We start from the raw sequence: 41,083 nt of genomic DNA on the forward strand, positions 1-41,083 counted from the left end.
GGGCGGCACTTCGGGGCGCAGCCGCGACAACCAGATGGCCGGCCTGATCAACGCCTACATGCCGCGCGCATCGACCCGCGGCGGCGGCGCCCTGGTCGCCAAGGCCGGCGGCGACAATCCGGTCAAGGCGCTGGCCAAGGTCTTCCTGCCCAAGCATGACGCGCCGACGCCGGATGGCAAGCCGATCGTTGAAGACGATGCCGTAGCGTCCAATGACGATCCGACATCCGCTGACGAGCAGTCTGCTGAAGGCCAGTCTGCCGACGAACAGACGGTGGCCGCGGTCGAAGAGCCCGCCCCCGTCGTCAAGACCAGGAAGGTCAAGACCGTCATCGTGACGGCGCCGAAGGTCGAAACTGCGCAGATTGTGGCTGCCTATGCCGAACCCACGCCTGTATCCCCACAGGCGGTCGACCCGGTCAACACGGCCTCGGTGCCGGCTGGTTGGGCGGTGCAGGTGGCGTCGTCGCCCAAGCAGTCCGAAGCCCAGGCTTTCCTAGACAAGACCGCCAAGCAGGCGCCCAAAGTTCTTGGGGCTGCTTCCGGTTTCACCGTCGCCTTCGAAAAGGATGGCGAGACCTATTACCGCGCCCGGTTCGGCGGCTTCCGCTCGAAGGACGCGGCCTGGAATGCCTGCAATGCCCTGAAGAAAAAGAAAATCGCCTGCTACGCCGTCCAACAGTAGGGCGGCGTCGGAACCATCTCCCGAAAATTTACTGCGTCGAAGGAGACTAGTTGTGATTGGAGAGCAAGACGTCCTTGGCTTCGTTGATCCGCGCCGCCAGGAAAGACGTGCCGCCGATGTCGGGGTGCAGGCGCTGCATCAGGCGGCGGTGCGCCTTGCGGACATCCGCCGCGGCGGCCCCCGCTTCAAGACCAAGGATCTTGTAGGCCTCCTCCTTAGTCATGGCGCCCGCACCTGGCGCAACACCCAGCCCTTCGCCACCGTTCGCCTCAGCGTCTTTGCGCCAGACGGGAAAACGGCCGTCAAGATACGTCTCTAGGAGCTGGCGGCTCTCCGGGTCGCCGGGGAGTTCGCGGTAAAGCTGCTGCAGCTCGGCCAGGCCCATCGCGCCCAGCATCTTGCCTTCATGGCGGCCGGCCAGAACCAGGCCTTCAAGCCCGCCCGTATCGTGATCAAGCTCCATTTCCAGTGCGGCGGTCCGCACCGTCGAGCGCTTGCCGGGCGCCGGCCCGACCGACGGCCGCTTCATTCGCATCGAACCGTACCAGGCAAGGGCCGCGGCCAGGATGAGGCCGGCAATGCCTTCGCGCCCGACCACCAGCACGGCAAGGCCAACCAGCGCCAGAAGCACCGGCCCGAGCGTGCGCATGCCGCTTGCCAGTTTTTGCGCATCGGCACGGACAAAGATCGTCGCCGCGCCGAGCAGCACCAGAAACAGTGCAACAAGTGCAATGATAGCGCCCATCAATTCCCGCCGCCCCTGAGATGCTCGATCAGCAGCCGATCTCCCGGCCTGTCCCTTGCCTCGAGCGCCTTCAATCCACCCGTCGCATAGAGGGCAACCGCCGAAAGCAGCCCGGCCAAGGTCGCGGCAGCCCGCCGATCAAATCGGAACCAAGCCCCTTTGGACAGCCGCGCAATCTCCTTGAACGCCTTTTCTGCGCCGGGATCATGGCCTTCCTGGAAGACGAAGACGGGAACGCCGTGCAGACCGAGGCTGCCGGCCTTCTGCGCCAGGTCGTCGATATCCTCTTCCATGGCGTCGCCGATATAGACCAGCGCATTGACCTTGGCCGCCGCCGTTTCCTTCAGCGCATGCGCCAGCACCTTGCCGATCTGGGTGTGGCCGGCACGGCAGTCGATCCGCGTCATCAGCTGCTTCAGGGCATTGGTGTCGGCGACAAAAGCCGACGAGCGGCACTCGCCCAACCCGCGAAAATAGGCAAGTTGGACGCTGAGAGTTCCGGCCTTGCCGACGGCGTCGAACATTTCGCCCTGCAGCTTGGTGGCGAGATCCCAGGTCGGCTGGCGGCTCATCGTTGCGTCGAGGGCAAGGATCAGCCGGCCCGTGCCGGTCGCGGACGCGACAAGCGTCCGGGCCTGACGGATGAAGGCGTCGATCTCGCCGGCATTGGATTGAGGCTTGACCGGCGCAGGACTGGCCCTTGCGGGCACGCGCTGCTTCTTGTCGCTCATAAGAAGCAAGATGTGGCGTTGTCGGCCCCCTTGCAAGTCCAGCCTTGGACAAGATGAAGGGCCAGCGCTCGACGCTCTGGGAGAAGCGGCCGCGCCCTTGGCTCTACAGCAAGCCCAGATCGGCGAGCTCGCGCTTCAGTTTCGGCGGCATCTCGACCATTCCGGCCTTGCCCTTGCCGATATCGGCGGGCGCATCCGAAGGTTTGAGATAACGCCAGCCCTGGAAGGCGCGGCGCGGCTGCCAGTCGGTGCGCACGACGTCGAGGTCGAGCATCAGGCGGCAACGGCCGATGCCTTCGTCGTCGGTGAAGGGCCTGATATCAGTGATCAGCTGGCGGCATTGCACGCTGCCCTTGATCACCCAATAAAGCGAACCGCCATCGGTCACCTCGGCGCCGCGCGCCGGCACCATGCGGGTGGTGTGCCAGTGCTCGGCGGGTTCGCCGGCGCGGCGGCGCTCATCGACGCGAAAGGCGATCCATTCTTCGAGGTCCTCGACGCTGTCGCAACCGACGCACAGTTTTAGGAGATTGAGTGCCATCGCTTAAGGTTTAGTCCGGCGCGCGATTGCGTCAACGGCCCTGCCCGACTTCTCCACAGTGCCAGTGGCGTTGCGCGGTCAGCATTCCACGACATTGACGGCGAGCCCGCCAAGGCTGGTTTCCTTGTACTTCTCGTTCATGTCGAGGCCCGTCTGGCGCATTGTTTCGATCGCGGCGTCGAGCGGCACGAAATGGACGCCGTCGCCTTTGATCGCCAGAGAGGCGGCGGTGACCGCCTTGACGGCGCCGAGCGCGTTGCGCTCGATGCAAGGCACCTGGACGAGACCGCCGACTGGATCGCAAGTCATGCCGAGATGATGTTCGAGCGCGATTTCGGCGGCGTTCTCGACCTGCTCGGGCGTGCCGCCCATGACGGCGCAGAGACCCGCGGCAGCCATCGCCGAGGCCGAGCCGACCTCGCCCTGGCAGCCGACTTCGGCGCCGGAGATCGAGGCATTGGTCTTGATGATGCCGCCGACGGCGGCGGCCGTGAGCAGGAAGTCGCGGATGCTCGGCTGGTCGGCCTCGGGGTGGAAATGCAGCCAGTAACGCAGCACCGCCGGCAATGTGCCGGCCGCGCCATTGGTCGGCGCGGTGACGACGCGTCCACCGGCGGCGTTCTCTTCGTTCACCGCCATGGCGTAGATCGACAGCCAGTCATTGGCCAGCAAAGGGTTGGGCTTGTTCTGCTGCCATTGCTCCTGCAGCTTGTCGTGCAGCATGCGGGCACGACGGCGCACTTTCAGCCCGCCCGGCATGATGCCGTCCTGCGACAGGCCGCGGTCGATGCAGCCCTTCATGGCGCCCCAGATCGCATCAAGGCCGCTGTCGAGCTCCTCGCGCGACATATGCGTCTCTTCATTGATGCGCTTCATGTCGGCGATAGACAGGCCGCTTTTGCCTGCCATCTTCAGCATCTCGACGGCATTCTTGAAGGGATAGGGCACCTTCTTGCCTTCTGTGGTCACCGAGCCCTTCACCTTCATCCGCTGCAGCTCTTCCTCGGACACCACGAAGCCGCCGCCGATGGAATAGTAGATGCGCTTGAGCAGCAGCCGGTCGCCGGCATCGTAAGCGTAGAAGGCCATGCCGTTGGCGTGGCCGGTGAGCGGCGTCTTGCGGTCGAGCACCAGATCCGTCGCCGGGTCGAAGCGATAGGAGGGATGGCCGTGTGGCGATATCCGCTTCTCGGCGGCGATGCGCGTGGCGATGCCTTCGGCCTGATCGGGATCGACCGTCTGCGGTGTCAGGCCAGCAAGGCCGAGGACAACGGCGCGATCCGAGCCATGGCCGATACCGGTATAGGCGAGCGAACCGTGCAGGCTGGCGCCCAGACGATCAACTTTCGCGCCGGCCGGGCGCGGCCAGTCGTCTCCGGCGATCTCGTCGAGAAACCGCCGCGCCGCTGTCATCGGTCCCATCGTGTGCGAACTCGACGGTCCGATGCCGATCTTGAACAGGTCGAAAACCGAAAGAAACACGCTGCGCCGTCTCCGGGAATGGGATCAAGACCTACATATAGGACTTTCCATGATGTTTGTGCTGTTTTGCGGATTGCGGCGCTGCACCTGCCGACCTTGTTTGCTCCGGCAGCGACATCACCGGCTGAAAGCGCGTCGCGCTGAAACGGATTCATGCGACGCGCTTTAAGTTCTTGTTTCAATGCATGTCGTTGTCCCAGAACCGCAGCTCACCTCTGGGCGGCATGCATTGGAGCATCGAACTGACCGCTTTGCCTGTGGTAAAAGGGGGCATGGGCGATTCCTTCCATCTGTCGACGGCTGATCTGGCGGCGCTGGCTTTCTTCCTGCTCGCATGGTTGCTGCATACGCTGGCGTCCGACGGCAGACTGGTCAGCCGGGTGTCGTTGACGATGGCCATGAACGTGCAGCGCGAGGCCTGGATGCGCACCATGGCCGAGCGCGAAATCCGCATCGTCGACACCGCCATCATGAGCGGCCTGCAGCAAGGCACCGCCTTTTTCGCCTCCAGTTCGCTGATTGCGCTCGGTGGCTGTTTCGCGCTGCTTGGCGCCTCGGATCAGGTCCTTGCCGTGCTGAACGACCTGCCGTTGAACGCGACCTCATCGCGCTCCGCCTTTCAGATCAAGGTCTTTGGCCTGGTGCTGATCCTGGCCTTCGCCTTCTTCAAGTTCGGCTGGGCCTACCGTCTGTTCAACTACTGCACGATCCTGATCGGCGCGGTGCCGATCCCCTATGGCGAGGCGTCACGCAACCCGGTCAGCGAAACGGCGGTGTGGCGCGCGGCGCGCATGAACATGCTGGCCGGCAAGCATTTCAATTCAGGCCTGCGCGCGGTGTTCTTCTCGATCGGCTATCTCGGCTGGTTCGTCGACCCGATCGTGTTCGTGCTGTCGACGCTGCTGCTTCTGGCGGTGCTGGTGCGGCGCCAGTTCTTTTCGGCGGCGCGACAAGCGGTGATCGGTCAGCCGCCCGGGCCGGGGAAAAGCTGGTCGATCCGGCCCGACAGCCAATAGGCGGCGAGCCCGATCCACTCGCGGATCGCCATGGTCGTGGTCTGCAGCGAATCGGGTGCGTTGTCGCGAAACAGGCCAAAGCCTTCCTTGCCCGAGGTGCGATAGTCGACCGGCCACGGGACCGTCTGAAAGCCGGCCTTGTCGAACAGCGCCTTGGCGCGCGGCATGTGGAAGGCGGAGGTCACCAGCAGCCAGGTCTCGCCCGGTTTCGGCGTTACCAGTTCCTTGGTGAAGACCGCATTCTCATAGGTGTTGCGGGATTTGTTCTCGAGCATCAGGCGATCGGCGTCGACGCCAAGCGCACCGAGCAGGCGCGGCGCGGTGGCCGCATCGCCCTCGCCATCGATGAACAGTTCACCGGTGCCGCCGGAGATAACCACTTTCGCCTCGGGAAAGCGCCGGGCAAGGATCGCCGTCTCGACCATGCGGTCGCCGCCGGAATTCAGCTCATAGCCACCGCGCGCCAGATTGATGGCGCCCTCGAAACCGCCGCCGAGCACGACGATGCCGTCGACCTTCTGCGGCAGCGGCGGCTTTGGGAAGCGCTCTTCGAGCGGATTGAGCATCATGGCGCCAAGCGACGTCCAGGCCGACAGCGCCAGAATCAGGAAGGCGAACACACTGCCCGTCGCCGCCAATCGCCGGCGGCCGATCAGCGCCGCGAGCAAGCCGGCAAGCAGCAGGAAGATCGCCAGGTTGAGTGGTTGGACGAAGAACCAGAATATCTTGGAGAGATAGAAGAACATTGCCTGCCTATCTCCAGCTCAAATTGTGACGGCCGATGAAGTGCTCGACCGCACTCGCTACCGCTTCCGCTTCGAGGCGGCTTAACTCCCTGCCGAAAACAAGGACGCCGTTCGCGTTGGTCAAGCTGATGACTTCCGACAGTCCCACTTCGTCCGTGGGATAGGTGTGGTCGAGGATTTCGACCCTAAGATGCCCTTTCAAAGGCAGTGACCACCGATTTCGCAAAGAACCCCTCACCGAGCGCACGGCTGCGGTGTCGGTCAGCCGCAGGGTTTCCCTGCCGAACACCCGCCAGATGAAATCCTTGCCCAGGAAATAGGTGAAGAGGGCAATGACCGCCACGAAGGACAGCAGGCCGAGCGTGCCGCTGGTGAGCGTTGCGGACGACATATCCGTCAATCCCATGTAGCCGGTGTAGGCGACGATCGCGGCCCCGATCAGGACAAAGACTGTCCTGAAATCCGAGGTGCGTGGCGGGTTCGTGATCAGCAGTTCGTTTCCCGTCTCGACGATGGAAATGCGAGACGGAGGCGGCATGCTACCACCACTTCTCCGGCTGGAAGGTTCCCGCCGCCTGCTCGATGACGGCGGCTGTCTGGAACAGGGTTTCCTCGTCGAAGGGACGGCCAATCAGCTGCAGGCCGAGCGGCAGGCCCTTGGCATCGAGGCCGGCAGGCACGGCAATGCCCGGCAGTCCGGCCATGTTCACGGTCACCGTGAAAATGTCGTTGAGGTACATTTTCACCGGATCGGCGGCCATGTCCTCGTCGGCGATGCCGAAGGCGGCCGACGGCGTCGCCGGCGTCAGGATGACGTCGACGCCGTCGGCAAAAACCGTCTCGAAGTCGCGCTTGATCAAATTGCGCACCTTCTGCGCCTGCAGATAGTAGGCATCGTAATAGCCTGCCGACAGCACATAGGTGCCGATCATGATGCGACGCTTGACCTCCCGACCGAACCCGGCGGCTCGGGTCTTTTCGTACATGTCGACAATGTCCTGGCCCGGCACGCGCAGGCCGTAGCGGACGCCGTCATAGCGCGCCAGATTGGATGACGCTTCGGCGGGCGCAACGATATAATAAGCCGGCAAAGCGTATTTGGTGTGCGGCAGCGAGATGTCGACGATCTCGGCGCCGGCATCCCTGAGCCAGGCAATGCCCTTCTGCCACAGCGCCTCGATCTCTTCCGGCATGCCGTCGACGCGGTATTCCCGGGGAATGCCGACCTTCATGCCCCTGATCGGTTTGCCGATCGCCGCCTCGTAATCCGGCACCGGCCGGTCGACGGAAGTGGTGTCCTTGGCGTCGACCGAGGCCATGGACTTCAGCATGATCGCGGCATCGCGCACGTCCCGGGCGATCGGGCCGGCCTGATCGAGCGACGAAGCGAAGGCGACGATGCCCCAGCGCGAGCAGCGGCCATAGGTCGGCTTGATGCCGACGGTGCCGGTGAAGGCGGCTGGCTGGCGGATCGAGCCGCCGGTGTCGGTGGCGGTAGCGCCGGCGCACAGGAAAGCCGAGACGGCGGAAGCCGAGCCACCCGACGAGCCCCCCGGCACCAGTTGGGCATTGTCCAGCGTGCGCGCGGTCTTGGTGCCGCCGGCCGAAACGAAACCGCCATCGCCCTGATGCGTGGTCGGCATCACCACCGTGTCGAGGCGCGAACGCCGCCACGGATTGACGACAGGGCCGTAATAGGAGGTCTCGTTGGACGAGCCCATGGCGAACTCGTCCATGTTAAGCTTGCCCAGCATGACGGCGCCGTCTGCCCACAGATTGGCGGTGACGGTCGATTCGTAGCGCGGCTTGAAGCCGTCCAGCACATGGCTGCAGGCCTGGGTGTGGATACCTTCGGTGCCGAACAGGTCCTTGATGCCGAGCGGGATGCCTTCCAGCGCACCGCCCTGGCCCTTGGCGAGCCTGGCGTCGGAAGCTTTGGCCATATCGCGCGCCTTGTCGCCGGTGACGACGATGTAGGCATTGAGCACCGGATTGGCGCGCTCGATGGCACCGAGATAGGCCTCGGTGATTTCGACGGCCGAAATCTCCTTGGCGCGCAGCTTGGCGCGCGCCTGCGAAATTGTCAGATGGGTCAGTTCGCTCATCAAAGGCTCTTTTCGTAAAACACCGACCACTCGGAATCGGGATAATCCAGCACCGGCCCGCAGCGCGAGAAGCCGGCGCGTTCGTAGACGGTCCAGGCGGCGGGATGGCGGTCGCCGGTTTCAAGCACCAGGCGCTTCAGCCCTTCGCTGCGCGCCAGCGTTTCGACATGTTCGACGATCTTGGCGCCGATCTTCCTGCCCCGATGCGAAGGCCGCGTGTACATACGCTTGACCTCACCGACGCGGGCATCATGGCGCTTCAGCGCGCCGCAGCCGATGGCTTGCCTGTCGTCGCGGGCGATAAAGACGGTGGTGTCGTCGCCAGCCATCTGCTCGACCGTCAGATGGTAGCAATGCTCCGGCGGCGTCAGTTCGAGCAGAGCCGCGTTGAGCTCCTCGACCAAAGCGCGGACATCGTCCTGCAGCGGCGTTTCGATCGCGATCTCGATTGCCATCGGCCGCCTACTCCACGACCTTCGGCACGAGGAAGAAATTCTCGTCAGTGGCCGGCGCATTGGCGACGATATCGGCGGCCTTGTTGCCGTCCGTGACGATGTCTTGGCGCTTCTTCATCTCCATCGGCGTCACCGATGTCATCGGTTCGACGCCGGAGACATCGACCTCGTTCAGCTGCTCGACAAAGCCCAGAATGGCGTTCAGCTCGCCGGTCATGCGCTCGGCATCCTCCTCGCTCACCGCAATGCGGGCGAGACGCGCGACGCGCTTCACAGTTTGCAGATCAACGGACATGTCTTTAGCCTTTGGGAAAACCAGATGGCGCTATAGCGGCGTGGCGCGTGCCGCGCAACATCGATCGTGCTTGGGGATAGAGCCCGTTCATGCCAGGGCGGCATTTCAGCCTAGGGCAGCGATACACCCTCGCACAGATAATAGCTGCCGCCATTGCCGGCCTGCTCGCCTTCGTCGGCGGTCGGGCGCACCGAGACGATGTCGATTTGGGTCGCGTTCATCTGCGTGATCGACAGTATATCGGGAAAGAGAAAGCCCGGCTCCTGGCAGATGGCAGTGACCGCCCAGCTCGGCGAGCGCGTCGCCTTGGTGACCTGGACGAACTCGCAATTATACTCGACGCTTTGCAGGCCGTCCGCCGACAAGATGACATTGCCGGTGTCGATCAGCGTCTGCAGCGTGTCCTTTTTGGCTTGCGCGCAAAGCTCCTGGGTCTGGAGGTAAACGCCCTTGATGAAGTCCTCGGCGGCGGATGCGGGCGACGCAGCGACCAGCATCGAAACGCAAAGAGTCTCTCTCAAACCCATGGTTTAATTCCCCTTTGCGACAAGGGATCGTTTCAACGATCGCTCTATAGTGTGATCGTTTGGCCGATGGCTGGCAAGGCTACGTCGACACCTGATCCTTCGAGGCCGGCCACGAACTTCTCCGCCGTCGCGTCGATGATCGGGAAGGTGCCGAAGTGGCATGGCACGACGGTGTCGAAGTGGAAGAAGCGCCGGCAGGCCAGGGCCGCCACCGCGCCGCCCATGGTGAAGCGGTCGCCGACCGGCACGAGGCCGATCTTCGGCTCATGCAATTCCTCGATCAGCGCCATATCGGAGAAGATGTCGGTGTCGCCCATATGGTAGAGCGTCTTGTCCTCCGGGAAATGCAGGACCAGCCCGTTGGGATTGCCGAGGTAGACGTTCTGGCCGCCATCGAGCCCAAACGACGAGGAATGCAGTGCCTGCACGAATGTGGTGGTGAAGGCACCGCAATCGACGGTGCCGCCATGATTGCCGGGATTGATCTTCTTGCCGTCGACGCCCTTGCCGACCAGGTACATGCAGATCTCGTAATTGGCGACCAGCTGGGCGCCGCTCTTCTTCAGCACCTCCACCGCGCCGCTGACATGATCACTGTGGCCGTGGGTCAGAAGCACATGGGTGACGCCTTCCGCCGGCCCCTCCCAGCCGCTCGTCCATGATGGGTTGCCGACGAGATAGGGGTCGATCAGGATGTTCGCGCCTGATGTCTCGACGCGGAAGGCGGAATGTCCGTACCAGGTCAATTTCATCGATCGTGTTCCTCGATTTTGGTTGCGCCGGAAGATAGAACGCCGGCAGCAAAATTAAAGTGACATAGTGTGCTCGCGGTTCAAAAGAACGTGTCGCGCTCTTTGTGACGGCAAGTCTGGGTCACGGTTAGACTGGGTCACGGTAAAACTGGTTGGGGAAAGCCGTTGGGCATCATAGCAATCGAGGATCTGCCGGCACGGCTGGAGGGCGGCAGGACGCTGGCCGGGCTCGACCTCGGCGACAAGACGATCGGTGTCGCCGTTTCCGACCGCGGCCTGTCCTTCGCCCATCCGCGCGCGGTCATCCTGCGCAAAAAGTTTTCGCTGGATGCGGCAGCGCTGCTCGCCCAGCTGCAGAAGGACAATGTCGGCGCGTTTGTACTCGGTCTCCCCATCAACATGGACGGTTCGGAAGGTCCCCGCGCCCAGAAGTCGCGCGCCTTCGTGCGCAACATGGCAGGTATAACCGACCTGCCCTTTGTGCTGTGGGACGAGCGGCTGTCGACGGTGGCGGCGGAGCGGACGCTGATCGAGATGGATTTCTCGCGCCGAAAGCGCGCCGGCAAGATCGATTCGGCGGCTGCGGCCTTTATTCTGCAGGGAGTTCTGGACCGGCTCCAGTCGCTTGACCCACGCGATCGGACGGAACCGGATTCCCCGCCTGCCGCCTGACCCAGGCCATGATGTTGCGGCGGCGGCGAAACGCCCACAATGCCATCAGCAGGAAGCCGTCGAAGATGCAGGCCCTTGCCACCATGCCCGGAATGATCGCCGGATCGATGCCCAGCATCTGCCCGTAGAGCTGAAACACGAAATCATGCAGCTGCCGGCTGAGCATGACGTAGCCGAAATTGATGTCGTTGAGCGACAGGAAGAACCAGCCCCAGAACAGAGCGAGTGGCGCGGCCCACAATGCGAACAGCGTGCGCATCAGTGACCGTCCCTGCGGCTGGAGCCGCCTCTGCGACCGCTGGGACCAATGTCCGGACGGCCGGAAATGCGCGACAGCAAGGAGCCGTGCGCGGCACCCTTGGCCATGGCATGGGCGGTGGCGCGGCTCTCTGCCTCCCGAGAAACCATGACAGCGAAGACCGACCTCCGCTCGGCCAGCATGGCGACATAGGAGGCCAGAAGTGCCGCCAATTGCACGGCGACAACCAAAAACAGGCCGTTGATGCCTCGCGCTGCGCCGCCGATCAGGATGAGCGACAACACCGCGGATGCCGAAATGAAGGCGGTCCGCGCCACACTGTCGGCTTCGTCCGGGCTCGCTGCGGCGTTAACCAGGCTCTCGACGAAGACCCAGCAAAACAGCACCGCCACGACCAGCAAGGCGATGGCCAGCGGCGCCACGACGGCAGCATTGTCGAGATCGGCCAGACGAGTGTTTTCCACGACGACGCCGAGCACGCCCAGAGCGCCCGCAACGCCGCGGTTTCCATCGACACAGATGAACGCCAGCAGGGCGAAAACCAGCGCCCAGTGCAAGGCCAGAAAGGACGTCAAAATGTGCCGCATGGCATTCCTGCTTTGGTGACAAAGACAGTGGGGTCTGCGGCCTGCGGCTGCAACGGAAACCATTCGTTAAGGTTAACGGCTGTCCACAGGCAGGCAAATTCGTTCACGGCCTGGCGGAAGGCCCTCAATTCACCGGCGGATAGAGCGTGTCGATGATCATGCGCGCATCGTGGCGCGAATCGAGCATGCCATAGGTGTTGCGCCACTGGCCGGCGAGCCGCGTCTCGACGAAGGCGTCCGCAATCCGCCCTGCCCCCAGCCGGCGCAATTCCGCAGCTGCCGCCGACAGCGCCAGCTGTTCGGTCAGCAGGCGGGCCGACCCCTCATCGGTGCCGGCGACCTGCATGGCCGCCTTGAGCACGCCAATGGTTCCGCGTCCGCCGGCGCCGAGATCGCGGTCGATGCCGGCCAGCACCTCCTCGAACAGGCCGGGCGCGCGGCCGAGCACGCGCAGCACGTCGAGCGCCATGACATTGCCTGAGCCCTCCCAGATCGCATTGACCGGGGCTTCGCGGTAGTAGCGGGCGAGCGGCGCTTCCTCGACATAGCCATTGCCGCCGAGGCACTCCATCGCCTCATAGAGCAGTGGCGGCGCGATCTTGCAGACCCAGTATTTGACCACCGGGGTCATGGCGCGGGCAAAGGCAGCCTCGCCGCGGTCGCCGGCAGCCTCGTCGAAGGAGCGCGCCAGTCGGAACGAGAGTGCCGTGGCGGCGGCGACATCGAGCGCCATGTCCGCCAGCACGCGCTGCATAAGCGGCTGTTCGATCAGCGTCGAGCCGGCCACCTGGCGGTGACGGGCGTGATGCACGGCCTCAGCCAACCCCGCTCGCATGATTGCCGACGAGGCGACGGCGCAGTCGAGCCGGGTCAGCGTGACCATGTCCATGATCGTCTTTATACCGGCGCCGGGCTCGCCGACCATCTCGCCGATGGTGTTGACGAACTCTACCTCCGATGAGGCGTTGGAGCGGTTGCCGAGCTTGTCCTTCAGCCGCTGAAAGCGGAAGCCGTTGCCGGAACCGTCGCCGAGGATGCGCGGGACGAGAAAACAGGAAAGCCCTTCCGACGCCTGTCCAAGCACGAGAAAAGCGTCCGACATCGGCGCCGACATGAACCATTTGTGGCCGGTGAGGCGATAAAAGCCGCTGCCGGCGCGTTCGGCCCGTGTGGTGTTGGCGCGCACGTCGGTGCCGCCCTGCTTTTCGGTCATGCCCATGCCGAGCGTCAGCCCGGCCTTGTCGACCGGCGGCTTCTGGCTCTGGTCGTATTTGCGCGTCGTCACGCGCGGCGCCCATTCGCGAAACAGCTTTGGGCTGGCCATCAGGGCGGCCAGCGAAGCGCTGGTCATGGTGATGGGGCAGAGATGCCCGGTCTCGAGTTCGGCGGTCAGGTAGAAACGCGCGGCGCGCACCTGATGGCGACGGCCGATCTCGCTATCGCCGTTTTCCCAGATCGAGGAATGCAGGCCGCCGGCAACCGAGCGGCGCATCAGCGCATGATAGGCCGGATGGAATTCGACGAGGTCGATGCGCCGGCCCTGACGGTCATGCGTGCGGAGCTTCGGCGTCTCGACATTGGCGAGGCGCGCCAGCTCCTGCGCCTCCTGCGTCAGGACGAACCGGCCAAGCCCGTCGAGGTCCTTGCGCACCGGATCGGAAAAACGCTCGGCAAGCTGGATCAGCAACGGATCGCCCCGCCAGGCGTTGCCGCCCGTCAGCGGCGGCGGCTGGTTGGTCACGTCGTCGGTCACGCCCAATCCTTCTGAAAGTAGAAGGGCCTTCTAACGCTAGAAAGGCACTTATCATCACAAGGCTTCGAATCCGAAGCAATCGGCTAGATATAGCCCAAGGCAGGCGTCGCGCGCGACGAAAATACCGGGGAGAAAGGTCGCAATGCCAAGCTGACGCTTGCGGCAAGGAATTCTCCCCCCTATAGCAGCGCCTTGAGATGACCGACGCTTCGTCCCTGCCGCTTTATCCTCACCGCCATCTTCTGGGCATCCGCGATCTTTCCCCCGGTGACATCGAGCTTCTGCTCGACCGGGCCGATCGTGCCGTCGCCATTTCGCGGCAGTCCGAAAAGAAGACCTCGACGCTGCGCGGCCGCACCCAGATCAACCTCTTCTACGAAGCCTCGACGCGCACGCAGTCGTCGTTCGAACTGGCCGGGAAACGGCTCGGCGCCGACGTCATGAACATGTCGGTGGCGAGCTCTTCGGTGAAGAAGGGCGAGACGCTGATCGACACGGCGATGACGCTGAACGCCATGCGCCCCGACATCCTGATCATCCGCCACCAGTCTGCGGGTGCCGCCGCCCTTTTGGCGCAGAAGGTCGGCTGCTCGGTGGTCAATGCCGGCGACGGCGCGCATGAACACCCAACGCAGGCGCTGCTCGACGCGCTGACTATCCGCCGCGCCAAGGGGCCGCTGTCGAAACTGATCGTAGCGATCTGCGGCGACATCCTGCATTCGCGCGTCGCGCGTTCCAACATCATGCTCTTGAACGCGCTTGGCGCGCAGGTGCGGGTCGTGGCGCCGTCGACGCTGCTGCCCACCGGCATCGAGAAAATGGGCGTCATCGTCTCGCGCTCGATGGCCGAGGGCCTCAAGGGCGCCGACGTGGTGATGATGCTGCGCCTGCAGCGTGAGCGGATGGAAGGCGCCTTCGTGCCTTCGGTACGCGAATATTTCCGCTATTTCGGCCTCGATGCCGAAAAGCTGAAGGCCGCCAAGGACGGCGCGCTGGTGATGCATCCCGGTCCGATGAACCGCGGCGTCGAGATTGCGTCCGAAATCGCCGACGGTCCGCAAAGCGTCATCCAGGAACAGGTCGAGATGGGTGTCGCCGTGCGCATGGCGGTGATGGAAGCGCTGCTCGACCCGCGCCGCAACGAGGGCCGGAGCGCATGAGCACGACGGTCTTTGAGCGCGCCCGCATCGTCGACCCGTCACGCGGCTTCGACGAGGTCGGCACCGTGATCGTCGAGGGGAAAAAGATCGTTGCCGCCGGCAAGGCTGCCCTGAACCAGGGCCTGCCGGCGGGAGCCACCGTGGTCGACTGCGCCGGCAAGGCAATCATTCCCGGCCTGATCGACGCGCGCGTCTTCATCGGCGAACCGGGCGGCGAACATCGCGAGACCATCGCTTCGGCCAGCGTTGCGGCGGCGGCCGGCGGCGTTACCTCCGTCGTTATGATGCCCGACACGGACCCGGTGATCGACAATGTCGCGCTGGTCGAATTCGTGCTGCGCACCGCCCGGGACACGGCAAGCGTCAACATCTTTCCGGCGGCGGCGATCACCAAAGGCCTCGCCGGTCGCGAGATGACCGAATTCGGCCTGTTGCGCGAGGCCGGTGCGGTCGCCTTCACCGATGGGCGGCACACAATATCCAGCGCACTGGTGATGCGCCGGGCTCTCACCTATGCCCGCGATTTCGGTGGCGTCATCGCACATGAGACACAGGATGGCGACCTCGCTTCGGCAGGCGTGATGAATGAAGGCCTGTATGCCAGCTGGCTCGGCCTTGCCGGCATTCCGCGCGAGGCCGAGTCCATCCCGCTGGAGCGCGACCTGGCGCTGGCACGGCTGACGCGCGGCGCCTACCACGCGGCCAAGATCTCGACGGCGATGGCAGCGCAAGCGATGACGCGGGCGAAAGCCGACCAGGCCAATGTCACGGCGGGCGTGGCGATCCAAAATCTGTCGCTGAACGAGAACGATGTGGGGGAATACCGCACCTTCTTCCGGCTGACGCCGCCTTTGCGCGCGGAGGAAGACCGGCTGGCCATGATCGAGGCGGTCAAGGACGGCACGATCGACATCATCGTCTCCTCGCACGACCCGCAGGATGTCGACACCAAGCGCCTTCCCTTCGCCGATGCAGCTGCCGGCGCGATCGGGTTGGAGACGCTGCTTGGAGCAGCGCTTCGGCTCTACCACAATGGTGACGTGCCGCTACTTCGGCTGGTCGAAACACTGTCCACCGCACCAGCAAGGCTGTTCGGCCTGCCGGGCGGCACGCTGAAGCCGGGAGCGCCGGCCGATCTTGCGCTGATCGACCTCGAAGAACCCTGGATCGTGAGTGAAAGCGGCATCCGCTCGCGCTCGAAAAACACCTGCTTCGAAGGTGCGCGGCTGCAAGGCATGGTCTTGCAAACGCTGGTGGCGGGCCGCACAGTGTTTTCGAGCTAGAGCGATCGCGCCACGTCGCAGACCGATATGTTGCTGGGGAAATGCGGGGGCAAACAATGAGTTATAACGTTATCCTGGCATTGCTGTTCGGCTATCTCCTCGGCTCGATTCCCTTCGGCCTCTTGATCACCCGCGCGGCCGGCCTCGGCGATGTGCGCAAAATCGGCTCCGGCAATATCGGCGCCACCAACGTTCTTCGCACCGGCAACAAGGGCCTCGCCGCCGCGACGCTGGTGCTCGACGCGTTGAAGGGTACGGCGGCGGTGATGATCGCGCGCCATTTTGGACACGACTACGGACTGTGGGCCGGCCTTGGGCTCTGGGCAGGCCTTGGCGCCTTCCTTGGCCATCTGTATCCGGTCTGGCTCGGTTTCAAGGGCGGCAAGGGCGTGGCGACCTATCTCGGCGTGCTGATCGCGCTCGGCTGGCATGTGGCGCTGATCTTTATCGTCGTCTGGCTGGCGATGGCTTTTCTGTTTCGCTATTCCTCACTGGCAGCGCTGACGGCGGCGGTCATCGTGCCGATCCCGCTTTATTTCTGGAGCACACCTGAGACCGCCGGGCTGTTCCTGGTGATGAGCCTGATCGTCATCTTCAAACATCGCGCCAACATTTCGCGCCTTCTTGCCGGCACCGAAGGCAAGATCGGAGCCAAGGGTTGAGCAAGCCCGCCGCCGGGCCGCGCCTCAGCGACCGGCAGCGGCTGAGCTGGCTGCGGCTGATCCGCACCCAAAATGTCGGCCCGACCTCGTTTCGCGAATTGATCAACCGCTTTGGTTCGGCGGAGGCGGCGTTGGAGATGCTGCCCGAGCTGATGATTTCGGGCGGAGCCAAAAGGATCATGCGCATTCCTTCCGTGGAGGAAGCCGAAGCGGAACTCGACGCAGCCAGTGAAAACGGCGCCCGCTTCGTCGGCATCGGCGAGGCCGACTACCCGCCGATGCTGAAAAACATGGACAATCCGCCGCCACTGATTGCCGTGAAGGGCGAGGCAGCCGTCTTTCGCCTGCCGGCGGTGGCCATCGTCGGCGCCCGCAACGCGTCGCTCGCCGGCATCAAGATGGCGCGCATGCTGGCGGCGGATCTTGGCCGCGACGGCTACGTCATCGTTTCCGGCCTGGCGCGCGGCATCGACACGGCAGCACACCAGGGCAGTCTCTCGACTGGTACAGTGGGTGTGCTGGCCGGTGGGCTCGATGTCCCCTACCCGCCCGAAAATATCGGCTTGTGCGAAGACATTGCCGAGCGTGGCGGCGCCGTTATTTCGGAAATGCCGTTCGGCTGGCAGCCGCGGGCGCAGGATTTTCCGCGCCGCAACCGGCTTGTCGCGGGCGCCGCCCTCGGACTGGTGGTGATCGAAGCTGCGCAACGCTCCGGCTCGCTGATCAGCGCGCGCCTGGCCGGCGAGATGGGCCGGCTGGTCTTTGCCGTACCGGGTTCGCCGCTCGATCCGCGCTGCGCCGGCTCCAACGGGCTGCTCAAGGATGGCGCCACCCTGGTCACCGAGGCGGCCGACGTTTCCGGTGCGATCGCACCCTTGGCGGGCACGCGAACGCGAAGCATTGCGCCGCCAGAAAAGGCACCCGATTTTTCGGCAACACCCCCGCCCGGTGAGGACGAACGCAGCGGCGTGCTCGAGGCGCTGGGCCCAACGCCGGTGGGCGTGGACGAGATCATCCGCCACACCGGCCTCAACGCCGCGCAAGTCTCCATGGTGCTGCTGGAACTCGACCTTGCCGGCCGCATCGAGCGCCATGCCGGCGGCAATGTCTCACTGGTTTCGTGACGTTCCAGCCGATCCCGCCGCACGTCGGCCGCAACTCACGCGTCGAGGGTCACGCCGGCGGCGCCAACCTCGGTATAGTCGCCAACGCCGGTACAGATGCCACCGCAGGGTATTTTCCAGGCGGCTCCCGGAAAAGCACTCCGCCATTCCAGGGCTCTCCGTTGCACTGACGATCACGCTCGCAATGGCATACTCGACAGCTGACGAAAACCGGGCTCGACAGTCTGCGCATCAGTCAGCGGAACAGATACTTCGATACCTCCGGATTGCCACGGCGCCACATCACATTGTCGAGAAAATAATGGTGCACATTGATGAAGATGAGCACGATGAAGAAGAACAGCGATGACCCCAGCACTTGCCTGTCATAGGGAATCAAAGCCGTCAGCGCGGATGGGATCAGCCAGAAGCCGAGATAGCCAAGGGCCGTGCCGCCGACGATGAAGCCGAGGAGCCGAAACCTGTAGAGGGGGCCAAGAAAGGACAGGATTTTCGGCTGCGGATCGCCTTCGGCATCGGAACTGTCTCGCTCGACGTTCGTCTGGTAGCGCCAGACCACGGCGAGATACTGCAGCGAGTGGAGCGCGGGAACGATCAGCAGCCAAAGCGGGTTTACCCGCGCAATCAGGATCCAGAGATAGAGCGACGCGACATAGGCCACCAAACCGTTATAGGGCAGGCCGCCACCGTTCTTCCGCCAGCGATTGACCAGCATCAAAAGCGTAGCCGCCGTCGACGCAACGGCCGCCAGCATGGCGATGTCGGTAATCCAGGAAGGGGCCGCGAATGTGTAATAGTCCAGGCCATAATATTTGCCCTGGGTGACCGCCGTATTCGTCTGCAGCCATGCCAGGATCCACACGGCATAGGAGTTGACCAGCAGCACCTTCTTGTCGCGGTCGTCGAAGAATTTGCGCTTCAGCACCGCATCCACCATCAGCATGCCGTAGCCCTGCTTGACGTAGTGCCAACCGACAAAAAAGAACATGGCGTTGGTGGCATAGCCGAGCAGGCGCGTGTTCGCCGCCGCGGCGCCATAGGCAAAGAACCCGGCCATGACCAGGGGCACGACAATGCCCGCGAAGATATAGCGGAGCTGCAGGCTCCTGTCGTAGCCGTCGCCCGTCACCTTGCGCCCGAAATTGCGGTAGAAAAGCTGGTAGGAGTGGGCGAAGTGGGGATAGTTCACGAGATAGGCAACGATCACCATCGTTGCGGCCACCGGACCCTCATATTCGAGCGGAACGAGAAACAGCACCGGCAGGATGAGAAACGCGCTGCCGCCCAGCATGAGGAAATCGGCGACCGGGCCGAAGAGGTACTTTTGAGGCGCCGCCGCCTTAGGAGCGACAGCATCCGCCGAAAGCTGAAGTGTCATGTCAAACCCTCCCCTGGGAAAGGCTGAGTTTAGCCATCGACTGGGATGGGGACAAGGTTGGAGCTGCCGCTCCGCGCCCGAACACTGGGCCATCCTGCTGTTTCGCCAATGGTCTCGATCCGCCATGGCTTGAACCCGTGAACCTCTCGATAAAAAAGGTGGGGGGCCTCCGCTGTTAAAAAAGCGCACCACCCCAATTTACGACTAACATGTTAGTGTGCTAGCACAGCATACATACCTGCTTCGGAGACCTTCCGGTGACATCACGCTTTGGCCTTTCGGCCGCTCTCGCCACGCCTTTCGATGCCCGCGGGCAGATCGCCACCGCCCCCATGATCGCTCAGGCCGAAAGTTGCCTGGCGCAGGGTTGCGGCAGCGTGACGCTTTTCGGCACCACAGGGGAAGGCGCATCGGTGGGCACGACGGAGCGGCGGTCGGTGACCGAGGCCATGCTGGCTGCTGGAATCCTGCCGCATCAACTCGTTGCCGGCGTGCTGGTCGACGCCGCCGAAGACGCCGCCGAACAGGCACAGCATGCCTTGCAGCGCGGCGCCCGAAACATTCTGCTGGCCCCGCCAAGCTACTTCAAGAATGTCGGCGACGACGGCCTTTTCGGCTGGTTTTCCGCCGTCTTTGCCGCGCTCGGCCCCCTCGCCCGTGACGTGCTGCTCTACAACATCCCTTCGGTTACCATGGTGCAGCTTTCGCTTGGCCTGATCGGCCGGTTGCGCACTGCTTTTCCCGACGTGGTCGCCGGGGTGAAGGATTCCGGTGGAAATTGGAGCTACAGCGAGGCGCTGCTTGCCGCCCATGGCGATCTGGTGATCCTGATCGGCGATGAAAGGCATCTGGCGCGTGCGGTGCGACTGGGTGCTCAAGGCGCAATCTCGGGCATGGCCAATTTCGTCCCGGGCGAAATCCGCGCCATGGCCGAGGACGGGCGCGACGATCCTCGCGTCGAGAGTTTTGTGCTCGAATTGCTCAAATATCCGGTCACCCCGGCGGTAAAGGTGATGGTGGCGCGCAAGACCGGCGACGAGCGCTGGCTGGCGGTCCGTCCGCCGCTGGAGCCGATCGCTTTGCAAGGGCAGCAGCAGCTTGCCGCAGCCTATGACAGCTTGTTTGCCAGGGAACCGGCCTGACCGGCAAAGAGAAGCGCGCCGAAATGGAAGACGGCAACGAACCGACCACCCTCAGGGAGAAGGCCTATGCCAGCTTCACGCGGCATTTGCTGGCGCGCGACTTCAAGCCAGGCCAGTTCGTGTCGCAGCGTGAGCTGGTTGCCTTCACCGGACTGCCGCTCGGCGCCATTCGCGAGATCGTGCCGCGTCTCGAGGCGGAAGGACTGCTGACGACCATTCCGCAGCGCGGCATGCAGATCGCCCATATAGACATCAGCTTGATCCGCGAGGCCTTTCAGTTCCGCCTGTTCATGGAGCGTGAAGCGGTGGCGCTGTTTACGGTCAGCGCCTCCGACGCCGAGCTTGCCCGCTTGCGGCGCGAGCATGAGGACATGCTTGCCCAGGCGCTGGAGCAGACCCCGACGCCGGAGATGGAGGCCAAGGCGCAGACTATCGACTGGGCCATGCACGACACGTTCATCGATGCGCTGGGCAACGAGATCATCGCCAAGGCCTATCTGGTCAATTCGGTGAAGATCCGCCTGATCCACCAGGAACGGTTCCGTATCGACGGGCGCGTCGTGCCGGTGATGCGCGAGCACCTGGCGGTGATCGAAGCCATGGAGAGCCGCGATCCAGGGAAGGCGGTCGAGGCGATCAGTCTGCATATCGACAAGGCGCGCCGGCTGGCGCTGCAGATCTGAGGAAACCTGAGCCGCACCGCGGTCCGCGATGCAATCGACAACGACAACAACCGGGAGGAAGACATGTCGTCCAATCTGTTCAACCCAACCAGGAGGCAACTCCTCCAGGGAACCGCCGCCCTTGCCGCCGCCGGCTTTGCCGGTGTTCGCCCAAGCTTTGCCGCCGGCGTCGACTGGAAGCGCTTTGCGGGAACGACGCTTGACGTCAATCTGGTGAAAAGCCCGCGCAGCGACACGCTGATAAAATACATCGCCGAGTTCGAGGAACTGACCGGGATCAAGGTCAATGCCGAAGCGACGCCGGAACAGCAGCAGCGCCAGAAGACGGTGATCGAACTGAGCTCCGGCAAACCGAGCTTCGACGTCGTGCATCTGAGCTACCACGTGCAGAAGCGCCAGTTCGAAAAGGGCGACTGGCTGGCCGACATATCAGGCTATCTCGCCGACCCGACCCTGACCGATCCTGCGCTGGTGGAAACCGATTTCGCCGATGCCGGCATGCTGTTTGCCAAGGACGGCCAGGGCGTGCTGCGCTCGCTGCCGTTCTCGGTGGATTACTGGATCGTCTACTGGAACAAGGAATTGTTCGAGGCCAAGGGCCTCAAATACCCCGAGACGTTCGAGCAGCTGGTGGCCGCCGCCGAAACGCTGACCGATCCGTCGACCAACACCTACGGCTTTGTCGCCCGCGGCCTGAAAAACGCCAACACGCCGGTATGGACGTCGCTGATGCTCGGCTACGACATGACGCCGCTCGATGACAAGGGCAAGCTGCGCACGACCTCGCCCGAGGCGGTCGAGGCCGCCAGCCTCTACCAGCGGCTGATGACCAAGTCGGCGCCTCCAGGCGTCACCGGATTCAACTGGGCCGAAGCCCAGTCCGCCTTCCTGCAAGGCAAGATCGGCATGTGGTTCGATGGCGTCGGCTTTGCCCCGCCGATGGAAAACCCGGAAAAGTCACGAGTGGTCGGCAAGGTCGGCTACGGCGTCATGCCCAAGGGGCCCAAGGCGCATGCCGCCGGCACCTTTGGCGACGGCCTCGGCGTGACGGCCGCCAGCGAGAAGAAGGAGGCCGCCTATCTGTTCTGCCAGTGGGCGATTTCGCCCGCCATGGGCGCGCGCCTGCTGCAGGCGGGTGCCGGCGTGCCGTTCCGCAAGTCGGTGCTGGAAGATCCCAAGGTGCGCGAAGGCGTCACCATGCCGGCGAGCTGGCTCGATGCCGTGGTCGGCTCGGGCAATGTCAGCCGGCTGTCGCTGCCGGTCATCATTCCGGTCACCGAGTTCCGCGACATCTATGGCGTGGCGCTGACCAATCTGATCGCCGGCGCCGATCCGGCAGAGGAACTGAAGAAGGCCACCGAGCAGTTCCAGCCGGTGCTCGACCGGAGCGAGCAAGGCTGATGTCCGCCATCACCCCAGAACGCACCGGGGTGACGACGCAAGCCATCGAAGGGGGCCAGACCATCCGTCTGGCTCCCAACTACTGGCCTTTCGTCGTCCCGGCGCTCGTCGTCGTCGGCGCCGTGATCGTCTTTCCCTGGGCCTTCACACTGTGGATGAGCGTCAACCGCTGGACCCTCGGCCAGGCGCGAAGCTTTGCCGGGATGGAAAACTATCTGCGGCTGGCAGTCGACCAACGCTTCTGGGAATCGCTTTTCCATACGCTGACCTACACGGCGCTTTCGGTCGCGGCGCCGATGTTCCTTGGCACTGTCGCGGCGCTGATCTTCGACGCCAAATTTCCGCTGCGCGGCCTGTTGCGCGGCGTCTTCGTCATGCCGATGATGGCAACGCCAGTCGCCGTGGCGCTGGTCTGGACGATGATGTTCCATCCCCAGCTCGGCGTGCTCAACTATCTGTTGTCGCTGGTCGGCATCCCGGCGCAGGAATGGATCTTTAATGCCAGGACGGTCATCCCGTCCCTGGTTGCGGTCGAGACCTGGCAGTGGACGCCGCTGGTGATGCTGATCGTGCTGGGCGGCTTGGCCTCCGTGCCGCGCGAGCCCTTCGAGAGCGCCGAGATCGATGGCGCCAACGCCTGGCAGCAATTCCGCTATCTCACCTTGCCGATGATCGCGCCGTTCCTGATGATCGCGATGATCATCCGCACTATCGATGCGCTGAAAAGTTTTGACATCATCTATGCCATGACCCAGGGCGGACCGGGCACGGCCTCGGAAACCATCAACATCTATCTCTACAACACCGCCTTCTCCTACTACGACATCGGCTATGGCTCGGCCATGGCCGTGGTGTTCTTCATCGTCATCGTCGCGCTGTCCTTCATCCTGCTGATGCTGCGCCAGCGCTCCCAATGGATCGGGGTGGAGGGCAAATAGATGAGTTCACGGCTGCTCAACCGGATCGGGCTGTTTTTCGCGGCTCTGGTCTTCGTCTCGCCGGCGATCCTGTTCTTCCTCTGGATGATCTCGCTGTCGCTGAAGTTCGAGATCGACAACGGTGCCTACCCGCCGATCCTGATCCCGGAACATCTCGCCTGGTCGAACTATGTGAAGGTATTCGAGGAGAACAATTTCCTGCTCTATTTCTGGAATTCGGTTCTGGTGACGGGCACGGCAACGTTGCTGGCGCTGCTGATCGGCGTGCCGGCGGGCTATGGCATCGCGCGGCTCAAGGCCGAACGCTCGGCGGTGGTCATCATGATCGCCCGCATGACGCCGGGGCTTTCCTATCTCATTCCGCTGTTCCTGCTGTTCCAGTGGGTCGGCATTCTCGGCACGCTGTGGCCGCAGATCATCATCCATCTGGTGGTGACGGTGCCGATCGTGGTCTGGGTGATGATCGGCTATTTCGAGACCACGCCGATGGAGCTGGAAGAAGCGGCCAACATCGATGGCGCCAGTTCCTGGCAGGTGTTCCGGCTGGTCGCCTTGCCCATCGCCAAGCCGGGCATTGTCGTCGCCTTCATCCTGTCGATCATCTTCTCATGGAACAATTTCGTCTTCGGCATTGTGCTCGCCAGCCGCGAGACTCGCACGCTGCCGGTCGCCGTCTACAACATGCTTTCCTACGAGCAGGTGAGCTGGGGTCCGCTCGCCGCCGCAGCACTTGTGGTCACGCTGCCGGTGCTGGTGCTGACCCTGTTCGCGCAAAGGCAGATCGTCGCAGGGCTGACCGCAGGCGCCGTCAAGGGCGGCTGAGGCACGGCCCGACATCACTCATTCCGGGAGAAATCCAATGGCATCGGTAACAATCAACAACGTCCAGAAGGCTTTCGGAGCCGCCAAGATCATCCACGATGTCAGCGTCGACATCTCCGATGGCGAATTCGTCATCCTGGTCGGGCCGTCGGGCTGCGGAAAGTCGACGCTGCTGCGCATGATTGCCGGACTGGAAACGATCTCGGGCGGCAGGATCGCCATTGGCGATCGCGTCGTCAACAATCTCAGGGCGCGCGACCGAAACATCGCCATGGTGTTCCAGAACTACGCGCTCTATCCGCATATGACGGTGGCCGACAATATGGGCTTTGCCCTGAAGATCAAGAAAGCCGATCCGGCCGACACCGCCGGCCGCGTCGGCAGGGCCGCCAGCATTCTCGGCCTGGACAAGCTGCTCGACCGCTATCCGCGTCAGCTTTCCGGCGGCCAGCGCCAGCGCGTCGCCATGGGCCGCGCCATCGTGCGCGACCCGCAGGTGTTCCTGTTCGACGAGCCGCTGTCCAATCTCGACGCCAAATTGCGCGTGCAGATGCGCGGCGAGATCAAGGCGCTGCACCAGCGGCTGGGAACCACAACCATCTACGTCACGCACGACCAGATCGAGGCCATGACCATGGCCGACAAGATCGTCGTGCTGCATGACGGCCTTGTCGAGCAGATCGGCGCGCCGCTCGATCTCTACGATCGCCCGGCCAACCTCTTCGTTGCCGGCTTCATCGGCTCGCCGGCGATGAATTTCATTCGCGGCCATGTCGAGGAAGGTGTTTTCCGCAGCGCCGGTGGACTGATCTTGCCGCTGCCGGAAGGCATCGACCTGGCAAACATACCCGGCGGCGACCTCATCTACGGCATCCGCCCCGAACACATCCGAGCGACGACCGCCAAAGGAATCCCCGGCACGATCGTGCTTCTGGAAGCAACGGGTTCGGAAATCTTTGCCAGGGTCGACTGCGCCGGAGAAGAAATCTCCTGCCTTTTCCGCGAGCGGCTGGCACTGAAACAGGGCGAGCAGATGCGCATCGAGATCGACCGCGCCTGCGCTCATCTGTTCGACGTCAAGACCGGGCGGCGATTGTAGGGGGCGATGGGGGCTGCTGACAGGGCAACTTCCGCACGAAATATTTCTGGTGAGCGCGTCGGGGTTCGAACCCGAGACCTACTGATTAAAAGTCAGTTGCTCTACCGGCTGAGCTACGCGCTCCCGCGGGCTCTAAAGGCCGCCCTCGAAATTGCGCGGAACATAGGGAGAGTGCCGCGACCGGTCAACCGGAAAAAGATGGCCCTTCGACCGGGGTTTCAGCCATCGCCAGACGCGCCGCAAATTGCGTCGTCACCAGCCCGGTGAGCCGCTCCCGCAACGTGGTCGCCGCTTCGATCTGTTGGCGCGCGAGACGCGCCTTTTCTCACGCGCCGAATTCGAGAAACATTACAAATCAGCAACTTACTGTTTTGGTGGGAACCATCGCACGAGCGGGCCGTTTTCGTCTCACAAGGGACGTCAACCACCCTTCAAGGAGAAGATCATGAACAAGATCGCAACGGGTCTACTGGCGACCACCCTGTCAATTTCGTTTGCCGCGGCCGCCGCTATGCCGGCCAATGCCGCCCAGATGTTCGTGCCGCAGTCATCAGCAACTTCGTCCGACATCGTGAATGTGGGCGATTCTCGTCATGACAACTGGCGGTGGATGCGCCACGGCAACCGCAATTCCGGCAATCGCGATTTCCGCGTAGGCCGCCAGTTCTCGCGCAACAATGATGGCGGCAGCTATTGGAATGGCCATCGCGGCTATCGCGAATATCACCGCGGCTATCGCCGTCACGGCGACTACTGGTTCCCGCTGGCTGCCTTCGCCACCGGCGCCTTGATCACCGGTGCGATCGTCAACAGCGAGAACAACCGCGTCTACGGCGGCGATGCGCATGTGCAGTGGTGCTACGACCGCTATCGCTCCTACCGCGCCTCGGACAACACATTCCAGCCCAACTACGGCCCTCGGCGGCAGTGTAATTCGCCCTATTGATGTGTTTAGGGCGAAGTTAGGGTAGGACGGAGCCTGCGCCGGCAACGGGCGCGGGCTTCGTCTTTTCGCGGACTTGGTCTTAAGTGCGAAATCAGGACGCGCTCAATGTCCGGCGCACCGCGTCGCGCCAACCCGCCAGTTTTGCCGAGCGGGTGTCGGCATCCATCTCCGGCTTGAAGCGGCGCTCGAGCGCCCAACTCCTGGCAAAATCCTTCGCCTTCGGCAACACACCCGCCTTCGAGCCGGCAAGCCACGCTGCGCCCAGCGCCGTCGTCTCCAGAATGGTCGGGCGATCGACCGGGGCATCGAGGATATCGGCCAGCCGCTGCATGGTCCAGTCGGAGGCCACCATGCCGCCGTCGACGCGAAGCACGGTTTTGGCCGATGCCCCCTTCCAGTCCTTGCGCATGGCGTCGAGGAGATCGCGCGTCTGGTAGGCGACGGATTCAAGCGCCGCGCGGGCGAACTCCGCCGGGCCTGAGTTGCGCGTCAGCCCGAAGATCGCGCCACGCGCTTCGGCGTCCCAATGCGGCGCGCCGAGACCGACGAAAGCCGGCACCAGATAGACGTTCTGCGTGGGGTCGGCGGTTGCCGCCAATACGCCGCTATGCTCGGCCTTGCCGATCACCTTGATGCCGTCGCGCAGCCATTGCACGGCGGCACCCGCGATGAAGATCGAGCCTTCCAAGGCATAGGTAGTCTTGCCGTTCAGCCGATAGGCGATGGTGGTCAACAGCCGGTTCTTCGAGCGCACCAGATCGGCGCCGGTGTTGAGCAGCGCAAAGCAGCCGGTGCCATAGGTCGATTTCATCATGCCTGGCTCGAAACAGGCCTGGCCGATGGTCGCTGCGTGCTGATCGCCGGCCACGCCAAGGATTTTGATTTCGGCGCCAAACAGGCTTTTTTCCGTCACGCCGTAGTCGTCGGCGCAATCCTTGACCTCAGGCAGCATCGCCACCGGGATGCGCAGGATGGAGAGCAGCTCGTCGTCCCAGACATTTTTCTCGATGTTGTAGACCAGCGTGCGCGAGGCGTTGGTGGCATCTGTCGCATGCACCTTGCCGCCGGTCAGCCGCCAGATCAAAAAACTGTCGATGGTGCCGGCGAGCAGTTCGCCCTTTTCGGCGCGCTTTCTCGCACCGTTCACCTTGTCCAGCATCCAGGCGATCTTGGTGCCGGAGAAATAGGGATCGAGCAGCAGGCCGGTCTTTTTGGTGAACTTTTTCTCCAGGCCGTGTTTTTTCAGCTTCTGGCAGAGCGGCGCGGTGCGGCGGTCCTGCCAGACGATGGCATTGTGGATCGGCTTGCCGGTCGCCTTGTCCCAGATGACGACGGTTTCGCGCTGGTTGGTGATGCCGATCGCCGCCACATCCGAAGCCTCGCGGCCGGCGGCCTTCAGCGCGCCTTTGACGGTGGCGACGACGCTTGCCCAGATCTCTTCCGGATCATGCTCGACCCAGCCGGAGGCAGGATAATGCTGCGTGAATTCCTGCTGCTTGCTGCCGGCGACCTTCATCGCGCCGTCGAACAGGATCGCCCTGGTCGATGTCGTACCCTGGTCGATTGCAAGGATGTATCCGGTCATTAGTCCTCCCGGTAGCTCGCCTATACAAACAGGGGAGACGGCAAGATGCCGCCTCCCCGTTCACTATGATCCTGGCGCGTACGCCAAGATTACTTCTGCCAGCTCTTCACCAGTTCGTCGTAGTTGATGGTGATCGGCTTTTCCTTCTCGTTCTCGATCTTCAGCTGAGGCGCGAGATTGCCGTTCTTGACCGCGTCGGCGTTCCAGTAGGCGAGGTCATGCTCTTCGGCCATCTTCGGGCCGATATCGCCCTGGACGCCCGACTTCTCGATGCGGGTCATGACTTTTTCCTGCTCGGCGCAGAGCGAGTCCATGGCTTCCTGCGCCGTCTTGGCGCCGGACGAGGCATCGCCGATCGCCTGCCACCAGAGCTGTGCCAGCTTCGGATAATCGGGCACGTTGGTGCCGGTCGGCGACCACTGAACGCGGGCCGGCGAGCGGTAGAACTCGATCAGACCACCGAGCTTCGGCGCACGTTCGGTGAAGCTCTTGTCGTGGATCGTGCTTTCGCGGATGAAGGTCAAGCCGACATGGCTCTTCTTCACGTCGACCGTCTTCGAGGTCACGAACTGCGCGTAGAGCCAGGCGGCCTTGGCGCGGTCGGTCGGCGTCGACTTCATCAGCGTCCAGGAACCCACGTCCTGATAGCCGAGCTTCATGCCGTCCTTCCAGTAGACGCCATGCGGCGACGGGGCCATGCGCCACTTCGGCGTACCGTCGTCGTTCAGCACCGCCTTGGCGCCGGCGTCGACCATCGAAGCGGTGAAGGCGGTGTACCAGAATATCTGCTGCGCGACCGCACCCTGTGCCGGCACCGGGCCGGATTCGGAGAACGTCATGCCCTGGGCTTCGGCCGGAGCGTAGGCCTTCAGCCAGTCGAGGTATTTCTGGATCGAGTAGACGGCAGCCGGGCCGTTGGTGTCGCCGCCGCGCGCCGTGCAGGAGCCGACCGGCTGTGATTTCTCGTTGACCTTGATGCCCCATTCGTCGACCGGCAGGCCGTTCGGCAGGCCCTTGTCGCCGTTGCCGGCCATCGACAGCCAGGCGTCGGTGAAGCGCCAGCCGAGCGACGGGTCCTTCTTGCCATAGTCCATGTGGCCATAGACCTTCTTGCCATCGATCTCGCGGCCGGTGAAGAACTCGGCGATGTCCTCATAGGCCGACCAGTTCACGGGAACGCCGAGGTCGTAGCCGTATTTCGCCTTGAAGTCGGCCTTGTTCTTCTCGTCGTTGAACCAGTCGTAACGGAACCAGTAGAGGTTGGCGAACTGCTGGTCGGGCAGCTGATAGAGCTTCTTGTCCGGCGCGGTGGTGAAGGAGGTGCCGATAAAATCCTTCAGGTCGAGGTTCGGATTGGTAACGTCCTTGCCCTCGCCCGCCATCCAGTCGGTCAGGTTGCGGACCTGCTGGTAGCGCCAGTGGGTGCCGATCAGGTCGGAATCGTTGACCCAGCCGTCATAAAGGTTCTGGCCGGTCTGCATCTGGGTCTGGATCTTCTCGACGACGTCGCCTTCCTGGATGACGTCATGCGTGATCTTGATGCCAGTGATGGCGGTAAAGGCCGGCGCCAGCACCTGCGATTCATACTGGTGGGTGGCGATGGTTTCGGACACGACCTTGATGTCCATGCCGGCGAAAGGCTTCGCGGCATCGATGAACCACTGCATTTCTGCTTCCTGGCCGGCGCGGTCGAGCGTCGACAGCGGGCCGATTTCCTTGTCCAGAAACGCCTTGGCCTCATCCATTCCGGCGTAGGCGTTGCCTACCCCGAGCAACAGGACAAGGGCAGTTGTTGATGTTAAAAATTGCCGTCGCATAGGTTTCCTCCACATTTAGGTTTCAAGTGCGATCTGGAACGGCCGCCGGCACGCGGTCGATCCAACAGTTTCCCCCTCTATACGTAGCGGAACACGCCGACGGCGTAGACCACGGAGAGAGCGAGAGCCCACCACAGGTTGGATCCGACAAGACCCAGCCAAGCGAGATGGATAAAGGCGCTGCCAAGCAGCGACAGAAAAAGACGGTCGCCGCGCGTCGTCTCGAAGCGCAGGATGCCGACGCGCGGATTGCCGCCCGGCGAGGCAAATTCCCAAAACGCCATGCCGCACAGCAGCAGAAGAATGGTGCCGAAGAACGCCGCCGTCGGCCACGTCCACGCCATCCAGGTGAGGTCGAGATTCATGGTGACACCCTCCCCAGGGCAAAGCCCTTGGCGGTGGTGGTGAGGATGAACCCGTGCTTTTGTTTCATCACACCCTCCCCAGGGCGAAGCCCTTGGCGATGTAGTTGCGGACAAACCAGATGACGAGCGCGCCGGGGATCAGCGTCAGCACGCCGGCGGCGGCGAGCAGGCCCCAATCCATGCCGGCGGCCGAAACGGTGCGGGTCATGGTGGCGGCGATGGGCTTGGCGTCAGTGGTGGTCAGCGTGCGGGCGATCAAAAGTTCGACCCATGAGAACATGAAGCAGAAGAAGCAGGCGACACCGATGCCACTGGCGATCAGCGGCATGAATATCCTGACGAAGAAGCGCGGGAAGGAGTAGCCGTCGATATAGGCTGTTTCGTCGATCTCTTTGGGCACGCCCGACATGAAGCCTTCGAGGATCCACACCGCCAGCGGCACGTTGAACAGGCAGTGCGCCAGAGCCACCGCGATGTGGGTGTCGATCAGGCCGAAGGCCGAATAGAGCTGGAAGAACGGCAGCGCGAACACTGCCGGCGGCGCCATGCGGTTGGTCAGCAGCCAGAAGAACAGATGCTTGTCGCCGAGGAAGCGGTAGCGCGAAAAGGCGTAGGCCGCCGGCAGCGCTGCGGCCACCGAGATCACCATGTTCATCACCACATAGGTGATCGAATTGATGTAGCCCGAATACCAGGAGGCGTCGGTAACGATGGTGACGTAGTTGGCGATCGTAGGCTGATGCGGATAGAGCGTCAGCGAGGAGACGATCTCGGCATTGGTCTTGAAGCTCATGTTGATGAGCCAGTAGATCGGCAGCAGAAGCACGATGATGTAGATCGTCGGCACGATCCACCACCAGCGCGATTCCTCGCCGCGCTTGCGCATCAGCCGGGCGACCTGATTCTGCGAAGGCGTGCTCGCCAATTTTCCCGAAGCGGTGGTTTCGCTCACTCTGTCGGCTCTTTCGTTGGCGCCGCTCATCTCAGCGCTCCGCGTCGTAGTTGGTCATCACGGTGTAGAACACCCACGACAACAACAGGATGATCAGGAAGTAGACCAGCGACATGGCGGCCGCCGGACCGAGGTCGAACTGGCCGAGCGCGGTCTTGACGAGGTCGATCGACAGGAAGGTGGTCGAGTTGCCGGGGCCGCCGCCGGTGACGACGAAGGGCTCGGTGTAGATCATGAAGCTATCCATGAAGCGCAACAGCACGGCGATCAAAAGCACACGCTGCATCTTCGGCAGCTGGATATAACGGAACACCGCCCAGCGCGAGGCGCCGTCGATCTTGGCCGCCTGGTAGAAGGCATCCGGGATCGAAACCAGGCCGGCATAGCAGAGCAGCACGACAAGGCTGGTCCAGTGCCAGACGTCCATGATGATGATGGTGACCCAGGCGTCGAACGGATCCTGCACGTAATTGTAGTCGATGCCGAGCGCGTTGACGTAGTAGCCGAGCAGGCCGATGTCGTTGCGGCCGAAGACCTGCCAGATGGTGCCGACGACGTTCCACGGAATGAGCAGCGGCAACGACATAAGCACCAGGCAGACCGGCACGCCCCAACCCTTCTTCGGCATGTTGAGCGCGATGAAGATGCCGAGCGGCACTTCGATGGCCAGGATGATGAAGGAGAAGATCAGGTTGCGCACCATGGCTTCCCAGAAGCGGCTGGACGACAGCAGTTCCTCGAACCACTGGGTGCCTGCCCAGAAGAAGACGTTGTTGCCGAAGGTGTCCTGCACCGAATAGTTGACGACCGTCATCAGCGGAATGACGGCCGAGAACGCCACCAGCACCAGCACCGGCAGCACCAGGAACCAGGCCTTGTTGTTCCAGGTCTTTTCCATCTATGCCCCCATCTCGACACGCCCCATCTCAACCAGCCAGGAATCGGCATAGATGTTGATGCCGGCCGGATCGAAGCGAACCTTTGGGTCGGCCGGCACGCTCTCGTCCTCGCCGATGACGGCAGCGATCTCGCGGCCTTCGAGGCTGGCGCGCACCACCTTGTGGCGGCCGAGATCCTCGACCTTGCTGATTTTAACCGCCATGCCGTCACGGCCGAGCCTGACATATTCGGGGCGGATGCCGAGTTCGATGGCGCCGGAGCTCCCAGCGGCGGTCTTTGGCGCGCCGGGCAGCTCGATGCGTTGGCTGCCAATGGTCGCGGTCTTGCCGTCGATCGCCACCGGCATGACGTTCATGCCGGGCGAGCCGATGAAGTAACCAACGAATGTGTGGCGCGGGCGCTCGAACAATTCAGCCGGCGTGCCGATCTGGACGATGCCGCCATCATACATGACGACGACCTGGTCGGCGAAGGTCAGCGCCTCGGTCTGGTCATGGGTGACATAGACCATGGTGTAGCCGAAGCGGCGGTGCAGTTGCTTCAACTGCGAGCGCAGCACCCACTTCATGTGCGGATCGATAACCGTCAGCGGTTCGTCGAACAGGATGGCATTGACATCCGAGCGCACCAGGCCGCGGCCGAGCGAGATCTTCTGCTTCTGGTCGGCGGTCAGGCCCCTCGCCTTCTTCTTCGCCCACGACGCTAGGTCGATCATCTCCAGCGTCTCGCGCACCTTGCGGTCGACATCGGCCTCCGGCACGCCGCGGTTGCGCAGCGGGAAGGCAAGATTGTCGTAAACGGTCATGGTGTCGTAGATGACCGGGAACTGGAACACCTGCGCGATGTTGCGCTCCTGCGTCGACAGATTGGTGACGTCCTTGCCGTTGAACAGCAACTCACCGTGCGAGGGGTGCAAAAGTCCCGAAATGATGTTGAGCAGCGTGGTCTTGCCGCAACCCGAAGGCCCAAGCAGCGCGTAGGCGCCGCCATCCTCGAATGTGTGGTGCACTTCCCGCAGCGCAAAATCGGCATCCTTCTGCGGACTGGGCAGGTAGGAGTGCCTGACATGGTTGACGTCGATGCGCGCCATCTCTTCCCCCTCAGGCCGCAAGCTTCGGCGCGGCGACGGCGCTGCCGTTGCTGTCGAAGACCATGATGTGGCGCGGATCGATAAACACCTCGATCTCGGCGTCGGGCTCGAAATCTCTAATGCCGTGGGTCAGCATGACCCAGCGCGCATCGGCAAAATCGAGATGGATGAAGCTTTCCGAGCCGGTGATCTCGGTGATCGTCACCTTGGCGCGCACAGGCACCGCGGCAGCGTTGGGCCGCTCGAGCGACAGATGATGCGGCTGGAAGCCGATCGTGTAGTTGGCGTCGGAAATGCCGGCGAGTTCGGCCGGTACCGGCAGCTTGACGCCGCCCTCGAGAAGGAAATCGGGACCTTTCTTGGCCAGCACGATGGTGTTGAGCGGCGGATCGGCAAAGGTTTTCGCCGTCACCAGGTCGATCGGCTTGCGGAAGACGTCGATGGTCGGCCCGAATTGGGTGATCCGCCCCTCGGACAGCGTCGCCGTATTGCCGCCGAGCAGCAAGGCTTCATGCGGCTCGGTCGTGGCGTAGACGAAAATAGTGCCGGCGGCGGCAAATATCTTGGGCAGTTCGGCGCGCAGCTCCTCGCGCAATTTGTAGTCGAGGTTGGCGAGCGGCTCGTCGAGCAGCACCAGGCTGGCATTCTTGACGATGGCGCGGGCCAGCGCCGTACGCTGCTGCTGGCCGCCGGACAGGCTGAGCGGCGTGCGGTCGAGATAGGGTGTGAGCTTCAAAAGCCCTGCCGCGTTGCGGACTTCCTTGTCGATCTTGGCCTGGTCGTTGCCGGCGACGCGCAACGGCGAGGCGATGTTCTCGTAGACGGTCATCGCGGGGTAGTTGATGAACTGCTGATAGACCATGGCGATCTTGCGCTGCTGCACCGGCATGCCGGTGACATTCTGGCCGTCGAACCAGACTGAACCGGTGGTCGGCACGTCGAGCCCGGCCATCAGCCGCATCAGACTGGTCTTGCCCGACAGTGTCGGCCCGAGCAAAACGTTGAGCGAGCCGTGCTGAAGCGTCAGCGACACGTCGCGGATATGCTCCACCGCGCCGACCATCTTCGTCACGTTTCTCAGTTCCAGCATGATGCCTCCTCCCAGGCTTTGTGCATCAATCGCCTTCCCTATTCCGCTGCCGCGACATGGCGCCGGCTGATGCCGCGCATGAATTCGTCAAGCGCCGAGGCCTGTTCGCGGCTGAGATGCAGACCCCGCTTGGTGCGACGCCACAATACATCTTCGGCGGTCAGCGCCCATTCGTTTTCGCTGAGGTAGCGTACCTCGGCCTCATAGAGATCGGCGCCGAAATTGCGGCCGAGATCGGCGTTCGACTTGGCAAGGCCGAGCAGCACTTGCGCGCGCGTGCCGTAAAGCCTGGTCAACCGACGCGCCAGGCGCTGGTCGAGGAAAGGATAGGCGCTCTTCAGCTTCGCCACCTGGACGTCGAAACCGGTGGCCGGGAAATCGCCGCCCGGCAAGGGCGCGTTCGCCGTCCACGGCTTGCCGCGCTTGCCGAGAAAACCTTCGACCTTTTCCAGCATCGATTCCGACAACCGGCGGTAGGTGGTGATCTTGCCGCCGAAAGCGTTGACGATCGGCGCCTTGCCCCCGCCGCCATCGGCTTTCAGCACATAGTCGCGGGTCGCTTCCTGCGCCTTCGAAGCGCCGTCGTCATAGAGCGGGCGCACGGCAGAATAGGTCCAGACGATATCGGGACGCGTCACGGCTTCAGCAAAATATTCGCTCGCCGCCGCGCAGAGATAGTCGATCTCGGTGTCGCTGATCTTCACGTCATGCGGATCGCCGGGATAGTCGCGATCGGTGGTGCCGATCAGCGTAAATTCTTCCTCGTAAGGGATGGCGAAGATGATGCGCCCGTCCTTGTTCTGGAAGAAGTAGGCGCGCGGATCATCGAACTTCTTTTTGATGACGATATGACTGCCCTGCACCAGGCGCACATTGTGCACGTCGTTCTGGCCCACAGTGGTCGACAGGACGTGGTCGACCCACGGACCGGCGGCATTGACCAGCAGCCGGGCCTTGACCTCCTCTGCCTCTCCCGTCTGCACGTCTTCCACGCGGATCGCCCACAGATCGCCTTCGCGCCGCGCCCCGACGACTTTCGTGCGGGTGCGGATGGTGGCGCCGCGGTCGGCGGCGTCACGCGCGTTCAATGCCACCAGCCGGGCATCGTTGACCCAGCCGTCCGAGTACTCGAAAGCCTTGTGAAACAGCGGCTTCAGCGGCTTGCCAGCCGGATCCTTGGACATGTCCAGTGTCCGGGTCGCCGGCAGCAATTTGCGGCCACCAATATGATCGTAGAGGAACAGGCCGAGCCGGATCAGCCAGGCCGGGCGCAGGCCCTTGGCGTAGGGCAGCACGAAGCGCATCGGCCAGATGATGTGCGGCGCGTTCTTCCACAGAACCTCGCGCTCCATCAGCGCCTCGCGCACCAGCCGGAACTCGTAGAATTCGAGGTAGCGCAGACCGCCGTGGATCAGCTTGGTCGAGCCGGAGGAGGTTCCGCTGGCAAGATCGTTCATCTCGGCCAGAAATACCGAAAAGCCCCGCCCAACGGCGTCGCGGGCGATGCCGCAGCCATTGATGCCGCCACCGATGACGAAGATGTCACGGACTGCGTCCACAAAGCCCTCCCGCGATTTCGCATTGCAGCATTTTAAGGTTTTTACGAAACCGTAGCGGGATTATTTCGAAATAAGAACGAATGTCAAACGAAATGTAACGGGACCGTGATCGATAGCTTAGCCGAGCGACGTTTCGATCAATTGAACCTCCGCTTCCTCGCAGATCTTGCGCACCGACGGGATGTCGCAACGGTCGGTGATGAAGGTGTTGACTTGCGAGAGATGGCCGATGCGAACCGGCGCGGTGCGTTCGAACTTGGTCTGGTCGGACACCAGGATGACATGCCTGGCATTGGCGATGATGGCTTGGGCCACTTTCACTTCGCGAAAGTCGAAATCGAGCAACGCGCCGTCGTGGTCGATGGCCGAGGCGCCGATCACCGCATAGTCGACCTTGAACTGCCTGATGAAATCGACCGCGGCCTCGCCGACAACGCCGCCGTCGGAGCCACGCACGACGCCGCCGGCGATTACCACCTCGATCGAAGGATAGATGCGCATCCTGTTGGCAACATTGATATTATTGGTGATGACCATCAGCCCGGTATGGTCGAGCAGCGCCTTGCTGACCGACTCGGTCGTGGTGCCGATGTTGATGAACAGGGAGGCGTTGTCGGGTATCAGCCTGGCCGCCGCGCGGCCGATGGCCTCCTTCTCGTCGGCGGCAATCTTGCGGCGCGCCTCATACTCCATGTTCTCGATGCCGGACGGGAACAGGGCCCCGCCATGGATGCGCGTCAGCAGCCGCTGGTCGCAGAGATCGTTGAGGTCCTTGCGGATGGTCTGTGGCGTCACGTTGAAATGCGTGGCGAGGTCATCGACCAGCACACGGCCATGGTCCTTCGCCATCTGGATGATTTCGGCATGGCGCGGCGACAAATACACTGAGAACCTCCCGTTTTCGTTTTTCTTGTTTGTAGCTGAAAACGAAAGCGATGAAAAGGGAGACGCCGGCTAATGAAATATCGATGATTGCAAAGGCGAACCGGGCAGATACGGCTCAGACCCGCTCCGCCACCTTGCGGGTGACAGCCGCGACTTTACCTGGCGAGCGGATCATCAGGAAATTGCCGGACCAGTATCCCGGGATTCGCCAAGTGCCTTTGATCTCGGTTGCATCACCGTTGATGATGCCGCTGTAGTGAATCGGGTGCGCCTTCAATTGGGCCTTGTCGTATGTCTTGGTAAAGGAGACGGCGTTGCCCTCTCGCTGCCCCTGCAGGCTTGCGTATCTTGCCGTGCTGGTCGCCGCCGGTTCGTGGGTCATCCCCGTCAAGCTGGTTGCCGTCTCGATCAGCGTTGCAACGAAGGAAACCGGCGGCAGTTCGCGCGGATAGAAATAGCGCCCGCTCCAGACGCCCGTCAGATTCTGGCTAACCCCTTCAGCCCTTCCGGCCATATGCTTGCTCGCAAGTCCTTGCTGGCTTGCCCCGGCGGCGGCAACCACCCGGGCAATCCCTGTCAGTCCTTCGGGGATCTTGCACACTCGCAGATGACAGTGAAGGCGGTATCGACATCGGCCGCGGTTGTCTCGAACTGGCCTGCCTGGAAGCGGATGGCGACCCGCCCATCGACACGCGTCTGCGTCAGGTAGATACGGCCGTCATTGTTGATGGCGTCGACCAGACGCAGATTGTGCTCGTCGCAGTCAGCGCCGGATGCGGCGCGATGCCGGAACGAGAACAGCGACAGCATCGGCTGGCTGGCGAGCTCGAAATCCTCCTCCTCGGCCAGGCGCGCTGCTATGCCTTCGCTCCAGGCGACGTGATTGCGGATCATGGTGCGCAGCGCCTCGAGGCCATGGGCGCGCAGCAGGAACCACAGCTTCAGCGCCCGGAAGCGACGGCCGAGAGGCACCGACCATTCGGAGTAGTTGATGATGCCGTCATGACCGCGAGTTTTCAGATAGTCCGGCTTGATCGCCAGCGTGCGCACGAGATCCTCCGGCTGACGGACGAACTGGATCGAGCAGTCGAATTGCGCGCCCAGCCATTTGTGCGGGTTGAAGACGATCGAGTCCGCGCCCTCGACACCGGTCCAGAAATGCCGGTATTCCGGACAGATCATCGCCGATCCGGCCCAGGCGGCGTCGATATGCAGATAGAGCCCCTGGCGTTTGGCCACCGCGGCCACTTCAGCGATGTCGTCGGTGCCGCCGGTGCTGGTGCCGCCGACGCACGCGATGATGCCGGCCGGCAATAGGCCGGCCGCGCGGTCGGCAACAATCGCCGCTTCCAAAGCCGCGGTATCCATGGCGCGGTAGGTGCCGGCGACGGGAATGCGGACGAGGTTGTCCTCGCCAATGCCGGCGACCCAGATGGCGCGGTCGATCGAGGTGTGCACCTGGTCGGAGGAATAGACGCGCAGCCTGCCCTGCCCGGAAAGGCCCTTCTTGTTGCCCTGCCAGTCGAGCGTGCGCTCGCGCATGGTCAGCACGGCGGCCAGCGTCGCCGACGACGCCGAATCCTGGATGACGCCGGAAAAGCCCTCGGGCAGGCCGAGCGCCTGGCGCATCCAGTCGACGATGCGTGTCTCAAGCTCTGTCGCCGCCGGCGAGGTCTGCCACAGCATGCACTGCGCGGCCATCGCAGAGACCAGATATTCGGCCACCACCGAGACGGGTGCTGCATTGGCCGGGAAATAAGCAAAGAAACGCGGATGCTGCCAATGCGTCATGCCGGGCACGATCTTGGCTTCGAAATCGGCGAAGATCGTCTCCATCGATTCCGCGGCCTCCGGCGGAGAAGCTTCGATGCTCCTGAAGATCTCGCCCGGCGCTATGGCAGGTCGCACGGGCCGATCGCGAAGGCCGGCGCGGTAATCAGCGCCCCAGTCGGCGGCGCGCGTCGACCAGTCGCGGAATTGCTCGTTGTCCATGGATCCTCCCGACGCGCCGATCAGCCAGCCGTTTGAATTTTTATTAACATGTTAAATAGAGACAGGCAACCGCGACGAAGGTTCCCGCGCTACCCCGGAAAATCCGGCAGGCTGGCAAAGGCCGTCTTCAACGCGTTCGACCAGCCTTCGGAAATAGCACGATAATATCGATCGTCCTGGCCGATGCGCTTTTTCAAACCCACCGTGAACGTGTCCTCCTCCAGGAACAGCAGGTCGAGAGGCAGGCCGACGGACAGGTTCGATTTCAGCGTCGAATCGAACGATACCAGCAAGAGCTTGACCGTTTCAGCCAGGCTCATCGTCCTTTCATAGGCACGGATGATGATCGGCTTGCCGTATTTGGTCTCGCCGATCTGGAAGAACGGCGTGTCGTCGGTCGATTCGATGAAATTGCCCTCGGGATAGATCATGAACAGCCGTGGCAGGCTGCCCTTGATCTGGCCGCCGAGGATGAAGGAGGCGTTGAAATAGGAATCCGCCTTTTCGCCGGCAGGCGACGAGCTGGCGATGACTTCCTTGACGGTGTCGCCGACCAGCCGCACCGTCTGGTACATGGATGGGGTCTCGAGCAGCGTCGCGTGGCGTTCCGCCACTGCCTTGGTGCGCTCGTCGAGCAGGCTGACCACGGCCTGCGTCGTGGCCAGATTGCCGGCCGACATCAGCACGATGACGCGCTCGCCCGGCTCTTCCCAGACATGCATCTTCTTGAAAGTGGAGATCGAATCCATCCCGGCATTGGTGCGCGTGTCCGACATGAACACGAGCCCACGATCGATCTTGAGGCCGACGCAATAAGTCATGGAATCTCTTCAGGCAGCAATCTTGCCGGAGACTACTGCTCTACCGTAACGGTGACTGCAAGCTGTTCCTCCGCCTGTCCCAGTCGAATTCCCGACACCGGCGAGGCGTCGCGATAATCACGGCCGGTGGCTACCCTGACATAGCGTTCATCGGGGGAAATGCCGTTGGCGGCGTCGAAGGCGACCCAGCCGAGACCCTGAACATGGGCTTCGGCCCAGGCATGGCTCGCCGCCTGCTCGATGGCCGCATCCATCATCAGATAGCCACTGACATAGCGGGCCGGAAAACCCATGACGCGGGCTGCGGTGACAAAGATGTGGCTGTGATCCTGGCAAACGCCGGTCTTCAGCGCCAATGCCTCTTCCGCCGGGGTCGTCACGCTGGTGGTGCCCGGCGTGTAGGCGACGCGCTCGACGATCAGCGCCATCAGCCGATGCAGCCTTTCGATGTCGGTACCTTTGCCGACCGCCGCGGCAAGCTCGCTTATGCCCTCGCCGGGGATGGTCAAAGCTGTCTCCTGGCTGAACAGCCACAGCGGCGCAAAGCCGTGATGCGGACCCGAGACGCCCGCTGTGTCGCGCGTGACAACCTCGCCGGAGGCCTCGACGGTGATGAAGTCGCGCTCGCCCTCGACGCTCAACAGCCTGTTATCGTTGCCGAAATGGTCGTTAAAGCGGACTTCCTCGCGCGCGCCCTCGATCTTCAGCGCCCAGGACAGCACGGTCTGCGTCGGGCCACTGACCGGTAACAGGCGCAGCCGCTGCAACAGATAGTGCACCGGCGCGTCGTAGCGGTATTCGGTACGGTGGGTGATCTTGAGCCGCATGCCTATTTTCCGTTTGCAAGCATGATCTTATCCGAAAACCGGGTCTCACTTGTCGCTAGCGCGGTCCTCCGGTTCGCGATCATGCTCAATTGAACCGGTAATCTTGTGCGATCTCTTCGCCAAGCTTGGTGTTGTCTTGAATGAACCTGGCCAGGAATTCGTGCAGGCCGGCGTCGAATATGTCCTTGATCGACCCTGCCTGCAGCATCGCCTGTGTCCTGTCGACGGTGGCGTGGCAGGCATGACGGTCGCCATAATCGTCGCCGAGGAACTTCAGATGCTCGGCGAGAAAACGATAACAGAAGGTCAGCGAGCGCGGCATGCGCACATTGAGGATCAGATAGTCGGCAATGTTGGTCGGTTTGTAGTCGGCCTCATAGACCCAGCGATAGGAACGGTGCGCCGACACCGAGCGCAGGATCGATTCCCACTGGTAGTTGTCGAGGCTCGAGCCGACCCAGGAGATCGACGGCAGCAGCACGTAGTATTTCACGTCGAGGATGCGTGCCGTGTTGTCGGCCCGCTCGACATAGGTGCCGAGCTGCGAGAAGTCGAAGATCTCGTTGCGCAGCATCGTGCCGTAGAACGAGCCGCGGATCAGCGCCGTCTCGCGTTTGATGGCGTCGAGCACACTCGGCAGGTCGCGCTCGTCGATCGGCTTTGCCAGCATGCGCTTCAGGGCCATCCAGGCTTCGTTGATGCTCTCCCAGGTCTCGCGCGTCAGCGCGGTGCGCACCATGCGGGCATTGTTGCGAGCGGTCTCGATCGCCGACATCGTGCTCGATGGGTTCGAGGTGTCGCGCAGCAGGAAGTCGGCGACGTTGGCGGCGGTATAGTCCTTGTATTTCTGCGTGAAGGTGACGTCGGAGCCGGCGCTGAGCAGCACCGAATTCCACTCTTCCGACGCGCTCTGGGTGCGGGTCAGCGCCATGCGAAGGCCGGCATCGACCAGACGCGCCATGTTTTCCGCCCGTTCGATATAGCGGTTCATCCAGTAGAGCCCGTTGGCGGTGCGGCCGAGAAGCATGTGAAGTGGCCCTTCGGGCTAGTGAGTAGGGAATAGTGAGTAGGGATTAGTAAGCATTTGAATCTCTGTGGAATATGGCATTTCTTGTCCCTCTACTGCCTACTGCCTACTGCCTACTGCCTACTGCCTACTGCCTACGGCAGAGTGCCTACTGCGGACTCCGCTCTCGCTGAGTCGCAACGGC

At 63.0% G+C, this 41,083-nt stretch carries 43 protein-coding genes and 1 tRNA gene; 14 read left to right on the forward strand and 30 right to left on the reverse strand.

All coding sequences use genetic code 11. From position 1 onward, the window contains the following. On the forward strand, positions 1-685 hold a 685-nt coding region (locus NKI06_RS25810; RefSeq protein WP_352987577.1), incomplete at its 5' end, for an SPOR domain-containing protein. Positions 686-731: 46 nt separating this feature from the next. Here the strand turns inward: NKI06_RS25810 and NKI06_RS25815 are convergent. The 4 genes from NKI06_RS25815 to NKI06_RS25830 all read right to left on the reverse strand — a co-directional run bounded on the left by NKI06_RS25815 (position 732) and on the right by NKI06_RS25830 (position 4,184). Beyond that, positions 732-1,430 carry a DnaJ domain-containing protein gene (locus tag NKI06_RS25815; protein ID WP_023700739.1) on the reverse strand — a complete coding sequence of 233 codons (699 nt, stop codon included), beginning with the start codon at positions 1,428-1,430 and terminating at the stop codon, positions 732-734. Then, positions 1,430-2,161, reverse strand: a complete 732-nt coding sequence (locus NKI06_RS25820; RefSeq protein WP_352987578.1) for a VWA domain-containing protein — start codon at positions 2,159-2,161, stop codon at positions 1,430-1,432. Before NKI06_RS25820 ends, NKI06_RS25815 begins: the two co-directional genes overlap by 1 nt. A gap of 103 nt (positions 2,162-2,264) precedes the next feature. After that, positions 2,265-2,702 (reverse strand): DUF1489 family protein, encoded by a 438-nt coding sequence (locus NKI06_RS25825; RefSeq protein ID WP_023815779.1) that lies wholly within the window; start codon positions 2,700-2,702, stop codon positions 2,265-2,267. 78 nt (positions 2,703-2,780) lie between these two features. Then, positions 2,781-4,184 (reverse strand): L-serine ammonia-lyase, encoded by a 1,404-nt coding sequence (locus tag NKI06_RS25830; protein WP_023738706.1) that lies wholly within the window; start codon positions 4,182-4,184, stop codon positions 2,781-2,783. 272 nt (positions 4,185-4,456) lie between these two features. Here NKI06_RS25830 and NKI06_RS25835 point away from each other — a divergent pair, with 272 nt between their 5' ends. Then, positions 4,457-5,200: a DUF599 domain-containing protein gene (locus tag NKI06_RS25835; RefSeq protein ID WP_023671004.1), complete on the forward strand. Its 744-nt coding sequence runs from the start codon at positions 4,457-4,459 to the stop codon at positions 5,198-5,200. On the opposite strand, the gene NKI06_RS25840 is transcribed toward NKI06_RS25835, so the two are convergent. From NKI06_RS25840 to NKI06_RS25870, 7 genes are all read right to left on the reverse strand, one after another. Then, the gene (locus tag NKI06_RS25840; RefSeq protein ID WP_023754881.1) at positions 5,149-5,946 is read right to left on the reverse strand and encodes a YdcF family protein; all 798 of its coding nucleotides are present in this window, start codon (positions 5,944-5,946) and stop codon (positions 5,149-5,151) included. The two genes, NKI06_RS25835 and NKI06_RS25840, sit on opposite strands and share 52 nt — an antisense overlap. A gap of 7 nt (positions 5,947-5,953) precedes the next feature. Next, a complete protein-coding gene (locus NKI06_RS25845; RefSeq protein WP_023754882.1) occupies positions 5,954-6,484 on the reverse strand; it encodes a hypothetical protein in 531 nt (176 codons plus the stop codon). A 1-nt stretch (position 6,485) separates the two neighbouring features. Continuing rightward, positions 6,486-8,051, reverse strand: a complete 1,566-nt coding sequence (locus tag NKI06_RS25850; RefSeq protein ID WP_023688592.1) for an amidase — start codon at positions 8,049-8,051, stop codon at positions 6,486-6,488. After that, a complete protein-coding gene (locus tag NKI06_RS25855; protein ID WP_352987580.1) occupies positions 8,051-8,506 on the reverse strand; it encodes a GNAT family N-acetyltransferase in 456 nt (151 codons plus the stop codon). Before NKI06_RS25855 ends, NKI06_RS25850 begins: the two co-directional genes overlap by 1 nt. 7 nt (positions 8,507-8,513) lie before the next feature. Beyond that, entirely contained in the window at positions 8,514-8,801 is a 288-nt protein-coding gene (gatC, locus tag NKI06_RS25860; protein ID WP_023670999.1) for an Asp-tRNA(Asn)/Glu-tRNA(Gln) amidotransferase subunit GatC, read from the reverse strand. Between the two features lie 110 nt (positions 8,802-8,911). Further along, positions 8,912-9,328, reverse strand: coding sequence for a hypothetical protein (locus NKI06_RS25865; RefSeq protein WP_023670998.1), 417 nt, complete (start codon positions 9,326-9,328; stop codon positions 8,912-8,914). Between the two features lie 44 nt (positions 9,329-9,372). Then, positions 9,373-10,080 carry a metal-dependent hydrolase gene (locus NKI06_RS25870; RefSeq protein WP_023670997.1) on the reverse strand — a complete coding sequence of 236 codons (708 nt, stop codon included), beginning with the start codon at positions 10,078-10,080 and terminating at the stop codon, positions 9,373-9,375. Positions 10,081-10,245: 165 nt separating this feature from the next. Here NKI06_RS25870 and ruvX point away from each other — a divergent pair, with 165 nt between their 5' ends. Beyond that, positions 10,246-10,752 (forward strand): Holliday junction resolvase RuvX, encoded by a 507-nt coding sequence (ruvX, locus tag NKI06_RS25875; RefSeq protein ID WP_023688595.1) that lies wholly within the window; start codon positions 10,246-10,248, stop codon positions 10,750-10,752. On the opposite strand, the gene NKI06_RS25880 is transcribed toward ruvX, so the two are convergent. From NKI06_RS25880 to NKI06_RS25890, 3 genes are all read right to left on the reverse strand, one after another. Then, positions 10,670-11,011, reverse strand: a complete 342-nt coding sequence (locus tag NKI06_RS25880) for a DUF6105 family protein (protein WP_023670995.1) — start codon at positions 11,009-11,011, stop codon at positions 10,670-10,672. The genes ruvX and NKI06_RS25880 overlap by 83 nt on opposite strands. Continuing rightward, a complete protein-coding gene (locus tag NKI06_RS25885; RefSeq protein ID WP_023726664.1) occupies positions 11,011-11,598 on the reverse strand; it encodes a hypothetical protein in 588 nt (195 codons plus the stop codon). The genes NKI06_RS25880 and NKI06_RS25885 overlap by 1 nt, the downstream gene beginning before the upstream one ends. A 124-nt stretch (positions 11,599-11,722) precedes the next feature. Further along, a complete protein-coding gene (locus NKI06_RS25890; protein WP_352987581.1) occupies positions 11,723-13,351 on the reverse strand; it encodes a DNA alkylation response protein in 1,629 nt (542 codons plus the stop codon). A 197-nt stretch (positions 13,352-13,548) separates the two neighbouring features. Between NKI06_RS25890 and NKI06_RS25895 the strand changes: the two genes are divergently transcribed. The 4 genes from NKI06_RS25895 to dprA are packed head-to-tail and all read left to right on the forward strand — an operon-like array spanning position 13,549 to position 17,580. Beyond that, a complete protein-coding gene (locus NKI06_RS25895; RefSeq protein WP_023696535.1) occupies positions 13,549-14,511 on the forward strand; it encodes an aspartate carbamoyltransferase catalytic subunit in 963 nt (320 codons plus the stop codon). Continuing rightward, positions 14,508-15,794 carry a dihydroorotase gene (locus NKI06_RS25900; RefSeq protein WP_352518800.1) on the forward strand — a complete coding sequence of 429 codons (1,287 nt, stop codon included), beginning with the start codon at positions 14,508-14,510 and terminating at the stop codon, positions 15,792-15,794. The genes NKI06_RS25895 and NKI06_RS25900 overlap by 4 nt, the downstream gene beginning before the upstream one ends. A gap of 56 nt (positions 15,795-15,850) precedes the next feature. Beyond that, positions 15,851-16,456, forward strand: coding sequence for a glycerol-3-phosphate 1-O-acyltransferase PlsY (gene plsY, locus NKI06_RS25905; RefSeq protein ID WP_352518801.1), 606 nt, complete (start codon positions 15,851-15,853; stop codon positions 16,454-16,456). Further along, the gene (gene dprA / locus NKI06_RS25910; RefSeq protein WP_352518802.1) at positions 16,453-17,580 is read left to right on the forward strand and encodes a DNA-processing protein DprA; all 1,128 of its coding nucleotides are present in this window, start codon (positions 16,453-16,455) and stop codon (positions 17,578-17,580) included. The genes plsY and dprA overlap by 4 nt, the downstream gene beginning before the upstream one ends. Positions 17,581-17,815: 235 nt before the next feature. On the opposite strand, the gene NKI06_RS25915 is transcribed toward dprA, so the two are convergent. After that, positions 17,816-18,958: a hypothetical protein gene (locus NKI06_RS25915; RefSeq protein WP_352987582.1), complete on the reverse strand. Its 1,143-nt coding sequence runs from the start codon at positions 18,956-18,958 to the stop codon at positions 17,816-17,818. A gap of 257 nt (positions 18,959-19,215) precedes the next feature. Here NKI06_RS25915 and NKI06_RS25920 point away from each other — a divergent pair, with 257 nt between their 5' ends. The 6 genes from NKI06_RS25920 to NKI06_RS25945 all read left to right on the forward strand — a co-directional run bounded on the left by NKI06_RS25920 (position 19,216) and on the right by NKI06_RS25945 (position 25,043). After that, complete coding sequence (locus NKI06_RS25920; RefSeq protein ID WP_352987583.1) at positions 19,216-20,100, forward strand: dihydrodipicolinate synthase family protein; 885 nt, start codon at positions 19,216-19,218, stop codon at positions 20,098-20,100. 23 nt (positions 20,101-20,123) lie between these two features. Beyond that, entirely contained in the window at positions 20,124-20,783 is a 660-nt protein-coding gene (locus NKI06_RS25925; protein WP_352987585.1) for a GntR family transcriptional regulator, read from the forward strand. A gap of 63 nt (positions 20,784-20,846) precedes the next feature. Then, a complete protein-coding gene (locus NKI06_RS25930; protein ID WP_023806080.1) occupies positions 20,847-22,184 on the forward strand; it encodes an ABC transporter substrate-binding protein in 1,338 nt (445 codons plus the stop codon). Further along, entirely contained in the window at positions 22,184-23,122 is a 939-nt protein-coding gene (locus NKI06_RS25935; RefSeq protein ID WP_023670984.1) for a carbohydrate ABC transporter permease, read from the forward strand. Before NKI06_RS25930 ends, NKI06_RS25935 begins: the two co-directional genes overlap by 1 nt. Further along, entirely contained in the window at positions 23,123-23,944 is an 822-nt protein-coding gene (locus NKI06_RS25940; protein WP_023700756.1) for a carbohydrate ABC transporter permease, read from the forward strand. 37 nt (positions 23,945-23,981) lie between these two features. Beyond that, positions 23,982-25,043, forward strand: coding sequence for an ABC transporter ATP-binding protein (locus tag NKI06_RS25945; RefSeq protein WP_023700757.1), 1,062 nt, complete (start codon positions 23,982-23,984; stop codon positions 25,041-25,043). A gap of 47 nt (positions 25,044-25,090) precedes the next feature. Here the strand turns inward: NKI06_RS25945 and NKI06_RS25950 are convergent. After that, positions 25,091-25,166: transfer RNA gene (locus NKI06_RS25950), tRNA-Lys, on the reverse strand. A gap of 322 nt (positions 25,167-25,488) precedes the next feature. On the opposite strand from NKI06_RS25950, the gene NKI06_RS25955 reads away from it, so the two are divergent. Next, a complete protein-coding gene (locus NKI06_RS25955) occupies positions 25,489-25,989 on the forward strand; it encodes a BA14K family protein (RefSeq protein WP_023724353.1) in 501 nt (166 codons plus the stop codon). 91 nt (positions 25,990-26,080) lie between these two features. Here NKI06_RS25955 and glpK read toward each other — a convergent pair whose 3' ends face one another. From glpK to NKI06_RS26025, 14 genes are all read right to left on the reverse strand, one after another. Next, complete coding sequence (glpK, locus tag NKI06_RS25960) at positions 26,081-27,574, reverse strand: glycerol kinase GlpK (RefSeq protein ID WP_352987586.1); 1,494 nt, start codon at positions 27,572-27,574, stop codon at positions 26,081-26,083. An 89-nt stretch (positions 27,575-27,663) separates the two neighbouring features. Next, the gene (locus NKI06_RS25965; RefSeq protein ID WP_023670978.1) at positions 27,664-29,391 is read right to left on the reverse strand and encodes an ABC transporter substrate-binding protein; all 1,728 of its coding nucleotides are present in this window, start codon (positions 29,389-29,391) and stop codon (positions 27,664-27,666) included. A 77-nt stretch (positions 29,392-29,468) separates the two neighbouring features. Continuing rightward, positions 29,469-29,756 (reverse strand): DUF2160 domain-containing protein, encoded by a 288-nt coding sequence (locus NKI06_RS25970; protein WP_023670977.1) that lies wholly within the window; start codon positions 29,754-29,756, stop codon positions 29,469-29,471. Between the two features lie 67 nt (positions 29,757-29,823). Next, positions 29,824-30,738 (reverse strand): carbohydrate ABC transporter permease, encoded by a 915-nt coding sequence (locus NKI06_RS25975; RefSeq protein WP_502900619.1) that lies wholly within the window; start codon positions 30,736-30,738, stop codon positions 29,824-29,826. Position 30,739: 1 nt separating this feature from the next. Beyond that, positions 30,740-31,606 carry a carbohydrate ABC transporter permease gene (locus tag NKI06_RS25980; protein ID WP_023670975.1) on the reverse strand — a complete coding sequence of 289 codons (867 nt, stop codon included), beginning with the start codon at positions 31,604-31,606 and terminating at the stop codon, positions 30,740-30,742. Continuing rightward, positions 31,607-32,698 carry an ABC transporter ATP-binding protein gene (locus tag NKI06_RS25985; protein ID WP_023693408.1) on the reverse strand — a complete coding sequence of 364 codons (1,092 nt, stop codon included), beginning with the start codon at positions 32,696-32,698 and terminating at the stop codon, positions 31,607-31,609. It abuts the gene before it with no gap. A 10-nt stretch (positions 32,699-32,708) separates the two neighbouring features. Then, a complete protein-coding gene (locus NKI06_RS25990) occupies positions 32,709-33,788 on the reverse strand; it encodes an ABC transporter ATP-binding protein (RefSeq protein WP_023670973.1) in 1,080 nt (359 codons plus the stop codon). Positions 33,789-33,826: 38 nt separating this feature from the next. Next, a complete protein-coding gene (glpD, locus tag NKI06_RS25995; protein WP_023712375.1) occupies positions 33,827-35,347 on the reverse strand; it encodes a glycerol-3-phosphate dehydrogenase in 1,521 nt (506 codons plus the stop codon). A 117-nt stretch (positions 35,348-35,464) separates the two neighbouring features. Then, positions 35,465-36,232, reverse strand: a complete 768-nt coding sequence (locus NKI06_RS26000) for a DeoR/GlpR family DNA-binding transcription regulator (RefSeq protein ID WP_023670971.1) — start codon at positions 36,230-36,232, stop codon at positions 35,465-35,467. Between the two features lie 115 nt (positions 36,233-36,347). Then, entirely contained in the window at positions 36,348-36,794 is a 447-nt protein-coding gene (locus NKI06_RS26005) for a hypothetical protein (protein ID WP_023754895.1), read from the reverse strand. A gap of 14 nt (positions 36,795-36,808) precedes the next feature. Beyond that, positions 36,809-38,224, reverse strand: coding sequence for a pyridoxal phosphate-dependent decarboxylase family protein (locus NKI06_RS26010; RefSeq protein WP_023684647.1), 1,416 nt, complete (start codon positions 38,222-38,224; stop codon positions 36,809-36,811). A gap of 89 nt (positions 38,225-38,313) precedes the next feature. Then, positions 38,314-39,045 carry a proteasome-type protease gene (locus NKI06_RS26015; protein ID WP_352987587.1) on the reverse strand — a complete coding sequence of 244 codons (732 nt, stop codon included), beginning with the start codon at positions 39,043-39,045 and terminating at the stop codon, positions 38,314-38,316. A gap of 32 nt (positions 39,046-39,077) precedes the next feature. After that, complete coding sequence (locus tag NKI06_RS26020; protein ID WP_023670966.1) at positions 39,078-39,872, reverse strand: transglutaminase family protein; 795 nt, start codon at positions 39,870-39,872, stop codon at positions 39,078-39,080. 85 nt (positions 39,873-39,957) lie between these two features. Continuing rightward, positions 39,958-40,899, reverse strand: a complete 942-nt coding sequence (locus tag NKI06_RS26025) for an alpha-E domain-containing protein (protein WP_023693403.1) — start codon at positions 40,897-40,899, stop codon at positions 39,958-39,960. Positions 40,900-41,083 lie beyond the last annotated feature (184 nt).

This window comes from Mesorhizobium sp. M0772 (genome assembly GCF_040320135.1).
Taxonomy (GTDB): Bacteria; Pseudomonadota; Alphaproteobacteria; order Rhizobiales; family Rhizobiaceae; genus Mesorhizobium.

What these genes read in the sequence shown, in the direction of transcription:
- NKI06_RS25990 (WP_023670973.1), bottom strand. Translation starts at nt 33,788, where the DNA reads ATGCTGGAACTGAGAAACGTGACGAAGATGGTCGGCGCGGTGGAGCAT.
- NKI06_RS25935 (WP_023670984.1), top strand. Translation starts at nt 22,184, where the DNA reads ATGTCCGCCATCACCCCAGAACGCACCGGGGTGACGACGCAAGCCATC.
- NKI06_RS25840 (WP_023754881.1), bottom strand. Translation starts at nt 5,946, where the DNA reads ATGTTCTTCTATCTCTCCAAGATATTCTGGTTCTTCGTCCAACCACTC.
- NKI06_RS25815 (WP_023700739.1), bottom strand. Translation starts at nt 1,430, where the DNA reads ATGGGCGCTATCATTGCACTTGTTGCACTGTTTCTGGTGCTGCTCGGC.
- NKI06_RS25940 (WP_023700756.1), top strand. Translation starts at nt 23,123, where the DNA reads ATGAGTTCACGGCTGCTCAACCGGATCGGGCTGTTTTTCGCGGCTCTG.
- NKI06_RS25900 (WP_352518800.1), top strand. Translation starts at nt 14,508, where the DNA reads ATGAGCACGACGGTCTTTGAGCGCGCCCGCATCGTCGACCCGTCACGC.
- NKI06_RS26010 (WP_023684647.1), bottom strand. Translation starts at nt 38,224, where the DNA reads ATGGACAACGAGCAATTCCGCGACTGGTCGACGCGCGCCGCCGACTGG.
- NKI06_RS25965 (WP_023670978.1), bottom strand. Translation starts at nt 29,391, where the DNA reads ATGCGACGGCAATTTTTAACATCAACAACTGCCCTTGTCCTGTTGCTC.
- NKI06_RS25870 (WP_023670997.1), bottom strand. Translation starts at nt 10,080, where the DNA reads ATGAAATTGACCTGGTACGGACATTCCGCCTTCCGCGTCGAGACATCA.
- NKI06_RS25835 (WP_023671004.1), top strand. Translation starts at nt 4,457, where the DNA reads ATGGGCGATTCCTTCCATCTGTCGACGGCTGATCTGGCGGCGCTGGCT.
- NKI06_RS25825 (WP_023815779.1), bottom strand. Translation starts at nt 2,702, where the DNA reads ATGGCACTCAATCTCCTAAAACTGTGCGTCGGTTGCGACAGCGTCGAG.
- NKI06_RS25955 (WP_023724353.1), top strand. Translation starts at nt 25,489, where the DNA reads ATGAACAAGATCGCAACGGGTCTACTGGCGACCACCCTGTCAATTTCG.
- NKI06_RS25985 (WP_023693408.1), bottom strand. Translation starts at nt 32,698, where the DNA reads ATGGCGCGCATCGACGTCAACCATGTCAGGCACTCCTACCTGCCCAGT.
- NKI06_RS25850 (WP_023688592.1), bottom strand. Translation starts at nt 8,051, where the DNA reads ATGAGCGAACTGACCCATCTGACAATTTCGCAGGCGCGCGCCAAGCTG.
- NKI06_RS26020 (WP_023670966.1), bottom strand. Translation starts at nt 39,872, where the DNA reads ATGCGGCTCAAGATCACCCACCGTACCGAATACCGCTACGACGCGCCG.
- NKI06_RS25820 (WP_352987578.1), bottom strand. Translation starts at nt 2,161, where the DNA reads ATGAGCGACAAGAAGCAGCGCGTGCCCGCAAGGGCCAGTCCTGCGCCG.
- plsY (WP_352518801.1), top strand. Translation starts at nt 15,851, where the DNA reads ATGAGTTATAACGTTATCCTGGCATTGCTGTTCGGCTATCTCCTCGGC.
- NKI06_RS25980 (WP_023670975.1), bottom strand. Translation starts at nt 31,606, where the DNA reads ATGGAAAAGACCTGGAACAACAAGGCCTGGTTCCTGGTGCTGCCGGTG.
- NKI06_RS25915 (WP_352987582.1), bottom strand. Translation starts at nt 18,958, where the DNA reads ATGACACTTCAGCTTTCGGCGGATGCTGTCGCTCCTAAGGCGGCGGCG.
- NKI06_RS25970 (WP_023670977.1), bottom strand. Translation starts at nt 29,756, where the DNA reads ATGAATCTCGACCTCACCTGGATGGCGTGGACGTGGCCGACGGCGGCG.
- NKI06_RS25925 (WP_352987585.1), top strand. Translation starts at nt 20,124, where the DNA reads ATGGAAGACGGCAACGAACCGACCACCCTCAGGGAGAAGGCCTATGCC.
- NKI06_RS26015 (WP_352987587.1), bottom strand. Translation starts at nt 39,045, where the DNA reads ATGACTTATTGCGTCGGCCTCAAGATCGATCGTGGGCTCGTGTTCATG.
- gatC (WP_023670999.1), bottom strand. Translation starts at nt 8,801, where the DNA reads ATGTCCGTTGATCTGCAAACTGTGAAGCGCGTCGCGCGTCTCGCCCGC.
- NKI06_RS26025 (WP_023693403.1), bottom strand. Translation starts at nt 40,899, where the DNA reads ATGCTTCTCGGCCGCACCGCCAACGGGCTCTACTGGATGAACCGCTAT.
- NKI06_RS25845 (WP_023754882.1), bottom strand. Translation starts at nt 6,484, where the DNA reads ATGCCGCCTCCGTCTCGCATTTCCATCGTCGAGACGGGAAACGAACTG.
- NKI06_RS25885 (WP_023726664.1), bottom strand. Translation starts at nt 11,598, where the DNA reads ATGCGGCACATTTTGACGTCCTTTCTGGCCTTGCACTGGGCGCTGGTT.
- NKI06_RS25975 (WP_502900619.1), bottom strand. Translation starts at nt 30,738, where the DNA reads ATGAGCGGCGCCAACGAAAGAGCCGACAGAGTGAGCGAAACCACCGCT.
- NKI06_RS25855 (WP_352987580.1), bottom strand. Translation starts at nt 8,506, where the DNA reads ATGGCAATCGAGATCGCGATCGAAACGCCGCTGCAGGACGATGTCCGC.
- NKI06_RS25930 (WP_023806080.1), top strand. Translation starts at nt 20,847, where the DNA reads ATGTCGTCCAATCTGTTCAACCCAACCAGGAGGCAACTCCTCCAGGGA.
- glpK (WP_352987586.1), bottom strand. Translation starts at nt 27,574, where the DNA reads ATGACCGGATACATCCTTGCAATCGACCAGGGTACGACATCGACCAGG.
- NKI06_RS25865 (WP_023670998.1), bottom strand. Translation starts at nt 9,328, where the DNA reads ATGGGTTTGAGAGAGACTCTTTGCGTTTCGATGCTGGTCGCTGCGTCG.
- NKI06_RS25945 (WP_023700757.1), top strand. Translation starts at nt 23,982, where the DNA reads ATGGCATCGGTAACAATCAACAACGTCCAGAAGGCTTTCGGAGCCGCC.
- NKI06_RS25895 (WP_023696535.1), top strand. Translation starts at nt 13,549, where the DNA reads ATGACCGACGCTTCGTCCCTGCCGCTTTATCCTCACCGCCATCTTCTG.
- NKI06_RS25880 (WP_023670995.1), bottom strand. Translation starts at nt 11,011, where the DNA reads ATGCGCACGCTGTTCGCATTGTGGGCCGCGCCACTCGCTCTGTTCTGG.